Here is a 57,671-nt window from a genome sequence, read left to right as displayed (position 1 = left end):
TTGCTCTTGGCCGCCGCTTCGGCCGGAGGTGCCGATGCTGGGTGTGCTGGCGATCGTTATGTTTCAGATGGTTGCCGGGCATTCCTTCGCCGCCGGGTTCGATTGCACGCGGGCCGTGACGCCCATGGAGAAGCGAATCTGCGCCAGCCTTGCGCTGTCCGACGCCGACAGTGACCTGGCGGCTGCCTATGCCGCGGCGATGGCGGTGGCGGTCAATGCGCAGTCCCTGCGCCGCGAGCAGGCGCGCTGGCTGGCGCAGGAGCTGGGCAGGGCGGATACGGACGCGTTCCTGCTGCAGGCGATCCAGGCGCGCAGCGCGTCGTTGCGCGCCATGGCGGCCCGGATCCGCGCCATTCGCACGCCCATCCTGCGCGCTGACGCCGACAGCATGTGCGTGCGGCTCGACGATGACCTGCCGGGGGTCTGCAAGGTGCAGGACTCCGGCAGCGTGGCGGGTGCGCCAGGGCCTGCGCTGGTCTATCAGCTGCAGGTCTACGACGATGCCGGGCGGCGCAGCGGTGCGGCCGTGGTGGTGTTGGCGGCGACCGGGACGGACCAGGTGGTGCCGGTGGTCTGGGCCCAGGGCGGCAGCACCCAGTTCGGCGCACCGGGCATCGTGACCAATCCGGCGGGGCCGTTCCTGCTGCTGCCCGGGCACTCGCTGGGGACCGGCGACTACTCCGCGGAGGCCCTGTATGCGTGGCGCGACGGAACCTGGCGTGAAGTGGATATCGAGAGCTGGGTGGAGGCGTTGGGCCAACGGCTGCCGAAAGGCCTCGGGGCGTGGAAGGGCATCTACCCGGACTGGTTGAGCATGACCGCGCGGACCGATCTGTGGCAGGACCAGGACGCCAATTGCTGCCCCACCGGCGGCAGCGCCGAGATCGCGTTGCGGCTGAACGGCCTGCGCGTGGCGATCGCCGGGCTGCGTGTGACCAGGGAGATGCCGCACTGACCCGTACGCCCTATCACCGCGGCCCGCCCTCGGGCCATTTCGACGGCACCCGGTTCTTCATCCCCGGCCATGACACGGACAAGCGGGCCGGCGATCTGCTGCGCTGGCGTTTCCGCGGCGAGCGGGCGCGGTGGCCAGCCTCGTTTCCCAGCCCGTTCGCCGGCGCCATGCCGCCGCCGCGGGTCGCCGGGCTGCGGATCACCCTGGTGGGGCATGCCAGCTTCCTGGTGCAGGTGGCCGGGCTGAACATCCTGATCGATCCCGTCTGGTCCGCCCGTGCCAGTCCGCTGCGCTTCGCCGGGCCAAGGCGCGTGAACCCGCCCGGCATCGCGCTCGCCGACCTGCCGCCGGTGCAGGCGGTGCTGGTCACCCACAACCACTACGACCATCTGGACCTGCCGACGCTGCACCGGCTGTGGGCACGGTTCCGGCCGCGCATCGTGGCGCCGCTTGGCAACGACGCGATCATCCGCCGCCGCCGGCCGGAGATCGGCGTGGACGTGCTGGACTGGGGCGAGGCCGTGCGACTGGCGCCCGGCGTGACCGCGACCCTGGAGCCGGCGCTGCACTGGTCCGCGCGTGGGCTGCGCGACCGGCGGATGGCGCTGTGGGGCGCCTTCGTGCTGACCACGCCGGCCGGCGTCATCTATCATGTCGGCGATACCGCCTATGGCGACGGCGCGCTGTTCCGCGCCATCCGGGACCGGCATGGCGCCCCACGCGTGGCGGTGCTGCCGGTGGGCGCCTACGAGCCCCGCTGGTTCATGGGCGCCCAGCACATGAACCCTGCCGAAGCCGTGCGCGCCTTCCGCGACTGCGGTGCGGCGCAGGCGCTGGGGCACCACTGGGGCACGTTCCAGCTCACCGACGAGGCCATCGACCAGCCCCCGGCGGCATTGGCGGCGGCGCTGGAAGCGGCCGGGATCGACCCGGCACGGTTTCGCGCATTGCGGCCAGGCGAGGCCTGGGTGGACAGCGGCGCAGGCTGAAGGACGGAAGATCCGCTCCATATGGAAGGCCCGGCGGGCGCGTGGCGCGTGACAGTGCGGTGTGCGTGCGCTACGTCACCGGGTCTTTCGTTCCCCTTGCAGGAAATGCCGCCGCGCCATGGCCAGCAGTAACGACATCCGCGCCACCTTCCTGGACTACTTCGACCGCCACGGCCATGAAGTGGTGGAGAGCAGCCCGCTGGTGCCGCGCAACGACCCCACGCTGATGTTCGCCAACAGCGGCATGGTGCAGTTCAAGAACGTGTTCACCGGCCAGGAAAAGCGGGCCTACACGCGCGCCACCACGGCGCAGAAATGCGTGCGCGCCGGCGGCAAGCACAACGACCTCGACAATGTCGGCTACACCGCGCGGCATCACACTTTCTTCGAGATGCTCGGCAACTTCTCCTTCGGCGACTACTTCAAGGACATGGCGATCCACCACGCCTGGACGCTGCTGACCCGGGATTTCGCCCTGCCGAAGGACAAGCTGCTTGTCACCGTCTACAGCGAGGACGACGAGGCGGCGGCGCTGTGGAAGAAGGTCGCGGGCCTGCCGGATGAGCGGATCATCCGCATCGGCACCTCCGACAATTTCTGGCGCATGGGCGACACCGGGCCGTGCGGCCCGTGCTCGGAAATCTTCTACGACCACGGGTCCTCCATTCCCGGCGGCCCGCCCGGCAGCCCCGACGAGGACGGCGACCGCTTCATCGAGATCTGGAACCTCGTGTTCATGCAGTACGAGGAAGGGCCGCCGGGCACCCGCGTGAACCTGCCGCGCCCGTCGATCGACACCGGCATGGGGCTGGAGCGGTTCGCCGCCATCCTGCAGGGCAAGCACGACAACTACGACACCGACACGCTGCGCGCGCTGATCCTGGCCAGCGCCGACGCGACCGGGCAGGATCCGGACGGGCCGCATCGCGTCAGCCACCGCGTGGTCGCCGACCATCTGCGCAGCACGACATTCCTGATCGCCGATGGCGTGCTGCCCAGTAATGAGGGCCGCGGCTATGTGCTGCGCCGGATCATGCGCCGGGCCATGCGCCATGCGCACATGATGGGCGCGCGCGACCCCGTGATGTTCAAGCTGGTGCCGGCACTGATCCGCCAGATGGGCGCGACCTACCCCGAGATTGTCCGTGCCGAGCCGCTGGTGACCGAGACGCTGCGGCTGGAGGAGACGCGCTTCAAGGCCATGCTGGACCGCGGCCTGGGCCTGCTGACCGAGGAGACGGCGCGGCTGGGCGAGGGCCAGCCGCTCCCCGGCGCGGTGGCGTTCAAGCTGTACGACACCTTTGGCTTCCCCCTGGACCTGACGCAGGACGCATTGCGCGAGCAGGGCCGCGGCGTCGACGTCGCCGGCTTCGAGGCGGCCATGGCGGAGCAGCGCAGCCGGGCGCGCGCGGCCTGGGCCGGCACCGGCGAGGCGGCCACGGAGACGGTGTGGTTCGAGATCAAGGAGAAGATCGGCGCCAGCGAGTTCCTCGGCTACTCCACCGAGACCGCCGCGGCCGAGATCGCGGCGCTGGTCGTGGACGGGCATCCGGTGCCGAAGGCCGAGGCCGGGACCGACGTTGCGGTGGTGCTGAACCAGACCCCGTTCTATGCCGAGAGCGGCGGCCAGGTGGGCGACACCGGCGTGATCACCGGCGCCGGCCTGCGCATCGCCGTCACCGACACGCAGAAGAAGCTGGGCGAGCTGTTCGTGCATCTCGGCCGCGTCGTCGAGGGCGTGGCCGAGGTCGGTACGCCGGTGATGGCTGAGGTCGACCATGCGCGCCGCGCCGCGATCCGCGCGCATCACAGCGCCACCCATTTGTTGCACGAGGCGCTGCGCCGGCGGCTGGGCGAGCACGTGACGCAGAAGGGCAGCCTGAACGCGCCCGACCGGCTGCGCTTCGACGTCTCGCAGCCGACGCCGATCGGGCGCGAGGATCTGGCCTGGGTCGAGCACGAGGTGAATGCCAGGATCCGCGAGAACACCGAAGTGACGACGCGGCTGATGACGCCCGAAGCCGCGGTTGCCGAGGGCGCGATGGCGCTGTTCGGCGAGAAATACGGCGAGGAAGTGCGCGTCGTCGCGATGGGCAAGGGCGAGGGCAACCGGACCGCCTTCTCCGTGGAGCTGTGCGGCGGCACGCATGTGCGACGCACCGGCGATATCGGCCTGTTCAAGATCGTCGGCGAGGGCGCCGTGAGCGCCGGCGTGCGCCGCATCGAAGCGGTGACGGCCGACGCCGCGCTGGCGGTGGTCGGTGAGACCGAGCGGCGGCTGAACGAGGCGGCCGCGGTGCTGAAGGCGAACCCGGCCGAACTGCCGGAGCGCGTGGCCGCCCTGACCGAGGAGCGCCGCAAGCTGGAACGCCAGGTGGCGGAGCTGCAGAAGAAGCTTGCGACCGGCGGCGCGGCGGCGGAGGTCGAGCAGGTCGGCGACGTGCGGTTCGCGCCCCGCAACCTCGGCGAGGTGCCGCCGCGCGAGCTGAAAGGCATCGCCGAGGCCATCGGCAAGCAGATCGAGAGTGGCGTGGTGGCACTGGTGTCCACTGCCGAGGGCAAGGCAAGCATCGTGGTGGGCGTCACCGCCGATCTCACCAGCCGCTACTCGGCAGTGGAGCTGGTGCGGACGGCGAGTGCAGCGGTCGGCGGCAAGGGTGGCGGCGGGCGGGCGGACATGGCGCAGGCCGGCGGGCCTCATGCCGAGAAGGCGGATGCCGCGCTGGCGGCGATACGGGCCGCGTTGGCCGCCTGATCAGCCCGGGGCGTGCGTGGCGCGTTCGCGCCAATGTCACGCGCCTGACGCTTGAATGCTGCATCTGCGAAGGCGCATGATCACGCCCCCACGGGATCGGAGGGGGCCATGAACGGTGCAGTGGAACGTCCCAGCGAGGGGCCGCGGCTGATCGGCCAATGGCCCATGCCCTGCGGCGACGCGGCCGACCTGGCCTCGTGCTGGAGCGGGCTCGACGTGTTGGGCCGGGCGCAGGACTACGTCGTCGATACAGCGCAACGGACGATCCTGTTCCTCGATATCCTGCGCCGGCGAGGCAATGCGCATCTGGAGGCGGCCGCCCGCACGGCGCCGAACGTGCTGAGCTTCGAGTTCGAGATACTGGTGGACGGCCGTACGCTGCCGCGCCCGGTGAATTACGGCCTGGTGCGCATCGTGCCGCCGCCTGGCGTGAACGTGGACCCGACCCGCCGGCCTTTCATCGTCTTCGATCCGCGGGCCGGCCACGGGCCGGGCATAGGTGGCATGAAGCATGACAGCGAGATCGGCGTGGCGCTGCAGGCCGGGCATCCCTGCTATTTCGTGGGCTTCCTGACGGAGCCGGTGGCCGGCCAGACGATCGAGGATGTGTGCCGGGCCGAGGCGCATTTCGTTCAGACAGTGGTGGATCGGCATCCGCGGGCGGATGGCAAGCCGGTGCTGATCGGAAATTGCCAGGCCGGCTGGCAGGTCATGATGATGGCCTCCATCGTGCCCGATCTGGTGGGGCCGCTGCTGCTCGCCGGCGCGCCGCTGTCATACTGGGCCGGTGTGCGCGGCCGCAATCCGCTGCGCTATCTCGGCGGCATGCTGGGCGGCACGTGGCTGACGGCGCTGTCCGGCGACCTCGGCGCCGGGATCTTCGACGGCGCCAACCTGGTCGCCAACTTCGAGAACATGAACCCGGCCAACACCTACTGGAAGAAGGCCTACAACGTCTTCTCGAAGGTCGACACCGAGGCCGGCCGGTTCCTGGGCTTCGAGCAATGGTGGGGCAGCCCGGTGCTGCTGAACGCCGGCGAGATGCAGTGGATCGCCGACAACCTGTTCGTCGGCAACCGGCTGAGCTCGGGCGAGATCACCACCTCGGACGGGATGCGCGTCGACCTGCGCAACATCAGATCGCCGATCATCGTGTTCTGCTCCTGGGGCGACGACATCACGCCGCCACAGCAGGCGCTGGACTGGGTGCTGGACCTGTACGACACCGACGATGAAATCATCTCGGGCGGGCAGACCATCGTCTACACGCTGCACCAGAGTATCGGCCATCTCGGCATCTTCGTCTCCGGCAAGGTGGCGACGAAGGAGCATAGCGAGCTGATCGGCTGCATGGACATGATCGACCTGATGCCACCCGGGCTCTACGAGGCGGTAATCACCGAGGTCGACCCCGACATCGCCAATCCCGAGCTGATCATGGGCCGCTACCTGTTCCGCCTGGAGCGGCGCAAGCTGGATGATATCCGCGCCCTGGGCACGAACAGCGCCGAGGACGACCTGCGGTTTGCCACGGTGGCCAGGCTGTCGGACGTCAACCTGGGCCTGTACCGGACGCTCCTGGCGCCGGCTGTGCGCGCGATGGTGACGCCGGAGACCGCGCAGATGATGCGCAACCTGCATCCGCACCGGATGCGCTTCGAGGCGTTTTCCGACCGCAATCCGCTCGGGCAGGCAGTGGCGGGCATGGCCGAAGCGGTGCGCGCGGATCGTCGCCCGGCGCCCGATGATAATCCGTTCCGCCAGCTGGAGGGCGCGGTCTCCACATGGATCGAGACCGCGCTGCAGACCTATGGCGTGATGCGCGACACGTGGGAGGAGGTGCTGTTCCACTCCACCTACGGCAACCCGTTCATGCAGGCGGCCATGGGTCTGATGGCCAATGGCACGGGCCGGCGCCGCGAGGGCCGCGACGCGATCCGCGAGGCGATAGCGGCCCGGAGGGAGGCGGAGCTGGACGCGCACCTGGCCGAAGGCGGGGAGCTGGAGGCGCTGGTGCGCGCACTGATCTACATCAACTTTCCCAACGCCAAAGTGGACGAGCGTAGCTTCGTCGTGCTGAGCCAGATACGGGCAAAGGCGCCCGCGGCGGCCCGTCTTCCATTCGACCGGATCAAGGAAGTGGCGCGCGAGCAGTTCCTGATCGTGCGCCGCGATGAGGAGCGCGCGATCGCCGCCCTGCCGAACCTCCTGCCTGACGACAAGGCGAAGCGGCGGCAACTGTTGAACGCGATCCGCCTGGTGGTGGAGGCGTCCGGCAAGCCTTCACCGGAGACCGCACGCCGTCTCGCGCGGATCGAGGCCATGATCGGAGCGCCGGCGCCGGAAGCTGTGAAGTGACGGCGAGCGAGGCTGCGCCGCCGCTCCAACGGACCCCCGTGCTGGCGGGCCGCAAGGCCCTGGTCGTCGGCGTCGCCAACGACCACTCCATCGCCTATGGCTGCGCGAGCGCCTTCCGGGTGGCGGGCGCGGAGCTGGCATTGACCTACCTGAACGAGAAGGCCCGCCCGTTCGTGGAACCGCTGGCCCAGGGGCTGGAGGCGCCGCTCTTCCTGCCGCTCGATGTCTCCGTGCCCGGCCAGATGGAGGCCGTGTTCGACGCGATCCGCGATCGCTGGGGCACGCTGGACGTTCTGGTCCATTCAATTGCCTTCGCGCCGAAGCAGGACCTGCAGGGTGGTCTGCTGCATTGCTCGGCCGAGGGGTTCGCCAAGGCGATGGACATTTCCTGCCATTCCTTCGTGCGCATGGCCCGGCTGGCGGCGCCGCTGATGACCGGGGGCGGGGCGATGTTCGCCATGAGCTATTACGGCGCCAACAAGGTGGTGCCGAACTACAACGTGATGGGCCCGGTGAAGGCGGCGCTGGAAGCGTCGTGCCGCTATTTGGCCTACGAGCTCGGCCCTGTCGGCATCCGCGTGCACGCGATCTCGCCGGGGCCGCTGAAGACGCGGGCGGCGTCAGGGCTGAAGGATTTCGACCTGCTGCTCAACGAGGCCGCCGAGCGGGCGCCGGTGGGCGAGCTGGTGGACGTCATGGATGTCGGCTGGCACTGCGCCTTCCTGGCCAGCGATTTCGCCCGCCGGGTGACGGGCGACACCGTGTATATCGACGGCGGCATCCACATCCGGGCCTGATGACGCCCCTCGGGAGGGGGGCGCCACGAAGCCCGGGATCACCTGGCGGATGCCGTTCGCCGTCGCTCAGCGCGTGACGCCCAATGACGGATCGGTGGCCGGCAGGCCGAGCAGATCATCGACCCGGGCGACAACGCTTGGGCTCAGGCCCTTGTTGGCCGCGGGCGACAGCTGCGTGCTGCGTGCCGTGGCGATGGCCTGGTTCCGGGCTGCTCTCTCCATTGGCGTGGCCGTCGGCATTGCCAGGGCGGCGATCATGGCCCGGTCATAGGCCGCGATCTGGCCGACCCGCGACTGTGCGGCGGCTGAGGCGCGTGCCTGCGGCGACGCATGGGCCGCGTTCAGTGCGCCCAGCGCGCTGCTCAGGGCGCCAGGGCTCGCCGGCGCCGGCTCATGCGCATGCGCCCCGCCGAGCGTGGACGCCGATGCGGCATGGGGTGACCCCATGGACGCATGGCCGCTGGCGTGATCGCCGCCGGCGCCGCTGGAGGCGTTGCCGCCACCATGCCCTCCGCCTCCGCCATTCCCGTTTCCGCCGCCGTTTCCGCCGCCGTTGCCCCCTCCGTTCCCTCCGCCGTTGCCGCCCCCTGCGGCCTTGGCGTGCTTGACTGTCAGAGTGAGGTCGTGGCTCAGCGTCCACGGCGCGGTCGCCAGCGCAGCAGAAAGCGTGATGCCGACGGTCAGGAATGCCATGCGATGCAGAATGGTCGTCATTGCCGGGGTTTCCCCGTTGCGGGTCATTGAGCCAGGTCCTGTATCGCGGCAGCCACCATGCTGGTGCCCGCCGCGATCAGCAGAATGTCCGAGGCCACCCGGACATAGCGATATCCGACGGGCGCCGGACTGAGCTGGGCGATCAGGACGGCCGGCAGCGGGTAGATCACCACACTCGGAGCCAAGGGCCGCCCCACAGCCCACTGGCGCGCCTGCCCGGGTGGCAGACACCCGTTGTTCTTCTTCGCCAGCCCTGGCGGACACGAGCCACCGGAAACCATGGGCGCATAGTAGCTGCGGATCGCCATGCGGTCGCGGTCCGAGAAATCCCGCGGGCCGGCGTCGTTGCGTCCTTGCGGGCCCGCCTGCTGCCCCGGAGGTCCGCCGTTCCCGTGACCGGCCCATGGCGGCGGCTTGGCCTGGGCCCCGGCGGTCATCAGCGCGCCGGCCAGCACCGCCGACAAAACGACACGTGAATGCATGGGCACGGTCCTCTGGATGCCATTCGCACAGCAGAATGCCGGTGATTGCGGCGATCCCGTGGCGGGCTCTGCTGCCCCGACGGAAGGCTTCCCGGGGGCCGGTCCGCGAGGCCAGACACCTAGAGCCTGATCGGAACCGATAGGCGTTCCGATCAGGCTCTAGGTCTTTGTTTCATCGCGTGATTCACGCCTCCGTGTGATTCCACCTGTGGCGATCACGCTCTAATCCGCCTTCAGCGGCAGGGAGGCGGTCTTCTTCACCGTTCCCATGGCGAAATTCGATTCGATGGAGCCGATGCATTTCAGCCGGGTCATGCGCTGCTTCAGGAAGCGCTCATAGGCTTCCAGCCCCTCCACCACCACGCGCAGCAGATAGTCGCGCGTGCCGGTCATGAGGTAGCACTCCACCACTTCGTCCCAGCCGGCGATGGCGGTTTCGAACTCGGCGATGTCGTCCTCTGACTGCCGGTTGAGGCGGATGGAGGTGAACACGTTCAGCGGCAGCCCGCAGGCTTTCTGGTCCAGGATGGCGGTGTAGCCGCGGATGACCCCGCGTTCCTCCAGCGCGCGCAGGCGGCGCAGGCAGGGCGAGGGGGACATGCCGATGTGCTCGGACAGGTTCTGGTTGGTCATCCTGCCGTCCTGCTGCAGCAGGCGCAGGATGCGGCGGTCGGTGCGGTCGAGCATGATCTGCCTTCAGAATGCGTAATCCAGGCAGATCATGCCCTTCTTGCGCGGGCCTGTCGCCAATTCAGGCGAACCCTGCCGGGATTCCCCGTCTATCCTGCGGCCGCGTCCACAGGAGGCTTCCATGGCGGCATCGCGCTATCGCAAGGACCGGATCGGCAACCATCTGCTGCATCCGGAAACGCTCATGCTCGGCTACGGCTACGACCCCGCCTTGTCCGAGGGCGCGGTGAAGCCGCCGGTGTTCCTGACGTCCACCTTCGTGTTCCGCAGCGCCGAGGAAGGCCGCGACTTCTTCGACTACACCGCCGGCCGCCGCACGCCGCCCGCGGGCGACGAAGGCGGGCTGGTCTACTCGCGCTTCAACCACCCCAACAGCGAAATCGTCGAGGACCGGCTGGCGGTGTACGAAGGGGCGGAGACCGCCGTCATCTTCTCCAGCGGCATGTCCGCCATCGCCACCACGCTTCTCACCCTGGTGCGGCCGGGCGACGTGGTGCTGCACAGCCAGCCGCTCTATGGCGGCACCGAGACGCTGCTGGCGCGCACGCTGCACCCGTTCGGCGTCGGCTCCGAGGGCTTCGCGGACGGCATCGACGGCAAGGTGGTGCGCGCGGCCGCCGATGCGGCGCTGGCGAAGGGGCGCATCTCCGTCATCCTCGTGGAATCGCCGTCGAACCCGCTGAACACCCTGGTCGATCTGGCGCAGCTGCGCGTGATCGCCGACGAGATCGCGGCGCGCCAGGACGGGGTGCGGCCGTTGATCGTGTGCGACAACACCCTGCTGGGGCCGATCTTCCAGAAGCCGCTGCGGCACGGCGTCGATATCGTGGTGTATTCGCTGACCAAGTATGTCGGCGGCCACTCGGACCTGGTTGCCGGCGCGGCGGTGGGCAGCCGCGCGCGCATACAGGCGATCCGGCTGTTGCGCGGGGCGATCGGCACGCAGCTCGACCCGCATTCCGCCTGGATGCTGTCGCGCTCGCTGGAAACGCTGTCGCTGCGCATGAACGCCGCCTGCCGCAACGCCGAGATCGTGACGCGGTTCCTGGCGGCGCACCCCAACGTGGCGCGCGTCTACTATCCCGCGTTGCTGCCCAAGGATGACCCGGCGCGGGCGGTCTTCGAGCGGCAATGCACGGGCGCCGGCACCACGTTCTCGTTTGACGTGAAGGGCGGCGAGGCCGAGGCCTTCGCGGTGCTGAACGCGCTGCAGGTGTTCAAGCTCGCGGTCAGCCTCGGCGGCACCGAGTCGCTGGTCTGCCATCCCAGCAGCACCGTGCATTCCGGCGTGCCGCGGGAAACCCGCGAGCGCCTGGGCATCTCGGACGCCACGATTCGGATGTCCGTGGGCATCGAGCACGTGGACGACATCGTGGCTGACCTGACGCAGGCGCTGGCGAAGATCGGGTGAGGGGCACGGTACGGGGCTGTTCCCCGTACCGCGACCAGATCCGTCGCTATGCCTTCGGCGGCGTCTCGCGCAGCCGTTGCAGGAACTTCGTGATGTTCTCGCGGATCGAGCCTTCATTGGCCCGCTTGAGCCGGACGACGCCGATCGGGTGCTCGGAGAAGTTCGCTGTGTACGAGGCGGAAATCGTCTCAAGCAGGAGCGGCTCGTTGGCCGGGTTCATCACCTTGTAGTTCACGTGCGAGGTGACTTCCGCGTCGAATCCCATGATCGGCTGCGACAGCCCGAGCAGGTTGACGTCGATCGGGTATCTGCACGGATTGGCGTCGGCCAGCACCCCGTAGTTGCGCAGCGTGGACTGCAGCGCCTCCTTGAACTCGTCGTTGCCGACCTGGGACACCCACAGCGGGTTGGTCGTTGATCCACCGGTCACGTCGCGCACGCACATGGCGGTGGCAAGCTGCGGCGCGAAGGGCTTGGCGTCCTGCGCCGGGGTGAGCGTCATGCGCCCGGGCTCCGCCGGCGTGGCGCAGGCCGCCAGCAACGCGAGCCCGCCCAGCGCCAGGACACGTCCCGACAAGCGGGAGAGCCGGCGCGGCAGGGTCCGCAGGGTCGCGAGAGTCAGCATCGTTTCTGGTCCTTCAGGAAAGTCAGTCGTTGATTCCGGTCCTGCAGCGACCGCAGCTTGATCTGCTCCTCGCGCGACAGGTCCATTGCCAGCAGCGCCGGAAATCCGATCACCCCGGACGCAATGCCTGCCGCGATGTTGGTGTTCTCGAGTTGCGCGTCCGCCTTGGCGTATGCGGCCGCGGCGGTCGCGTTCTCCTCGATCTGCTGCTGCAACTGCGCGCAAGCCAGCGCATCGTCGTCCGGGCGGGACATGGCGAAGGGCTGGACCGGCCGTGGCGTGCAGGCCGCGCCGAACGCCAGCAGGATCAGGGCGGACGGGATCAGGGCGGGCAAAGGCCGGCTCGGGTTGCAGGGAATGACGGCCCCCGGGAGCTATCGTTGCAGGATCAATGAGAAGCCACTCTCACACCGATCCAGGAACGAATCAACCGGCCCTGGCGTCCGTCACGCCCCGACCAGGACCCGGTCCGCGCGACGCGGCCACAGTGGCCGCCGGCGGGCCACCAGCGTGCCGACCACCACGAGGTTGACGACATTGAAGGCCACGCCGGCGACGAACGCCGGCGCGTAGTTGCCGAAATGGTCGTAGATCGCGCCGCCCATCCAGCCGCCGACGGCCATGCCCGCGAGGCCGAAGAACAGCAGCACCGGCACCCGCCAGCCGGCCTCGCTGGCCGGGAACAGCTCGCGCACGCCCAGCACATAGGCCGGCACGATGCCGGAGAAACCGAGGCCGAAGGCGGCGGCGACGGTGAACAGGCCGATCTCGTCCTGGGTGGCCAGGAAGCAGGCCAGCGCGACCGCCTGGAAGGTCGAGCCGATCAGCACCGAGCGCAGCCCGCCGATGCGGTCGGCGATCCAGCCCCAGAACTGCCGGCTGACGAAGGCGCAGGCCAGCAGCACCGACAGCATGGCCGCGCCATGCGCCGCGCTGAAGCCGAGATCGGTGCAGAACGACACCAGGTGCGCGGCGGGCAGGGCCATGGGCACGCAACACAGGAACACCGCGAGCGACATCAGCCCCAGCACCAGGTTCGGCGGCCAGCCGAGGACGCGCCGTCCGGGCAGCGGGCCGGCGCCATAGCTGCCGGCGGCCGGCGCCGGCGGGGGCGGGCTCAGGAACAGCAACGCCACCGGCAGCACCAGCAGCACCTCCAGCGCACCGAAGCCCAGCATGGTCCAGCGCCAGCCGAAATGCTCGATGCCGCGCTCGAAAACCGTGGGCCAGACCGCCCCGGCGATGTACTGGCCGCTGGTGATGAGCGCCAACGCGGTGCCGCGGCGCCGATCGAACCAGCGGGTGACATAGGTCATCATCGGCGCGTTGAAGCTGCCGTTGCCCAGCAGCCCGATCAGCAGCCCATGCCCGACATACAGCCCCCACACGCCGCCCTGGGTGGACACCAGCATGCCCGCGGCCACACACAACGCGCCGAACACGACGACGCGGCGCATGCCGACGCGCTCGGCCACCCAGCCCATGGGAATGCCGCCCAGGCCGGTGCCGAAATAGGCCAGCGAGCTCGCCAGCGCCGGGATCGAGCGGGGCGTGTCCAGATCGCCCGCGATCGGCTTCAGCGCCACCACCAGCACCAGCGGCGCGCCATAGGTCACCGACAGGATCGCGAGGGCGGCGAGGGCAGCGGTCCAGGAGGCGCGGGTTTCCACGCTGCCTGCCGTGATCATTCCTGGATTCACCCGTGCCGGTCCGTCTATGCCGAAAGCCGTCGCACCACGCTTGCGATGAAGCGGTCGCAGGCGGCCAGCTGGTCCAATTCCACGTATTCGTCGGCCTTGTGGGCCTGCGCGATGCTGCCGGGGCCGCAGACGATGCTGGGCACGCCGTATTGCTGGAAGAAGCTGGCCTCGGTGCCGTAGGCGACCTTTTCCACGCTTTTGTCGACGACCAGGTCGAGCGCCATGCGGAACACCTCGGTGTCCTCGTCGGGTGCGAGGGCGGGGATGGCGTTGATCGGGATGAATTCGATGCCGGTGCCGGGGTCGATCGCCTGCATGCGGGCGGTCAGCGCCGCCGCCAGCTCCCTAAGCTCGGTGATGATCGAGTCGGGGTCGAAGCCGGGGACGTAGCGGTAGTCGAACACGAACTCCGCCAGCGCCGGCACGATGTTGGGGCCGTTGCCGCCGGAGATCAGGTTGGTCGAGATGGTGGTGAACGGCACGTCGAAGCCGGCGGCGCGCAACCCGCTCTCGCGCTCGCGATCGCTGATGTCCTGGATGCGGGCGATGATGCGGGCCGCGTATTCGATGGCATTCACCGCCGTGTGCGTCAGCGAGGAATGCGCGGCCTTGCCCGTCACCCGGCAGCGGAACACCCGGCCGCCCTTGTGCGCGGACACCAGGCGCATCGAGGTCGGCTCGCCGACGATGCAGCCGGTTGGGCGGATGTCCCAGGCACGCATGGCGGAAATCAGATGCGGGATGCCCAGGCAGCCCAGCTCCTCGTCATAGGTGAGCGCCACATGGATCGGCTGCTTCAGCTTCGCGGCGGCGTAGTCCGGCACATGGCCGAGCACCACCGCATCGAAGCCCTTCATGTCGCAGGCGCCACGGCCATAGACGCGGCCGTCGCGGACGGTGGCGGTGAACGGGTCGCTGCTCCAGTCCTGGCCGTCCACCGGCACCACGTCGACATGGCCGGACAGGACCATGCCGCCGGGACCCTCGCCGAACGTGGCCAGCATGTTCGCCTTGGTGCGGTCGGCGTTCCAGACCATCCGCGTGCGCGCGCCATGCGCTTCCATGTGCGCTCGCGCCCAGTCGATGCAGTCGAGGTTGGAGTTGCGGCTGACCGTGTCGAAGCCGATCAGCCGCTCGAGGCACGCCAGCGTGCGCGGATCGGGCTGCATCAGCCTTCCTGATAGGTGGCGACGAAGGCTTCCAGGCGGTCCATCGCCTCGGTCAGCAATTCGGTGCTCTTGGCGTAGCACAGGCGGATATGGCGTTCCGCGCCCTTGCCGAAGGCGATGCCCGGCGCCATGCCGATCTGCGCCTCGGTGACCGCGCGCTTGCAGAAGGCCAGCGTGTCGGTCACGCCGTCCACTTCGAACATGGCGTAGAAGCTGCCCTGGTTCGGCACGTTGCGCACGCGCGGCATGCGGGCCAGTCGGGCGTTCACCACCTCGCGCCCCATGCGGCAGCGCTCGGCGAAGAACTTCACGAAATCCTCGCCGTCGCGCAGGGCGGCGATGGCGCCGTGTTGCAGGAACTCCGGGGCGCCGGAGGTGTTGAACTGGATCAGCTTCTCGAACGCGTCGACGCAACCCTCGGGATAGATCACCCAGCCGAGCCGCCAGCCGGTCATCGCCCAGGCCTTGGAGAAGCTGTTGACCACGAACACCGGGTCGTTCGGCCCGGCGATGTCGAGGAAGCTGAACGCCACCGGCCGGTCATAGACCAGGCGGTGATAGACCTCGTCGGACAGGATGGCGATGTTGCGCTTGCGGGCGAAGGCCAGCATCGCCTCGGCCTGCCCGCGCTCGATCATCCAGCCCGTCGGGTTACCGGGCGAGGCGGTGTAGATCACTTTCGTCTTGTCGTCGCAGGCGGCGAACACGGCGTCGAGGTCGAGCGACCAGCCGTCATTGCCCGAGGTCATCGCCACCTCGCGCACCTCGGCGCCGCAGATCTGCATGGCCCGCATGATGTTCGGCCAGGACGGGGTGATCGTCACCACGTTGTCCCCGGGCTTCACCATGCCCTGCGCCACCAGCATCACCGCGTTCATGCCGGACGGCGTGAGCGCGATGCGGCGGTCCGGGATGTCCACGCCGTAGATGCGCTTGTTGTAGGCGATCAGCGCCTCGCGCAGCGCCGGGATGCCGCGGTTCGGGGTGTAGAAGGTCTTGCCCTCGGACAGGGCCCGGCTCGCGGCCTGGCAGATGAAGTCGGGCGTGGGCACGTCGGGCTCGCCGGCGAACATGCCGATCACCTCGGACTTGCCGTAGCCCATGCGCCAGACATCGACGATCGGGCTGTCCTCCAGAACCTCGATGTCGTGCCGGATCAGTCCCATCGTCATTCCCCGCCTGAGTTACCCCGCATGCAACCCCGGCCACGCCGCAAGGTCAACAGCAAGGCTTTGACACGGCCACGGCGGCTTATGTCACGATCTCCGGAACGAACGGAGTGGGGAATGAAAGGGGGCGAGCGATGCATCACCATCAAATAGTCCGCGCCGGCATCGGCGTGGCCATGGGGTTGGCAACCATTTTGGGGGCGACCGGCGCCGGCGCCAAGCCGACGGACCTGTACAGTGTGGCGATGCCGATGGCAGATGGCGCGGCATCGGGCGACGCGTCGGCGCTGGTGGTGCTGGATGCCCACCATCTGGGCAACGCCACCCTGGCAGCGGCGTGGCAGCGCGTTGACGCCTCCATGTGGCAGACGAACCCCCCGCCGGTGCTGGCGGCACCGTGGCGCCGGGCCGACGCGCATGCCTGGACCTATCAATGCGGCGCCGATTGCGCGCAACTCCCTGGGAGGATCTGACCCCGGCATTCTTTGACTCGCCCGGGACGCCGACGGAATATCCGCGGCAACGAGGCGAGGGGGAAGGCGATGCGATTTCATTTTAAGGCCATGCTCGGCGCAATGGCGGCACTCGCCCTTGCCGTGCCGGCACAGGCCGCCGACCTGAAGCTGGCGCTGAGCTCCTCCCCCAGCGCGATGGACCCGCAATTCCACAATCTCGGCGCCAACCTGAACGTGGCGCAGAACATGTTCGATACGCTGGTGCGCATGGACGCGGACAGCCGGCTGATGCCGTGGCTCGCCGAATCCTGGCGCGTGATCGACGACCGCACCTGGGAATTCCGCCTGCGCAAGGACGTGCGCTTCCATGACGGCACCAAGCTGACCGCCGACGACGTGATCTGGTCGCTGGACCGGCCGGCGACCCTGGTGAACAGCCCCGCGGGATTCGGCATCTACACCCGCTCCATCGCCACCAAGACCGCGGTGGACGCGACCACGCTGCGCATCACCACCAACGGGCCCTATCCGCTGCTGCTGAGCGACCTCAGCGTGATCTATATCCTCAACCGCAAGGCGACCGAGGGGCTGGCCGCCGAGGATTTTGCGCGCGGCAAGGGCATGGTCGGCACCGGCCCCTATCGCTTCGTCTCGTTCCAGCGCGATGACCGGGTCGAGCTCGCGCGCAACGACACCGCCTGGGGCACGGGCCCGGCCTGGGACCATGTGAGCGTGCGCTTCATTCCCAACAACGCCTCGCGTCTCGCCGCCCTGCTGTCCGGCGACGTGGACGCGATCGAGGGCGTGCCGACCGCCGACCTCGCCCAGGTCAAGGCGAACCCGAAGCTGGTCTACGCGCAGAAAGTGTCGGGGCGGCTGGTCTATTTCTATGTCGATTCCGGCCGCGCCGACACGCCGCAGGTCACCGCCAGGGATGGCGGCAAGCTTGCGAAGAACCCGCTGGCCGACGAGCGGGTGCGGCGCGCCATGTCGATGGCGATCAACCGCGAGGCGATCGCCGACCGGGTGATGGCAGGGCTGGGCTATCCCACCAACAACCTCGTGCCGGAAACGCTGTTCGGCTACGACCCCACGCTGACCGTGGTGAAGTTCGACCCCGAGGGAGCGAAGCGGCTCCTGGCCGAGGCCGGCTATCCCGACGGATTCGCCCTCACCATCCACGGCCCGAACGACCGCCTGGTGAACGACGCGCAGATCGTGCAGGCCGTCGCCCAGATGCTCACCCGCATCGGCATCGCCGCCAAGGTGGAGACGATTCCGATGGCGTCCTATGCGTCGCGCGGCGCCAAGGGCGAGTTCTCGTTCGGGCTGATCGGCTTCGGCTCGCAGACCGGGGAATCCAGCTCGATCCTGCGCGCCATCATCGCCTGCCAGAACCCGAAAAGCGGCGGCGGACTCTATAACTGGAGCCACTACTGCAACCCGCAGGTGGATGATTACCTGACCAGGGCGCTGGCCACCGTCGACGACCAGGCGAGGCTGGACCTGCTGCGCAAGGCCGCACATCTCGCGGTGACGACGGAAGCGATCATCCCCTTGCACTTCCAGGCCACCACCTGGGCCGCCCGCAAAGGCATCGCCATCGAACCGCGCACGGACGAACGCACCTTCGCCGCGAGCTTCCGGCCGGTGCCTTAGGCAGGCGCCCCGGGCGTTCCGCGCCTCGTCACGGCGCCCAGGACATGTCCATCAGGAAGAACGCCTCGTTGGCGGTCGGCTGCCATTTCACTTCCTTGCGCGCGGCGAACATCATCACGTCCTGGTAGAGCGGCACCGCGGCGACGTCGTCGTGGATGATGGTCAGGGCGCGGCGGTAGTGGTCCAGGCGGGATTTCTCGTCGAGCGTGTCACGGCCGGCCTCGATTTGCGCGTCCAGCGCCGGGTTGGTGTATTTCGACCACTGGCTGCTGCTGTGGAACAGCGGGAACAGCACCCCGTCGGCGTCCTGGCAGCCGCAGGACCAGCGGAAGAAGCTCACCTCGCCGGCCTCTTCGGGCCGCCCCTGGCGCAGGCGCAGATAGGTGCCGATATCGACCATGCCGATCTGGGCATCGAGGCCGATGTCGCCGAGCATCTGGTGGATGGCCTGCACCACCCGCTGGTCGAAGCTGGGGGCGGTGGGGAAGGTCACCTTGGTGCCGGGCGCGATGCCGGCTTCCTTCAGCAGGGCACGGGCGCGGGCAGGATCGTATTTGTAGCCGGGCAGGCCGTCGATCCAGCCGAAATTGGAGGGCGGCATCATCTGGTCGACGGATTTGCCGTAGCCTTTCAGCAGGGCTTCCACGATCAGGTCGCGATCGATGGCGTGCGCGATGGCCTCGCGCACGCGCTTGTCCTTGGTCGGCCCCACCAGGGCGTTCAGCGCGATCATCGCCACGCGCTCGACCGGCGTCCACAGCACCTTGATCTGGCGTTCGGACTTCAGTGCATCGGCGTCGTCGGTCAGCAGGATGCGGGTGATGTCGGAACGGCCGCTGCGCAGGTTGGCCAGCCGGGTGCTCTCGTCCGGCACCGGCCGGAACTCGACGCGCGGGAACGGCGGGGTGCCGCGCCAATAGTCCGGGACCGCCGCCAACTCGGCTTTCACGCCGCGGGTGAAGCCGGTCAGGCGATACGGGCCGCTGCCGACGGGGGCCTGGTTGAAGGCTTCGTTGCCGAGCTTCTCGACCGCCGCCTTCGGCACGATGGACAGCTTGGTGAGCTGCGCCAGCAGCACCGGATAGGCGCGCTTCGTGGTCAGGCGGACTTCGTTCGGGCCAGTGACCTCTGCGGCGGTGATGGTGTCGAACTGGCTGAGCTGCGGGCTTTTGAAGGCCGGGTCGGTGATGCGCCGGAGCTGAACACCACGTCCTCGGGCGTCAGCTTCGTGCCGTCATGGAAGGTGATGCCGTCGCGGATCTTGAAGGTGATCGCCGTGTCGGACTGGTACGACCATGCGGTCGCGACCTGTGGCACGATCTTGCCGGACTGGTCGCGAGTGACCAGGTTGTCGAACACGTTGCGGTAGACGAAATAGCTGTCCGGGTCCCACTGCACCTGCGGGTCGAGCGAGGCCGGGCTGCCCACCGTATCGACAACGAAGACGTCGCGGTTCGCCCAGGCCGGCGTTGTCACAAGCAGGATGGCGGCGGCAAGGGCATGGCGGAGGGACATGGACGCCTCGGCTGCTGTTGGATCGATGCGAGTGTGTGGCCGGTTACGCTGCGACGCAACACTCCCGCGGCGCCTGCTCTTGACCGATGGGGGATGCGGCTGTTGCACTCCGCAGCGACACGCAAGGGAGAGCTCGCCATGAGCCGATATCTCGCCACCGCGCTGGCCACCGCCGCGCTGGCCGCGACACTGGGTGCGGCCCCGGCGCAGGCCAAGGACACGCTGACGCTCGGCATGGTGCTGGAGCCGCCGCATCTCGACCCGACCGCCGGCGCCGCCTCGGCGATTCGCGAGGTGACCTACGCCAACATCTTCGAGGGCCTGACGCGCATCGACGCCAGGGGCGAGGTGCAGCCGGCGCTGGCGGCGAGCTGGACGGTGTCGCCGGACGGGCTCACCTACACGTTCAAGCTGCGCACGGGGGTGAAGTTCCACGACGGCACGCCGTTCGACTGCGGGATCGTGAAATTCTCCTACGAGCGCGCGGTGGCGCCGGACAGCGTGAACGCGCAGAAGGGGCTGTTCGAACCGATCGCCGGCACCGCCTGCCCCGACCCCGCCACGGCGGTGGTCACGCTGAAGCGGCCAGCCGCGGGCTTCCTGTTCGGCATGGGCTGGGGCGACGCGGTGATGGTGGCGCCGAATTCGGTGGCGACCAACAAGACCAACCCGATCGGCACCGGGCCGTTCCGCTTCACCCGCTGGGTGAAGGGCGACCGGGTGGAGATGGTGCGCAACGCCGACTACTGGGGCGAGAAGCCGAAGCTGGCGGCGGCGACGTTCCGCTTCATCGCCGATCCGTCGGCGGCCACCGCGGCGGTGATGGCCGGCGACCTCGACGCCTATCCGAACTTCCCCGCGCCCGAGGCGCTGGACGCCATCCGCAAGGACCCGCGCTTCACCGTGCGCGTCGGCACCACGGCGGGCAAGACGATCCTGGCGCTGAACAACGACCGCAAGCCGTTCAGCGACCTGCGCGTGCGCCGCGCGCTGGCCTATGCGGTGGACCGGGCCGCGCTGATCGACGCGCTGTCGAGCTACGGCAAGCCGATCGGCTCGCACTACATTCCCGGCGATCCCGGCTATGTCGACCTCACCGGCGCGTATCCGTACGACCCCGCCAAGGCGAAGGCGCTGCTGGCCGAGGCCGGCGTGAAGCCGGGCACGGAGATGGTGATCAAGCTGCCGCCGCCGGCCTATGCGCGGCGCGGCGGCGAGGTGATCGCGGCGATGCTGGAGCAGGTGGGCATCACCGCGAAGCTGGTGCCGGTGGAATGGGCGCAGTGGCTGGACCAGGTGTTCAAGCAGTCCGATTTCGACATGACCATCATCAGCCACACCGAGGCGCGCGACCTCGACATCTACGCCCGCGACAAATACTACTTCAACTACCAGAGCCCCGCGTACAAGGCGCTGTACAAGCAGTACCAGGAAGCGGTCGATCCGAAGGCGCAGCTCGCATTGCTGGAGCAGTTGCAGCGCAAGCTGTCGGAAGACGAGCCGAACGTGTTCCTGTACGCGCTGGCCAAGGTCGGCGTGTGGAACGCCAGGCTGCGCGGCCTGTGGGACAACAACCCGATCCCCGCGAACGACCTGACCGGGGTGTCCTGGGCGGACTAGCGTTGGGGTGAGCGGGTTCATCGCCCGGCGGCTGGTGGCGCTTGTCCTGACGCTGCTGGCGGCCTCGCTGGTCGTGTTCCTGGTGCTGGACGTGCTGCCCGGCGATCCCGCGTCGCTGATGCTGGGCACGTCGGCGCGCGAGGACACGCTGGCGGCGCTGCGCCACCAGATGGGCCTCGACCAGCCGGCATGGGTTCGCTACCTCGCCTGGATCTGGGGCCTCGTGCGCGGGGATTTCGGCATCAGCTACACCTACAGCGTGCCGGTCTCGGAATTGATCGGCCAGCGCGTGATGGTCAGCCTGCCGCTGGCGGTGATGGCGATCCTGCTGTCTACGGCGATCGCCATTCCCGTCGGCGTGCTGGCCGCAGCGCGGCGCGGGCGGGCGGCCGACACCACGCTGATGGGCATCGCGCAGGTGGGCGTGGCGTTGCCGAATTTCTGGCTGGGGCTGCTGCTGATCCTGCTGTTCGCGGTGACGCTGCCGTTGTTCCCCGCCAGCGGCTTCGCCGGCTGGGACAAGGGCGCGTGGGCCGCGATCCGCTCGCTGCTGCTGCCGGCGCTGGCGCTGGCCTTGCCGCAGGCGGCGATCCTGGCGCGTGTCACCCGCTCGGCGGTGCTGGAGACGTTGGGGCAGGACTATGTGCGCACGGCGCTGGCCAAGGGGCTGACCGGGGCGGCGGCGCTGTGGCGGCATGCGGTGCCGAACGCGCTGATCCCGGTGGTGACGATCATCGGGCTGCAGTTCTCGTTCCTGATGGCCGGCACCGTGATCATCGAGAACGTGTTCACCCTGCCGGGCCTGGGCCGGCTGATCTTCCAGGCGATCGCGCAGCGCGACCTGATCGTGGTGCAGGACCTGGTGGTGCTGCTCGCCGGCAGCGTCATCGTGGTGAATTTCCTCGTCGACCTCGCCTATCTCGGGCTTGATCCGCGCATCAGCCGGGAAGGGGCGCAATGAACCGCCCCTGGCGCCGCAGCAGCCTGCTGGTCGGCGGCGTGCTGACCGTCGCGATGGTGGCGATGGCGCTGGTCTCGCTGGTCTGGACGCCGTATCCGCCGACGAAGATCGACATCCTGCACAAGCTGGCCGCGCCCTCGGCCGCGCATCTGCTCGGCACCGATCCGTTCGGGCGCGACGTGCTGTCGATGATCATGGCCGGCGCGCGCAGCTCGCTGTCGGTGGCGCTGATCGCGGTGGTGGTGGGGGCGGGGATCGGCATTCCGCTGGGCGCGCTGGCGTCCGCCATGGGTGGCTGGATCGACAACCTGGTGATGCGCGCCACCGACCTCGCTTTCGCCTTCCCGGCGCTGCTGACCGCGGTGATGATCACCGCGCTGGCCGGGCCGGGGGCGGTCAATGCCATGCTGGCGATCGGCATCTTCAACATCCCGGTGTTCGCCCGCGTGGCCCGCGGTGCGGCGCTGGCGGTGCGCGCGCAGGAGTTCGTCATGGCCGCACGCGCCACCGGGCGCGGCGAGGCCGCGATCATGTGGCGCCACGTGCTGCCCAACATCTCCGCGGTGCTGCTGGTGCAGGCGACGATCCAGTTCGCGCTGGCGATCGTCGCCGATGCCGGCCTGTCCTATCTGGGCCTGGGCACGCAGCCGCCGTTTCCCAGCTGGGGGCGGATGCTCAACGACGCGCAGACCTTCATCTACCGTGCGCCGCTGCTGGCGGTGTTCCCGGGGGTGGCGATCACCCTGTCCGTGCTCGGCCTGAACCTGCTGGGCGACGGGCTGCGCGACCTGCTGGACCCGCGCCTGTCGCGCGAACGTTGATTGGAACCGGAGGCTTGCCATGACCGACCTGCCCGATCTCAGCGCCGTTGAACTGCTCGATGCCTACAAGGCGCAGTCGCTGTCGCCGGTGGAGGTGACCGAGGCGGTGCTGGCGCGCATCGCGGCGTTCGAGCCGGCGCTGAACGCCACCTGGGCGCTCGATCCCGAGGGCGCCCGGGCGGCGGCGCGCGAGTCCGAGGCGCGCTGGCGGCGCGGCGCGCCGGTGGGCGCGCTGGACGGCGTGCCCATCACCATCAAGGAGAACATCGCGACCAAGGGCACGCCGGTGCCGCTGGGCACGGCCGCGAACGACCTGGTGCCGGCCGCCGGGGACGCGCCGCCGGCGGCACGCGTGCGCGCGGCCGGGGCGGTGATCCTGGGCAAAACCACCATGCCCGACTACGGCATGCTGTCCTCTGGGCTTTCCAGCTTCCACAAGCTGGCGCGCAATCCCTGGAACACCGATTGCAATCCCGGCGGCTCGTCGGCCGGCGCCGGCAGTGCGGCGGCGGCGGGCTACGGGCCGCTGCATCTCGGCACCGATATCGGCGGCTCGGTCCGCCTGCCCGCGGGCTGGTGCGGCATCGTCGGGCTGAAGCCGAGCTTCGGGCGCGTGCCGATCGATCCCCCCTATATCGGCCGCGTCGCCGGCCCGATGACCCGCACCGTGGCCGACAGCGCGTTGCTGATGGAGGTGCTGTCGCAGCCGGACTGGCACGACCACATGAGCCTGCCGCCAGCGGACATCGCCTGGCGCGCGCTGGACCGCGACGTGAAGGGGCTGCGCATCGGCGTGCTGGCCTATCCCGGCATCGGCGCGGCCGCCGAGCCCGAGGTGCAGGCGGCGGTCGCGGCGGCGGCGCGGCTGTTCGAGGCGCAGGGCGCGATCGTGGAGCCGGTGGCGCCGTTCCTCACGCCGGAGATGCTGGATGGCCTCGACCGGTTCTGGCGCACCCGCTCCTGGTCCGACTATTCGCGCCTGCCGCGGGAGCGGCGCGAGAAGGTGCTGCCGTTCATCCGCGCCTGGATCGAGGCGGCCGAGGGGCTTTCCGGGCTGGAGGTGTATCGCGGCTTCAACCGCATCATCGAAATGAGCGCCGCCGCGGTGCAGGCCTGCCAGCCTTATGACTTCATCATTTCGCCGACCGCGCCGATGCCGTCCTATCGCGCGGACTGGCCGTGCCCGACCAACGATCCCGCGCGCCCGTTCGAACATATCGGCTTCACCGTCGCCTTCAACATGTCCGAGCAGCCGGCGCTCTCGATCAACTGCGGCTACACTGCTGGCGGCCTGCCGATCGGCCTGCAGATCGTCGGGCACCGGTTCGATGACCTCGGTGTGCTGCAGCTGGGGCGCGCGTGGGAGCGGATGCGGCCGGCGCAACGTCCCTGGCCGGTGGCCTGAACGGTGCGCCCGCGCGCCGCAACCGGCTCTCCTTGATGCATGTCAACGCCCCGTAACCGTGTAGCATGCATAAGCAACCCGTCCCGGGCGCCCGGGAGGGGCGAGGGAGAGCGAGGTTGGCGAGTTTCGGGACGGTCCGGCGCGTAGTGCTGCCGGTGGTTGTGCTGGCCGCGCTGGCCGGGGTTGGGGTGCTGGCGGTCGAGCGCGCCCGGTCGGTCCCGTCGCCGGGCACGATGTTCGGCAATGTGGAGATCCGCCAGGTGGACCTCGCCTTCCAGGCCGCGGGCGCGGTCCAGGCTATGGCCAGGCGGGAAGGCGACGCGGTCAGGTCCGGCGAACTGGTCGCCGAACTGGACGACGCAACCTACCAGCAGGCCTACGCCCTGGCGGAGGCGCGGCGCGACGCGGCCAAGGCGCAGCTCGATCTGTTGCTGGCCGGCACGCGGCCGGAGCAGATCGACCAGGCGCGCGCCAATGTCGCCAACGCCCAGGCGACGCTGGCGCATGCCGAGGCGACCTTCGCGCGCCAGGAGGATCTGGTGCGGCGCGATGTCGCGTCGCGGCAGGCCTATGACGATGCACGGATGGCGCTGGACGCCGGGCGTGCCGCATTGGCGCAGTACAAGGCGGCGCTGGCCGAGGCGGTGGCGGGGCCGCGACCGCAGGAGATCGAGGCCGCGCGCGCGCAACTGCGCTCGGCTGATTCCACGGCCAAGCTCGCCGCGGTGCAGCTGTCCCATACCCGCTTGACCGCGCCCACCGACGGCGTGGTGATGACGCGGGTGATCGAGCCCGGAACGGTGGTCCTGCCGGGATCGGCGGTCTACTCGATAGCCATCGCCGGCGAGGTGTGGGTGCGCGCCTTCGCGCCCGAGCCGCTGCTGGGCCGGGTCGCGCCGGGCACCGAGGTGCGGGTGTCGAGCGATGGCGGCCATGCCTGGCGCGGGCGCGTCGGCTATGTCTCGCCGGTGGCGGAGTTCACGCCGAAGACCGTGGAGACGCCCGAGCTTCGCACCCAGCTGGTGTATCGCCTGCGCATCCGCATCGAGAACCCGGACGACGCGCTGCGCCAGGGCATGCCGGTGACGATCCAGCTTCCGGGCGGCTGAGCCATGCCCCCGGCATTGGCGGAGATCAGCGGCCTGCGCCACGTCTTCCCCGGTGCGCGCGGGGCGCCGCCGCGGGTGGCGCTGGACGGCATTTCAGCCGTTATTCCGCCGGGCATGATCACCGGGGTCGTGGGCCCGGACGCCGCCGGCAAGACCACGGTGCTGCGCCTGCTGGCCGGGCTGTTGCGCCCCACTGGCGGGCGGGTGACTGTGCTGGGCCACGATATGGCGACGGACGCGCAGGCGGCGCATGCCGGCATCGGCTACATGCCGCAGCGCTTCGGGCTGTATGAAGACCTCAGCGTCGCCGAGAACCTCTCCTTGTTCGCCGACCTGCACCAGCTGCCTGCCGGGTTGCGGACCGAGCGCGTGGCGCGGCTGCTGCGCTTCACCGGCCTCGCCCCGTTCACCGCGCGGCTGGCGGGACAGCTCTCCGGCGGGATGAAGCAGAAGCTCGGCCTCGCCTGCGCCCTGCTGGCGCGGCCGCGCCTGCTGCTGCTGGACGAGCCGTCGGTGGGCGTGGACCCGGCATCGCGGCGCGAGCTGTGGTCCATCGTGTCGCAGATGCTGGAGGAGGGGCGGGAGGACGGGATGGGCGTGGTCTGGGCCACCGCCTATCTCGACGAGGCCGAGCGCTGCGGCCAGGTGCTGCTGCTGCACGAGGGGCGGATGCTGGCGGCCGGGCCGCCGGCCGGGTTCCTGGCCCCGATGCAGGGCCGGGTGTTCCGGCTGGCGGTGCCGGCGGCGTCCCGGCGCGACGCCGCGCGGCGGGCCGCAGCACATCCGGGCGTGCTGGACGCCGCGGTCCAGGGCGACACGCTGCGGCTGGTCCTTCACGCGGATGCGGCAGTCCCGGACGCCGCGTCCCTTGGCGGCACCGCGCTGGCACCGGCGCCGCCGCGCTTCGAGGACGGCTTCGTCGACCGCCTCGCCACGGCTGCCGCGCCGCCGCCGCCGACGGAGCCGATCCGCCCGCAAGCGGGCGACGGCCCCGCCATCGAGGTGCGCGACCTGGTGCGGCGCTTCGGGGCGTTCACCGCGGTGGACCATGTGAGCTTCTCGGTGGCGCGCGGCGAGATCTTCGGCCTGCTGGGGCCGAACGGCGCGGGCAAGTCCACGACCTTCCGCATGCTATGCGGCCTGCTGCAGCCCAGTGGCGGCACGGCGCGCGTGGCCGGGCAGGACATGCTGCGCGCGCCCGCGGCCGCGCGCGCGCGCATCGGCTACATGGCGCAGCGCTTCTCGCTCTATGGCGAATTGTCGGTCGCCGAGAATCTGGCATTCTTCGCCCGCGTCTACGGCCTGTCCCGCGCCACCCGGGCGCAGGCCATCGCACAGGCGCTGCAGCGCTACGACCTTGCCGGTGTCGCGGGCGACGTCGCCGGCAACCTGCCGCTGGGCGTGAAGCAGCGACTGGCCCTGGCGGCCGCCTTGCTGCACGGGCCGGACATCCTGTTCCTGGACGAGCCGACCTCGGGCGTGGACCCGCTGACCCGCCGCGCCTTCTGGGCCCGCATCGGCGCGCTGGCGCAGGCCGGCGTCACTGTGCTGGTGACCAGCCATTTCATGGACGAGGCAGAGTATTGCGACCGGCTGGCCATCGTCAGCGCCGGCAGGCTGGTGGCCACCGGAACGCCGGCGGAGTTGCGCGCCCGCGTGCGCAGCGCGGGCCTGCCCGATCCGACGCTGGAGGACGCGTTCATCGCCCTGGTCGCGGCCGGGCCGGCGGAGCTGGCGGCATGACAAGCTGGATGCGCATGCGCGGCCTGGTGCGCAAGGAGGTCCTGCAGATCCTGCGCGACCCCTCGGCCCTGCTGATCGCCTTCCTGCTGCCGGTGCTGCTGCTGGTGGTGAACGGCTTCGGCATTTCGCTGGATGCGCGCGAGATGCGTGTGGCCGTGCTGGTGGAGGCGCCGGCCGAGGACACGCGCGAAATCCTGCAGGCGCTCGCCGCCTCGCCCTATCTCGACGTCGTCCGCGTGGACAGCGCCGCCGCCGGCGAGGCCCGGATGATCGCGGGCGACGTGCGCGGCATGCTGGTTCTGCGCGAGGAGTTCGCCGAGCGCCTGCGCCGCCCCGCGCGCTGGCCTGCGCCGGCGCAACTGGTGGCGAATGCGACCGACCCCAACACGGCGCGGGTGCTGGAAGGCTATGTGCAGGGGGCGCTGCTCACCTGGCTGAGCGGCCGCGCGCATGAATTGCGGCTGCTGCCGTCCGGCGGCATTTCGCTGGAGCATCGCTACTGGTTCAACCCCGAGCTGCGGTCGGCGGATTTCATCGTGCCGGGCATGATCGCCTACGTCATGTCCATGACTGGCACGTTGCTCACCGCGCTGATCGTGGCGCGCGAGTGGGAGCGCGGCACGATGGAGAGCATGCTGGCGAGCCCGGCCCATATGGGCGAGCTGATCGTGGCCAAGCTGGGCTGCTATTTCGTGCTGAGCATGGCCGCGATGCTGGGCGCCGTCGCGATGGCCATTCTCCTGTTCGGCGTGCCGTTCCGCGGCGGCATGCTGCCGCTGCTCGCGGCGTCGTCGCTGTTCCTGGTGTTCGCGCTGGCGCTGGGGCTGTTCATCTCCACGCTGGCGCGCAACCAGTTCGTGGCGGCCCAGCTGGCGTTCCTGGTGACGATGATGCCGGCGTTGATGCTGTCGGGCATGCTGTTCGACATCGCCTCGATGCCCGCCTGGCTGCAGGCCGTCACCTACGCGGTGCCGGCGCGCTATCTGGTGTCGATCCTGCAGACACTGTTCCTGGCAGGCACGGTGTGGGAGCTGCTGCTGCCGAACCTCGCGGCGCTTGCGGTCGCGGCGGCGCTGGCGGTGGGCGCCACGCTGACCGTGACCCGCCGGCGCCTGGACTGAGGCCGTCATGCTCGGCCGCATCCTCGCCTTGGTCCTGAAAGAGCTTGCCTCGTTATGGAAGGACCAGAAGACGCGCATGGTGCTGCTGGTGCCGCCGCTGGTGCAGGTGATGGTGTTCGCCTATGCCGCGACCTACGAGGTGACGCATGTGCCGATCGGCATCTGGAACGAGGATGCCGGGGCGCAGGGGGCGGAACTGGTGCGGCGCTTCGCGGCGTCGCCGGCCTTCCAGGTGGCGGCCGCGCCGGCCGGCCCCGCCGACGCGGCAGCCGCGCTCGACGCCAAGCGGCTGGCCGCGGTGCTGCACGTGCCGCAGGATTTTTCCGCCAACGTGCTGGGCGGGCGCCGGGCGCAGGTGCAGCTGCTGCTGGACGCGCGACGCTCCAACACCGCGCTGCTGGTCAACGGCTACGCCACGGCGATCGTGGGACAGTTCGCGCAGGACCTGAAACCGTCGCCGCCGCCGCCCTTGGCGATCGTGACGCGCGACTGGTTCAACCCGACGCTTGAGCCGCAATATTTCATCCTGCCCGGGCTGGTGGCGGTGCTGTCGCTGATGATCGCGATGCTGGTGAGCGCGCTGTCGCTGGCACGCGAGCGCGAGCTGGGCACGTTCGAGCAGATGCTGGTGACCCCGCTGCGGCCGGCGGAGATCCTGGTGGGCAAGGCGGTGCCGGCGGTGCTTGTCGGCATGCTTGAAGCCAACATCGTGGTAGCGGCGTCGCTGCTGTGGTTCCGCGTGCCGTTCACCGGCAGCGTGCTGCTGCTGGAGTCGGCCCTGCTCGTCTACATGCTCGCGGGCGTGGGGGTCGGGCTCGCGATCTCGTCCTTCGCGCGCACGCAGCAGCAGGCGATCCTGGGCGTGTTCGTTTATGCCTCGCCGGCGATCGTGCTGTCCGGTTTCGCCGCCCCGGTGGAGAACATGCCGCCGGGCGTGGAGTGGCTGAGCCGGCTCGACCCCGTTCGGTATATGCTGGTGATCGCGCGCGGCACCTTCCTGCAGGACATGCCGTTCTCCGTGGCGCTGCATTCGATCTGGCCGATGGCGCTGATTGCGGCGGCACTGATGGGCATTGCGGTGGTGGCTGTGCGCCGGGCGGTGGCGTAGAGCAATATCGGCGTAGATGGAATCGCGCAGCGATTCCATGCCGACGAAATTGCTCGCGAAACATGAGCCGGGGCAGGTTCGTCTGAAACGAACATGCCCCAGGGAGGCGGATATGCACGCGATGGTTCTGCGGCGGGCCTGCGAGGCGTTGCAGCCGATGGAGCTGCCGCTTCCCGTGCCGGGGCGCAAGCAGGTGCTGATCCGCGTCTGCGCCTGCGCGGTGTGCCGCACCGACCTGCATGTGGTGGACGGCGAGTTGGCGGACCCGAAGCTGCCGCTGGTTCCCGGCCACGAGATCATCGGCCGCGTGGTCGAGGTCGGGGCCGATGTCGACCGGTTCCGCACCGGCGAGCGCGTCGGCGTGCCCTGGCTCGGCTGGACCTGCGGGGCCTGCGCCTATTGCCGCTCGGGGCGGGAGAACCTGTGCCCGCAGGCGCGCTTCACCGGCTACCAGATCGACGGCGGCTACGCCGAGTACACCGTCGCCGACGAGCGCTATTGCTTTGCCATCGATCCCCGCTTCGGCGATGCCGAGGCGGCGCCGCTGATGTGCGCGGGACTGATCGGCTACCGCACCCTGCGCATGGCCGGCGATGCCCGGCGGCTGGGGATCTACGGCTTCGGCGCGGCCGCCCATATCGCCGCCCAGGTGGCGCGGCACGAGGGGCGCGAGCTCTATGCCTTCACCCGGCCGGGCGACGTTGCCGCCCAGGACTTCGCCCGGCGCCTGACCGGCGGCTGGGTCGGCGGGTCCGACGAGATGCCGCCGGACCCGTTGGATGCGGCGCTGATCTTCGCCCCCGTCGGCGCCCTGGTGCCCGCGGCGCTGCGCGCCACCGCGCCGGGCGGGGTGGTGGTGTGCGGCGGCATCCACATGAGCGACATCCCGTCCTTTCCGTATTCCATCCTGTGGCAGGAGCGCACGCTGCGCTCCGTCGCCAACCTCACGCGGCGTGACGGCGAGGAGTTCCTCGGTTTGGCGCCGAAGATCCCGGTGGTGACCGAGACCGTCACCCTGAACCTGTCGCAGGCCAACGAGGCCCTGGCCCGGCTGCGCGAGGGCCGGCTGACCGGGGCCGCGGTGCTGGTGCCGGACGCCGCGAGCGGTTAGCCTCCCCGTCCGGCGGATCCGAGGGCGCGCACCCGGTCGCCGCGACGCAAGCGGACGAGAGATCTCATGGCGAGGAAGACCTATTACGGCGTGACCATCGGCATCCTGATGGTCGAGACCTATTTCCGCCGCTTCGCCGGCGACATCGGCAACGCCGAGACCTGGCCGTTCCCGGTGCAATACAAGGTGGTGCGCGGCGCCACCCCCGCCAACATCACGCAGCTGCAGGACAACGTGCTGCTGGAGCCGTTCAAGCGCGCCGCGCAGGAGCTGATCGACGAAGGCGTGGACGGCATCACCACCACCTGCGGTTTCCTGGCCTATTACCAGCAGCAACTCGCGGCGTTCTGCAGCGTGCCGGTGGCCACCAGCGCGCTGCTGCAGGGGCCAATGGTGGCGCGCACGCTGCCGCGCGGCGGGCGGATCGGCATCCTCACCTATGACGAGGCGGCGTTGACCGCCCCCTATCTCGAAGCGGTGGGGGTGGACCCGGCGACCCCCGTTGTCGGCGTTCCCGCCGGTTCCGAATTCCGCCGCTCAATCCGCGACGGCGACGCTGCCGTGCCGTACGACGTTCTGGAAGCCGAGGTGCTGGCCACCGCTGGCCGGCTGATGGACCATGGCAATATCGGCGCCATCATCTGCGAGTGCACGAACCTGACGCCGTTCTCCGCCGCCATGGCCGAGCGGTTCGGCGTGCCGGTGTTCGATTCCGTGAGCCTGGTCCACTGGTTCCACCAGGGATTGCGGCCGCGGCAGTTTCCGAGGCGCTAGAGCATGTATGTCGCGAGCAATTTCATCGGCATGGAATCGCTGCGCGATTCCATCTGCGCCGATATTGCTCTGATGCGAAAGGGAGCCGTAATGCGCAGGATCATCGGTGCAGCCGTGGCGCTGTGCCTGGCGACGTTTGCCGCGAACGCCGCGACGTTGCGGGTGTCGTCGGCCGGTGATGCGGGCACGCTCGATCCGCATTCCCAGAACATCATCCCGACGGCGCAACTGCTGCGCCAGATCTACGAGCCGCTGGTCAATCGCGGCCCGAGCCTGGAGCTGGAGCCGGCGCTGGCCGAAAGCTGGTCCGCGATGGAACCGACGCGCTGGCGCTTCAAGCTGCGCGCCGGCGTGAAGTTCCAGGACGGCAGTCCGTTCACCGCCGATGACGTCGTGTTCTCGCTCAAGCGCGCCGCGGCGCCGAGCTCCAACTACGGCAACTTCGTCGATACCGTCGTGCGCGCCGAGGCGGTCGATCCGCTGACCGTGGACGTGATCACCAGCGAGCCCGATCCCATCCTGGTCGACAAGCTCAGCAGCGTCGTGATCATGAGCAAGGCCTGGTGCGAGGCGAACAATGCCACGGCACCGCAGAACGCGGCACAGGCGCAGGAAAGCTACACCACGCGCCACACCAACGGCACCGGCCCCTACCAGCTCACCAGCCGCGAGGCGCAGGTGCGCACGGTGCTGGACCGCAACGCCGCCTGGTGGGGCACGATGAAGGGCAACGTCACGCAATACGTGTCGCTGCCGATCGCCAACGCCTCCACCCGCCTCGCCGCGTTCCTGTCGGGCGAAGTGGACGTGCTGCTGGATCCGCCGCTGCAGGACATCCCGCGGCTGCGCGAGCGCAGCGACGTGCGCGTGCTGCAGGGTCCGGAGATCCGCTCGATGTTCATCGTCATGGACCAGGCGCGTGACGAGCTTCTCTACAGCGACGTGAAGGGCCGCAACCCGCTGAAGGACCACCGGGTGCGCCAGGCGCTGTACCAGGCGATCGACATCCAGGCGATCCGCAGCCGTATCCTGCGCGGCTTCGCGCTGCCCGCCGGCGTGCTGTTCGGCCCGGGCGTGCGCGGCTACGACAAGGCGATCGACCAGCGCCTGCCGCTGGACATCGCCAAGGCGAAGGCGCTGCTGGCGGAAGCCGGCTATCCCGACGGCTTCGCCATCACGCTCGACTGCCCGAACAACCGCTACATCAACGACGCCGACGTGTGCACGGCGCTGGGCGCGATGTGGGCGAAGATCGGCGTGCGCGTGGCCGTGAACGCGCAGCCGCTGGCGACGTTCTTCCCGAAGGTCCAGCGCAAGGACACCAGCATGTTCTTCCTCGGCTCCGGCTCGCCGACGCTGGACGCCTACTACATCCTGCAGATCCACCTGCTGCCGCCCACCGGCCGGCCGGGCGACGGGGCATGGAACCTGGGCGGCTACAACAATCCGGCGATGACCGACCTGATCAACAAGGTGCGCGCCGAGCTTGATCCGGGCAAACGCGACACGCTGATCCATGAGGTGCTGGCGCTGTACAAGCAGGACATCCCGAACCTGCCGCTGTACCACCAGGAAATCGCCTGGGCGGCGCGTGCCAATGTCGATGTGCACATGCGGCCGGATAACGAGCTTGAGGCGAAGTGGGTGACCGTCAAGTAGAAGGCGAGGGGCCGGATCGCCCGGCCTGCGTCATACCAGCGGCCATGAAGAATGACCGCTGGTACGAGTCGTTATTTTGCGCGCCGCCGCCCACCAAGCCCGCGACAGGCACGCGCTTGCGTGCCGCAAGCGGATCGGCGCGCGATACCAACGGCCCTTGACGATGGAAGGGTTATCGTCAAGGGCCGTTGGTATCATCCCTCGTCTTCGTGCCAGGTGCGCCCGGCCCGCTCGATCAGCGCGATCGAGGCGGACGGGCCCCAGGTGCCGGCGGTATAGGGCTTCGGCGGTTCGCTCGATGCGCTCCAGGCCTGCAGGGTGGGGTCGATCCAGGTCCACGCGGCTTCCACCTCGTCGCGGCGCATGAACAGGGTCTGGTTGCCGCGCACCACGTCCATCAGCAGGCGCTCATAGGCGTCGGGATTGCGCACGCCGAAGGCTTCGGCGAAGCTCATGTTCAGGGCCTGCTGCTGCAGCCGCATGCCGCCGGGGCCGGGGTCCTTGATCATCAGCCACAGCTTCACGCTTTCGTCGGGCTGCAGGCGGATCACCAGCTTGTTGGCGCTGATCGGGCCGGCGGTGTCGTCGAATACGGAATGCGGGATCGGCCGGAAGGCCACGACGATCTCCGACACGCGGGCGGGCAGGCGCTTGCCGGTGCGCAGGAAGAACGGCACCCCGGCCCAGCGCCAGTTGGCGATGTCGGCCCGCAGCGCCACGAAGGTTTCGGTGTTGCTGGCGGGCTTGCCGAGTTCCTCCAGGTAGCCGGGAACCGGCCCGCCGGCGGAAGCGCCGGCGCGGTACTGGCCGCGCACGGTGCGGTCGGCGGCATTCTCCTCGGTGATCGGCACCAGCGCCTTCAGCACCTTCAGCTTCTCGTCGCGCACCGCATCGGCGGCGAGCGACGTCGGCGGCTCCATGGCGGTGAGGCAGAGCAGTTGCAGCATGTGGTTCTGCACCATGTCGCGCAGCGCCCCGGCGGTGTCGTAATAGCCGGCGCGCCCCTCGACCCCCAATGTCTCGGCCACGGTGATCTGCACGTGGTCGATATGCGCGGCGTTCCACACCGGCTCGAACAGCGCGTTGGCGAAGCGCAGCGCCATCAGGTTCTGGACCGTTTCCTTGCCGAGATAATGGTCGATGCGGTAGACGCGGTCCTCGGGGAAGGTGCGGCCGATGGCGTCGTTCACGGCGCGGGCGGAGTCCAAACTCTTGCCGATCGGCTTCTCCACCACCACGCGCGAGCCGGGCGTGGCCAGGCCGTGGCGGGCCAGCTGGTCGCAGATCGGGCCGAACAGGTCGGGCCCGGTCGCCAGGTAGAACACGCGGATGCGCCCGGGCTGGTCGGCCAGCGCCCGCGCGAGGTCCGCCCAGCCGTCATCGGCGTCGGCTTTGACGGCGACATAGCCGACGCGGCCGAGGAAGGTATCCACACCCGCCTCGTCGCGATCGGAGGGCGGCACATGGGCGGCAATCGCTTCGTGGGCCATGGCGCGAAAGGCGTCCGCGGTCATCGCCCGGCGGGCGACGCCGAAGATGCGCGCTTCCGCCGGCATCTGGCCGGCGGCGCAACGATAGAACAGCGCCGGCAGCAGCTTGCGCCGCGCCAGATCTCCGGTGGCGCCTACCACCACGAGGTCGAAGGGATCGACGGCGATCACCCGCGCGACCATGGCATCAGCATTCGGTCACATGCACGGCAAGCCCACCTTGCGAGGTTTCCTTGTACTTGTCGTGCATGTCGAGCCCGGTCTGCCGCATCGTCGCGATGGCCTCGTCCAGGCTGACGCGGTGCGTGCCGTCGCCGGACAGCGCCAGCGAGGCGGCGTTGATGGCCTTCACCGCGCCCATCGCGTTGCGCTCGATGCAGGGAATCTGCACCAGCCCGCCGATCGGGTCGCAGGTCATGCCCAGGTGGTGCTCCAGCCCGATCTCGGCCGCGTTCTCCACCTGCGCCGGCGTCCCACCAAGGACGGAGGTGAGCCCGGCCGCGGCCATGGCGCAGGCGACGCCGACCTCGCCCTGGCAGCCGACCTCGGCGCCGGAGATGGAGGCGTTGGTCTTGGCCAGCGCGCCGATGGTCGCCGCCGCCAGCAGGAAGGTCTCGGTGCCCTCGGGCGAGGCGTCGGCGTGGTAGCGGTGCCAATAGCGCAGCACGGCCGGCACCACGCCGGCGGCGCCGTTGGTGGGGGCGGTGACGACGCGGCCGCCGGCGGCGTTCTCCTCGTTCACCGCGATCGCCCACAGGCTGGCATGATCCATCGCTTCGGTGGCGGCGCCGATGTTGCGGCGGCGCTTGTCCTCGATGCGGGCGGCCAGGGTGCGGGCGCGGCGCCGCACTTTCAGGCCGCCGGGCAGCTCGCCTTCGTTGCCCAGGCCGCGTTCGATGCAGGACTCCATCGCCGCCGCTACTTCGGCGATATGGGCGCGGACGGCCTCGGCGGAATGGACGGCGCATTCATTGGCGAATTGCAGCTCGGCGATGCTCATGCCGTGCTGCGCGCAGTGGGCCAGGATGTCGCTGGCGTTGCGGTACGGAAACGGCAACTGCCGGATCACGTCGCCGGCTTCCGGCGCGTCGCCGGCGCGCACCACGAAGCCGCCGCCGACCGAGAACCATCGCTCCGCGCGCAGCACCGCGCCTGCCGCATCTTCCAGGCGCAGGTCCAGCGTGTTCGGATGGTCCGGCGTGGGCGTGAGCCGGTCGAACAGCAGGTCGCGATCCAGGTCGAAGGCAATCGCGCCCAGGCCCGCAAGCTCCAGCGTGCCGGTTTCGCGCACCCGGGCGGGCAGGCCATGCACCACGTCCGGGTCGGCGGTGGCCGGTTCCATGCCGGCGAGCCCGGCCAGCACGGCGACATCGGTGCCGTGGCCCTTGCCGGTCCAGGCGAGCGAGCCGTACAGCGTGACCACGACGCGGGCCGCGCGTCCGGCCAGTGGCGCCGCGCCGTGCGCGAACGCCCGCGCCGCGCGCATCGGGCCCACCGTGTGCGAACTGGACGGGCCGAGGCCGATACGGAATAAATCGAACACGCCGATGAGCTGGGTCATGCGGGCTCCTTCAGGGTCCGGCGCAGCATAGCCAATCACTGCGGCGAGAAGTAGCCGTCAGGCCGCCCGGCCGAGCCTTCATCCCCGCGCCGCCCGATGGCATAGTGCCCGGCGTTCACCGGAGGACAACCACGATGTCGTCGATCGACCAGATCCGCAGCTTCCACGACGAGCTCACAGCCATCCGCCGCGACATCCATGCGCATCCGGAAATCGGCTTCGAGGAGCATCGCACCTCGGAGCTGGTGGCGCAGAAGCTGGCGGAATGGGGCATCGAGGTGCATCGCGGCATTGGCGGCACCGGCATCGTCGGCGTGCTGCGCCGCGGCAACGGCCAGGCCGCGATCGGCCTGCGCGCGGACATGGACGCGCTGCCGATGCAGGAAGCCAACGACTTCGCCCACCGCAGCCAGAACCCCGGCCGGATGCACGCCTGCGGCCATGACGGGCACACCACCATGCTGCTGGGCGCGGCGCGCTACCTCGCGACCTCGGGCGATTTCAACGGCACCGTGCACTTCATCTTCCAGCCGGCCGAGGAAGGGCTGGGCGGCGCCGAGGCGATGATCAAGGACGGGTTGTTCCAGCGCTTTCCCTGCAATTTCGTCTACGGCATGCACAACCGCCCCGGCCTGCCAGTGGGGCAGTTCGCCATCCGCCCGGGCACGATGATGGCCGGCGGCGCGTTCTTCGACATCACCGTCACCGGCCGCGGATCGCATGGCGCCCGGCCGGAAGGCAGCATCGACCCGGTACTGACCGCCTGCCACATCACCACGGCGCTGCAATCCATTGTCGCCCGCAACGTTCCGCCCGCCGACACGGCGGTGCTGAGCGTCACCCGCGTGGACGGCGGCGACGCCTACAACGTGATCCCGCAACAGGCGATGATCCGCGGCACCGCACGCACCATGAAGCGCGAAACGATGGAGCTGCTGGAAGCCGGCATGAAGCGCATCGCCAAGGGCGTGGCCGAAGGCTTCGGCGCCACCGCCGAGGTGGATTTCCGTTTCCTGTTCGCCCCGCTGGTGAACAACCCCGCCGAGACCAGGGTGATCGCCGAGGCGGCCGCCGAAGTGGTGGGCGCCGCCAACGTGGAAGCCGATGGCCCGCAGGTGATGGCGTCCGAGGATTTCAGCTTCATGCTGGAAGCGGTGCCCGGCGCCTATATCAACATCGGCAACGGCGACACGGTCGGAAGCTGCCAGGTGCACAACCCCAGCTACGAATTCAACGACGAGGCCCTGCCGTTCGGGGCGGCGATGTTCGCGCAACTGGTGGAGAAGAAGCTGCCGCGCGGCGCGATGTAGGACAGGCCGGGGCCGCGCCATGACGGCCCCTCGCCATGAGGTGCCATGCCGGACATACTGCGCCACCCCATCCGCAGGAGTCCCGCATGCCCCCCATCGACGCGATCCGCGCTTTCCACGACGAGCTGACCGCCATCCGCCGTGACTTCCATGCGAACCCGGAACTGGGGCTGGAGGAGCACCGCACCGCCGAGATCGTGGCGAAGCAGCTGGAGGCGTGGGGCATCGAGGTGCATCGCGGCGTCGGCGTCACCGGCGTCGTCGGCGTGCTGCGCAAGGGCAGCGGCAAGACCGCGATCGGCCTGCGCGCCGACATGGACTGCCTGCCGATGGACGAGCAGACGAACCTGCCCTACCGCAGCCAGAGCCCCGGCCGCATGCATGCCTGCGGCCATGACGGCCACACCACCATGCTGCTGGGCGCGGCGCGCTACCTCGCGACCTCCGGCGATTTCGACGGCACCGTGAACTTCATCTTCCAGCCCGGCGAGGAAGGCATCGGCGGCGCGCTCGCCATGCTGAAGGACGGGCTGTTCGAACGCTTTCCCTGTGACGCCATCTTCGCCATGCACAACCGGCCGGGCATGGAGGTCGGCGAGTTCGCGATCGCCCCGGGCCCGTCGGCAGCGGGCGGCGCGTTCTTCGACATCGCCATCACCGGCCGCGGCGCGCATGGCGCGCGGCCCGAGGCCAGCATCGACCCGCTGCTGGTGGCCTGCCACATCACCACGGCGCTGCAGTCGATCGTGGCCCGCAACGTGCCGCCGGCGGACACGGCGGTGCTGAGCGTCACCCGCATCGTCGGCGGCGACGCCTACAACGTCATTCCGCAAAGCGCCACGATCTCCGGCACCGCGCGCACCTTCCGCAAGGAGACGATGGAGCTGATCGAGACCGGCATGAAGCGCATCGCCAAGGGCGTGGCCGAGGGCTTCGGCGCCACGGCCGAGGTGGATTTCCGCGTCATCTTCGCGCCGCTGATCAACGACCCCGCGCAGACCGACGCGATCGCCGATGCCGCCGCCGCGCTGGTGGGCGAGGACAAGGTGGACCGCGCCAAGCCGCCGGGCATGGGCTCGGAGGATTTCAGCTTCATGATGGAGCAGGTGCCGGGCGCCTATATCCAGCTCGGCAACGGCGACAGCGCGCAGTTGCACAACCCGGCCTACAACTTCAACGACGAGGCCACGCCGTATGGCGCGGCCCTGCTGGCGAGCCTGGTGGAACGCAAGCTGGCGCGCGCATCCGGCGGCTGATGCTCCCGCAGGGCAGCCTGATCGTTTCCTGCCAGGCGCGCGCGGACAATCCGCTGCATGGCCCCGCCTTCATGGCGGCGATGGCCCGCGCCGCCGCGCAGGGCGGGGCCGGCGGCATCCGCGCCGACGGCCCCGCCGATGTGGCGGCGATCCGTGCGGTGACGACGCTGCCGCTGATCGGGCTGAACAAGCGCTGGGACGAGGGCTTTCCCGTCTACATCACGCCGGACTTCGCCGCGGCGCGCGCCGTGGTGCAGGCGGGGGCCGACATCGTGGCGCTGGATGCCACCGCGCGCCCGCGCAACGGCGAGCCGGTCGCCACCCTGATCGCGCGCATCCGCGGCGAACTTGGCAAGCCCGTTTTGGCGGACATTGCCACCCTGGAGCAGGGGGTGGCCGCGCGGGCCTGGGGTGCCGATTATGTCGCCACCACGCTGTCCGGCTACACCGAGGACACGCAAGGGGCGGAAGGGCCGGATCTCGCCCTCGTTGCCGCCCTGGTCCGCGAATGCGGCGCCAAGGTGATCGCGGAGGGCCGGTTCGACACGCCGGCCCTGGTGGCGCAGGCCTTCGCCTTGGGCGCGCACGCCGTGGTGGTGGGCACCGCCATCACCAACCCGCGCGAGATCACCCGCCGCTTCGCCGCCGCCGCGCCACGATGACCGGATTGGGCATCGACGGCGGCGGCTCCGCCACACGCTGGGCGTTGTGCGACGACACCGGCGCCGTGCGCGCGCGCGGCGAGGTGCCGCCGGTCTCGGGCCATCTGTTCAACGCGGACGAGCGGGCGCGCTTCGAGCGCGTGGCGGCGGCGTTGCGTGCGCAGATCGGCGATGTTGCGGTCGCGCGTGTCGTCGCCGGCATCACCGGCCTGTCCGCCGCCTCGCCGGAAGCGGCGGTCGCCGCAACGATTCTCGCCGAATCGCTCGGCCTGCCGGCGGACCGGGTGCAGGTGCAGGACGACATGTGGATCGCCTATCACGCCGCCTTCCGGCCCGGCGAGGGGCATGTCGTCTATGCCGGCACCGGATCGATTGGCATCCATATCCGCGCCGACGGCACGGCGGTGCGCGTGGGCGGGCGCGGCATGCTGGTGGACGACGCGGGCTCGGCGTTCTGGATCGGGCGCGAGGCGCTCAACCTGGTCTGGCGCCGTCTGGACGAGGACCCCCAGGCCGGCGGCCCGCTGGCGCGCGAACTGTCCGCGGCGATCGGCGGCGATTCGTGGGATGCCGTGCGGAACTACGTGTATGGCGGCGGACGTTCCGCAGTCGCCATGCTTGCGCGCGCCGTCGCGCGGGCCGACGACGACGACGCGCGGCGTATCCTGCGCGCGGCAGGGCGCGAGCTCGCCCGGCTCGGACTCGCCCTGGCGAAGCGCGAAGGCGACAAGCCCGTGGCTCTGCTCGGCCGTGCCGCGACGTTGCATCCTGTCATTCTTGCCGGTTTCAACGAGGCCGCGCCGCTGTTGCGCATGCGGCCCGAAACCCCGGATGCCGCAATCGCCGCGGCACGTCTTGCCGTGACGGCAGAGCACGGGCAGGCTGCCGCGACGAGACGACTCCGGGGGGAATGAGGATGGACGGAAAGCGCCCGACAATTGCGTCGGTGCATGGGATGGTTGCGGCCGCGCATCCGCTGGCCGCACAGGCCGGCGCGCGGTTGCTGGCGCAGGGCGGCAACGCGTTCGACGCGGCCGCGGCCACCTGCGCCGCGCTGAACGTGGTCGAGCCGTACATGTCCGGCCTCGCCGGCATGGGCATGGCCACCTGCTACATCGCCACCGAGCAGCGTATCCGCACGCTGGACTACATCACCCGGGTTCCCTCGCAGTTCCCCGCCGGTCGTTTCAAGCACCGCGACGAGATGTATCGCGGCCCGTTCGCGGCCGGCACGCCCGGCAACCTCGCCGGCTGGTGCGAGCTGGTAAGGGCCCATGGCCGCAAGTCGCTCGCCGAGGTGTTCGCGCCCGCGATCGCGCTGGCCCGCGACGGGTTTCCGCTGGTGGAATTCAACACCTCCGGCATCAACCAGTCCGCCGCGGCGCTGAAGGACTTCCCGTTCTTCGACACCTGGAACCGGAACTATACCGGCGGCGCCGGCAGCGTGGTGCAGGGGCAGCTGCTGCGCCAGCCCGACCTCGCGCGCACCTACACCGCGATCGCCTCCGACGGCCCCGGCCATCTCTACGGCGGCGCGCTGGGGCGCGCGATGATCGAGCACATGCAGACGCTCGGCGGCTGCCTGACCATGGCCGACCTGGAAGCGGTGCAGCCGGTCTGGCTCGACCCGCTCTCCGTCACCTATCGCGACCTGACCGTCCACTCGCTGCCGCCGCCCTGCGAGGCGTTCCAGTACCTGCTGACGCTGCGCATCCTCGACGGCTTCGATCTCGCCGCGCTGGAGCCGAACGGCGTCGAGCATCTCGACATCGTCTGGCGCGCCATCCGCATCGCCGCCGGCGAGCGCATCGCCAACAACAACCCCGATCCCCAGCTGCTCGCGCGGTTGCTGTCGGATGCCCATGTGGCGACGCTGCGCGACCGGGTGCGGGACGGCGTTCCGGTCGAAGGCCCCACCGAGCAGTGGATCGCGCCGGCGCCGCCCAACCCGGACAAGGAGCACACCACCTCGCTGTCCGTCGCCGATCGCGAGGGCAATGTCGTCTGCATCACACAGAGCCTGGGCGCGCTGTTCGGCTGCGGCGTGGTGATCCCCGGCACCGGCGTGTGCATGAACAACTTCCTCTACTGGGGCGAGGTGGACACCCGCGGCACCAACCCGCTGCTGCCCGGCGGCGCGCTGGCGCTGCCGACGGCGCCCAGCATCGCCACCCGCGACGGCAAGCCGGTGCTGGCGCTGGGCACGCCCGGCAGCTACGGCATCTGCCAGACGCAGCCGCAGGCCCTGGTGCAGTACGTCGACTTCAAGCTCCGCCTGCAGGACGCCATCGAGGCGCCGCGGGCGCGGCTGTGGGACGGCACCCTGGTGCAGCCCGAAGGCCGCATCGCCGCGGACACGCTGGCGGCGCTGCGGCAGCGCGGCCACGGGGTGGAGACGGCGCCGCCCTGGACCATGACCGTGGGCGGCATGCAGGCCATCGCCATCGACCCCGCCACGGGTGCCATGACAGGCGCCGCTGATCCGCGGCGCGACGGGTACGTCGCCACGCCCTAGTTGTCGCTGCCCCGAAGTTCGCCGCATCTTGCGGCGGACGCAGGGGCCAGCAGGCCACTGAAAACAAAGGGCTGGCGTCCCGCCCTCGGCGTTCGTGTCCTGTCCTCGATGTTCGCCATTTATGGCGAATTTCGGGTTCAGGACACGCGCCTTGCCGCATCCCAGGCTGCTGGTCACGTCTTGTTCCCACGGATTGACAGCCCCGGCCCCTCACCGCTTCATGCGGCGAGGGGGCCTCGCGCGATCGTGCGGCGGGCGGAAGCCTCGCGCACGGGAACAATCAGGATATGGACAACCCCCTTCGTGGCATCGCGCTGATCCTCGGCGCCACGATGCTCTTTTCGCTGTCCGATGCGATGGCGAAGTATCTCGGCCAGCATCTGCCGGTGATTGAGATCGCCTGGATCCGCTACGTCATTTTCGTGATCTTCGCCGCGGGGCTGATCGCGCCCTCCGGCCTGCGCCGGCTGCGGGTGCGCAGCCAGACGCTGCAGCTGATGCGCGGGCTGACCCTTGTGGGCTCCGCGGTGTTCTTCATTTTCGGGCTGCGCTACCTGCCGTTGGCGGACGCCGCGTCCGTGGGCTTCGTCTCGCCGCTGCTGATCACCATGCTGTCGGTGCCGATGCTGCGCGAGGTGGTTGGCATCCGCCGCTGGGCCGCGATCGTCGTCGGCTTCCTGGGCGTGCTGATCGTGGTCCGCCCTGGCACCGGCGCATTCCAGCCGGCCGCGTTCCTGGTGGTGACGTCCTCCCTGTGCTGGGCTATCGCCAGCATCCTCACCCGCAAGATGGCCGGCGCCGATGATGCGGCGACCACGCTGCTGTGGTCGGCGGTGAGCGGGCTCGTGGTGCTGACGATCCTGCTGCCGTTCGACTTCGTGATGCCCTCCGCCTGGTTGCTCGCCGTGGCGCTGGTGCTGGGCATCGTGGCGTCGGCCGGGCAATACCTGATGGTGCTGGCCTATCGCTACGCCGGCGCGTCGCTGCTGGCGCCGTTCAGCTACGTGCAGCTCATCTGGGCGGTGGCGCTCGGCTATCTCGTGTTCGGCTCGCTGCCGGACCAATGGACGCTGCTGGGTGCCGGCATCATCGTGGGCAGCGGCATCTACACCGTGCATCGCGAGCGCATCCGCGCCCGCGAGCGGGCCGCCGCCTGACGGCCTATCTTATCGCCCCAGCGCGCGCAGGAACCCCAGGCTGCGCTCCACCACCACCACCAGCCCCGCGGTCAGCGCGATCAGCACCACCGACAACGCGGAGATCTGCGGATCGGCGCGGTACTGGATGGTGTGGAACACTTCGATGGGCAGCGTGGTCAGCCGCGGCCCGACCAGGAACAGCGAGATCACCACTTCGTCGAACGACGCCAGGAACGACAGCGCCGCCGCGGCCGTGATGCCCGGCAGCATCAGCGGCAGGGTGACGCGGCGGAACACGCGCACCGGCGCCGCCCCCAGGCTGGCGGCCGCTTCCTCCAGCGTGGCGTCGATGCCGCGCAGCGATGTCAGCACCACGCGGATGACATAGGGCAGGGTGACCAGGCAGTGGCCGATCATCAGCCCCGGCCAGGTCGCGAGCCAGCCCAATCGCGCGAACACCAGCAGCAGCCCCAGCCCCAGGATGATGCCGGGCAGCAGCAGCGGTGCCGTGAACAGCGCCAGCAGCGTGCCCGCCCCGGGCACGCGCAGCCGCGCGATGGCATAGGCGGCGGCAGTGCCGCAAACCAGGCTGATGCCGGTGACGGCCAGTCCGAGCACGATGCTGACGCCGAAGCCGCGCCGGAACGCCTCGTTGGCCAGCAGCGCGCGATAGCCCGCGAACCCCCAGTTCTGCGGCGGAAAGGCCAGGAAGGAATCGTTGCTGAAGCTGGTCAGCAGCACCACGATCAGCGGCGCCAGCAGGAACAGCAGCAACACGCCGACCAGAAGGCGGAACCAGGGGCTCATTGCCACCGCCTCGCCATGCGCTCGTAGCCCAGCAGCGTCAGCCCGAACACCAGCACGAGAATGACGGACACGGCGGCGGCGAAGGGCCAGTCCAGCGTCTCCAGCGCCTCCTCGTAGATCGTGCTCGCCAGCACCTGCACGCGCCCGCCGCCCAGCAGGCTCGGCGTCACGAACGAGCTGATCGACAGCACGAAGGTCACCAGGCCGGCGACGATGATGCCGGGCATGGTCAGCGGCAGCGTCACGCGCAGGAAGCAGCGCCAGGGTGCGGCCCCCAGGCTGCGCGCCGCTTCCTCCAGCGTGGCGTCCAGCCGCGAGAATCCGGCCAGCAGCGCCAGCGTGGTGGTGGGCATCATGATCTCGGTCAGCCCGATCAGCACGCCCCAGACCGTGTTCATCAGCCGCACCGGGGCGGTGATCAGCCCCGTCATCGCCAGCATGCCGTTGATCCAGCCGCGGTCGCCCAGGATGATCATCCAGCCGAAGGTGCGCACCACCGAGCTGACCAGCAGCGGCGCGATCACCAGCACCGCCAGCACCCCGCGCCAGCGCGAACGGCTGCGGAACAGGAACAGCGCGATCGGATACGACGCCAGGATGGACAGCACCGCCACGCCGGCGGCGATCCACACCGACCGCCACAGCACGCCGAGATAGAAACGGTCGCTGAAGAACCGTACATAGTTCGTCAGCGCCACGTCGTCGATCAGCACCCCGCCGCTGGCCCGCGACAGCGACAGCCGCGCGAGCCAGGCCATCGGCAGCAGGAACGCGACCAGCGTGATCGTGCCCGCCGGCGTCAGCAGCAGCGCCGGCAGCGTGCGCCGGGCGCGCATGCGGCTATTGCGCCGGGATCACCTCGCGCCGCCACCGGCCGGACCACTGGTCCAGCACCGAGGCGACATAGCCCCAGTCCACGGGCACCATCCTGGCCAGCGTGGCGGGCGCCGAGGACGTCCGCTCCAGCAGCTCCGGCGGCAGCACCGCCTTGCGGTTGGTCGGGCCGTAATACATCATGTGCGCCAGCTTCACCTGCGGCTCGGCACCGAGCGCGAAGTCGATGAACGCCTTCGCCGCCGCCGGATTGCGCGCGCCGGCCACCAGGTTGATGGTGTCCATGTCCAGCACGCTGCCCTCGGTCATCACCGTCGACTTCACCTTGCCGCCGGACTTGTCGGCATAGAACTGCGCCCGCGCGTTCCAGCCCACGCCGATGCCGGCCGCGCCATTGATGATCATGGTGTAGTTGTCCGGCGTCGCCTGCCAGGTCTGCACATTGGCGGCGATCTTCTTCAGCGCGTCGATCACGGGATCGATCGGCGCCTTGTAGTCGCTGCCGAGATATTTCGCGGTCAGGATCTGCACCGAGGTGCCGATCACGTTCGGCGCCGGCGAGAACACGATGCTGCCCTTGTTGGCCGGGTTCATCAGGTCCTTGATGCCCAGAGGCGCCGGCTTCACGCCCTCACCATACAGCAGCACCAGATGGTCGAAGGTGATGCCCGGTCCCCATTCGCCGGCAGCGGCGCTGCCCATGCGTGCCTCGTCGAACACGTCGGCAAGGTTCGGGATCTCCTTGCGGTCGAGCGGCGCGAACAGGCCCTCGGCGTTGCCGACCCGCGACAGCGAGAAATCCATGATGGCGACATCCACCTGCGGGCTCGCCTTCTGCGCCCGCAACTGGCCGAGCATCTGCGCCGAGTTGCCGCCGGCGGCGTAGATCACCTTCACCCCCGGATACTTCGCCGTGAATGGCTCGATCACGGCCTTGGTGTAGTTGTCCTGGAAGGCGCCGGGATAGGCCAGCAGCACGATCTCGCCGGACGGGTCCGCGGCGCGCGCGGCCGGCGCAAGCAGGACGAGCGCGGCGGCGAGCAGAAGTCGCAGGGCAGGGCGCATGTCGGTCTCTCCCTTTATTTTGTTTTTTTCGTTCAGTACATCAGCGTCTTGTCGAGCACGTTGCGCATATCGCCGGCGCGCCCGTCCAGCCAGCACTTCAGGTTGTGCAGGAAGATGTCGGTGATCTTCGCGTTCTCGGTGGTGACCGTGCTGGCGGAATGCGGGCTGATCAGCACGTTCGGCAGGTCCCATAGCGGGTTGTCCGGCGGCAGCGGCTCGACCGCCGCCACGTCGAGTGCGGCGAAGCCGACATGGCCCGCGCGCAGCGCGTCGATCAGCGCCGCCTCGTCCACCACCTGGCCGCGGCCGATATTCACGAACGCCACGCCCGGCCGCATCGCCGCGAACTGGGCTCGCCCGATCATGCCTTCGGTCGCCGGCGTGTGCGGCACCGTGACCACCACGGCATCGGCGCCGGCCAGCGCGGCATTCAGCTCCGAGGCGGGAACGACGGCATCGAACAGGGCGTTGTGGGCGCGGCTCTTGCCGGGATCGCGGGCGACGGCGACCACGCGCATGTCCAGCGCCTTCGCCAGCTTCGCGCAGCCGCGTGCCAGGTCGCCGGCCCCGATGATGACCAGCGTGCGGCCGGCGACCTCGGTGTAGCAGGCGCGCACCCAGCGATGCGCGCGCTGCTCGGCCTGCAACAGCGCCAGCTCGCGGAAATGCGCCAGCAGCGCCATGAACACGAATTCCGCCAGCGGCCCCGCATGCACGCCGCGGGCAGTGGTGATCAGCACGTCGCGCCGGTCCAGGCCGAGCTTCGCCACGGCCTGGCCGACGCCGGTGCTGGTGGTCTGGACCCAGCGCAGCTTCGCCGCAAAGGGCATGTCCTCGGCCGCCGGCAGGTCCCAGACGATCTCGGCCTGCGCCAGCAGTTCGCGCCAGCGCCGCTGCTGGTCGGCCGTGCGTTGCATCGGTGCGCCTTTGTGGTCGCCGATGTAGCGGATCGGCGGCAGCAGCGCGGGCTCGTGCAGCACCGTCACAGCGGGGCTGGCGGCGCGGATGCGCGCGACATGCTCGGCTTCGAGCGGCGAGGAAATGAAGATGGTCTGCCCACGCATGCCCGAACCCGCTGCCCCCCGACCTGTTTCGGCGGCATCGTCATCCGTTGCGCCGTGCACGGCAGCTTGCCGGATCGGGCCTTGATGCGCCATGCCCCAAAATGCAACCAAATGCATGCAGACGAAGAGGCCGCCCCATGACCGACGCCAGTTATCCCCGCGACCTGATCGGCTACGGCGCGCGACGGCCCGACCCGCAATGGCCCGACCACGCGCGGGTCGCTGTCAATTTCGTCCTGAACTACGAGGAAGGTTCGGAATCCTCGATCCTCGATGGCGATCCCGGCCCGGAGACCGGATTGCTGGAGGGGGCCACGGGCGTTCCCGCCGGCATGCGCGACATGAACGCCGAGAGTCTCTACGAATACGGCAGCCGCGTCGGCTTCTGGCGCCTGATGCGCCTGTTCGAGGAGGTCCGCGTCCCGCTCACCGTCTTTGCCTGCGCCCGCGCGCTGGAGCGCAACCCCGAGGCCGCCCGGGCCATCGCCGCCGCCGGCCATGACATCTGCTGCCACGGCCTGCGCTGGGAGAAGCATTGGCTGCTCAGCGAGGCGGAGGAGCGCGCGCATATCCGCGAAGCCGTCGCCTCGCTGGAGCGGACGATGGGCAGCCGGCCGCTGGGCTGGTACTGCCGCACCGGCCCCAGCGTGAACACCCGCCGCCTGCTGGTGGAGGAGGGCGGGTTCCTCTACGACAGCGACGCCTACAACGACGAGCTTCCCTATTGGGACACGCGCCACGGCCGGCCGCATCTGGTCATTCCGTACACGATGGACGTGAACGATTCCAAGTTCGCCAACCCCGCGGGGTTCAGCAGCGGTGCGGATTTCTACGCCTACCTCAAGGACAGCTTCGACTGCCTGTTTCGCGAGGGCGCGCAGCAGGGCTCGATGCTGTCGATCGGGCTGCACATGCGCCTGGCCGGCCGCCCCGGGCGGGCGGAGGCGCTACGGAATTTCCTGTATTACGTGCGCTCGCACAGCGCGGTGTGGCTGTGCCAGCGCATCGACATCGCCCGCCACTGGGCCGCGACGCACCCCTGCGCGGCCTGACCGGCCGGGCCGGTCAGATCCGTTCCCAGATCCCGGTCTCCTCGTCCAGCCTGGCATGCTCCATGGCGCGGAAGTCGCCGTGCGAGACGATGCCGACCACGCGCCCTTCGTCGACCACCGGCACATGGCGGAAGCCGCCGTCATGCATCAGCCGCAGTGCCTCGATGGCGGTGTGGCGGGGGTGGATATGGTCGGGGTTGCGGGTCATGACCGTGCGCAGATGGGTGTGCAAGGGGCTGTGGCCCTCGGCCAGCAGCCGCACCACATCCCGGCCCGTGAAGATGCCCTCAAGCCGGCCGTGCTCGTCCACCACCAGGATCGCGCCGATGCGATGCTCATGCATCAGCCTGCAGGCCTCCTGGACGGTCGCCGAGCCCGGCTGCGTGACCGGCGTGCGGCGGATGACCTCCGACATGTGCCGATGATCCATGGTCGTTCCCTTCTGCCGTCCCGGAATTCATTGCATATGAAACCAAGACTGTTGCCGATTTAAGACAACCGCGGGCCGAGTGTGGCACGCATCTGCCGATCGCGGGTTCTTTCATCATTTTTCCGTCAGCCCTAGGCTCCCCCCTCCGCAGAGCGCAGGGAGGAAAAGCGTGAGCATAACCGTCGGATCGGGCGACTACACGTACGAGGTCGTCGAGAACTGGGCCAGGCTGCCGCCGGGCTGGTCGTTCAAGGAAATCGGCTCGGTCGGCGTCGACCGCCATGACAACGTCTACGTGTTCAACCGCGGCGAACACCCGATGATCGTGTTCGACCGCGACGGCAACTTCCTGCGCAGCTGGGGCGAGGGGATGTTCCCCCGCGCACATGGCCTGCACATGGCCCCCGACGACACGATCTGGCTCACCGACGACGGCGACCACTCCGTGAAGCAGTGCACGCTGGACGGCAAGCTGTTGATGACGCTGGGCATTCCCGGCCGTCCCTCGGCCTATATGAGCGGGCTGCCGTTCCATCGCTGCACCCATACGGCGCTTTCGCCGAAGGGCGAGATCTATGTGTCGGACGGCTACGGCAATTCCTGCGTCCACAAATTCGCGCCCGACGGCAAGCTGCTGAAAAGCTGGGGCGGCCCCGGCACCGACCCCGGCGAGTTCAACATCGTCCACAACATCGTCTGCGACGACGCCGGCTGGGTCTACGTCGCCGACCGCGAGAACCACCGGGTGCAGGTGTTCGACGGCGACGGCCGCTACGAAACCCAGTGGAACAACCTCCACCGCCCCTGCGCGCTGTTCATGACCGGCGGCAAATGCCCGGTCTGCTATGTCGGCGAGCTCGGCTCGGGCATGCCGGTGAACCGCGACCTGCCCAATCTCGGCCCACGCCTGACCATCGTGGACAACACCGGCAAGCGCATCGCCCGCATCGGCGCCCTGCTGCCCGGCCTGGGCCCGACCGAGTTCCAGGCGCCGCACGGCATCGCCGTGGACAGCCGCGGCGACATCTACGTGGGTGAGGTCTCCTGGACCAACTGGCCGACCTTCTATCCCGACACGCCGCGCCCGGAGGGGCTGCGGTCGCTGCACAAGTTCCGCAAAATCCCGCCCGTCTAGCCGGCCCTCGCGCCTGGCCATCTCCTCGTTCCCGGGCGGGGGAATGGCGCTACTCTGTTGGTTCGGTGTGGCAGCCCGGTCCCGCGACCGGGCTGCCGTGGCGTCCCATGGCCGCCGCAATGGCGTCGCGAGACCGCAGGCTGAGAGGCAACGATGACCGCACGTGAGATAACGGCAGGTGAAACGCCCTCCCAGACGGCCCGGCTGCGCCTGCTGCGGTGGTTTCGCCGGCCGGCCGCACCGGCCACCGCCGCCATCTCGTCCGCCACCGTGCTCGCGCTTGGCCGCACCCCGCCGGCGGAGCTGCTGCGCAGCCTTGGAACGTCCCTGGACGGGCTTGCCGAAAGCGAGGCGGCGCGGCGGCTCGCCAGCGCCGGCCCGAACCTGGTTGCGCGCGAGCGGCCGCAGACCCTGCCGCGGGAAATCCTCGGCCGTGCCCGCAACCCGCTGAACTTCCTGCTGCTGGCGCTGGCCGGGGTGTCGTGGCTGACCGGCGATGCCCGCGCGGCCATCGTGATCGCGCTGATGGTGGTGTTGAGCGTGTCGCTGAGCGTGGTGCAGGAGCACCGCTCCAACAAGGCGGCGGCCGAACTGCGCGCGCTGGTCAAGACCACCGCCACCGTTCGCCGCGTCGCCGCGGACGGCACGCGCACGGTCCGCGAGGTGCCGGTGGACGCGCTGGTGCCCGGCGACGTGGTGCAGCTTGCCGCGGGCGACCTGGTGCCGGGCGACCTGCGGCTGCTGGCGACCAAGGACCTGCACATCAACCAGTCCGCCCTCACCGGCGAGGCCATGCCGGTGGAGAAAAGCGAAGTCGTGCCGGACCACGCCGCCGGCGAGGCCTTCGACCTGCCGAATTTCTGCTTCATGGGCAGCAACGTGCTGAGCGGCACCGGCCTGGGCGTGATCCTGCAGACCGGCCCGGCCACCTATTTCGGCAAGCTCGCCGACAGCGTCATCGGCAGCCGGGTCGAGACCAGCTTCGACAAGGGCATCACCCGCTTCACCTGGCTGATGATCCGCTTCATCGGCGTGATGGTGCCGGCGGTGTTCCTGATCAACGGCCTCACCAAAGGGGACTGGCTGGAGGCGCTGCTGTTCGCCACCGCGGTCGCCGTGGGCCTGACGCCGGAAATGCTGCCGATGATCGTCACCGTGAACCTGGCGAAGGGCGCCATCGCCATGGCGCGCAAACGCGTCATCGTGAAGCGGCTGAACGCCATCCAGAACTTCGGCGCCATGGACGTGCTGTGCACGGACAAGACGGGAACGCTGACCCAGGATCGGATCATCCTGCAGTACCACCTGGACTTCGAGGGCGAGGAATCCACCCGCGTGCTGGAATACGCGTTCCTCAACAGCCGCCATCAGTCAGGGCTGAAGAACCTGCTGGACGAGGCGGTGGTGCAGCACGCCGCGCGGCCCGAGCACGCAGCCCTGGCCGCCGCCTGCGCCGGCTACACCAAAGTCGACGAGATCCCCTTCGACTTCCAGCGCCGCCGCCTGTCCGTGGTGCTGAGCCGCGCCGACGGCAGCCACCTGATGATTACCAAGGGCGCGGTGGAGGAGGTGTTCGCCGTCTGCGACCGCTACATGCTCGGCGACAGCGGCGGGCCGCTCGATCCCACGCATCTGGACGACGCCAAGCGGGAGATGGAGAAGCTCAACGGCGAAGGCTTCCGCGTGGTCGCCGTCGCCTTCCGCGACATCGCGGCGCCGAAGGCCGCCTATGGCGTGGCTGACGAGGCCGGCATGACGCTGGTGGGCTACATCGCCTTCCTCGACCCGCCGAAGGAGTCGGTGGCCGCGGCGATCGTGCAGCTGCACCGCTCCGGCGTGGCGGTGAAGATCCTGACCGGCGACAACCCGGTGATCACACGCACCATCTGCCGGCAGGTCGGCCTGGAGCCGGGCCGCATCGTGCTCGGCAGCGAGGTCGAGGCGATGTCCGACAGCCAGCTCGCCGAAGTGGCGGAAACGGCGTGCGTGTTCGCAAAGATGGCGCCCGCGCAGAAGGCGCGGATCATCGAGGCGCTGCAGCACCGCGGCCATGTCGTGGGCTTCATGGGCGACGGCATCAACGACGGCCCGGCGCTGAAGGCCGCGGATGTCGGCATTTCCGTCGATACCGCCGTGGACATCGCCAAGGAGTCCGCCGACATCATCCTGCTGGAAAAGAGCCTGGCGGTGCTCGGCGACGGCATTCTCGAAGGCCGGAAGATCTTCGGCAACATCACCAAGTACATCAAGATGGGGGCCAGCTCGAATTTCGGGAACATGTTCAGCGTGCTCGGCGCCAGCATCTTCCTGCCGTTCCTGCCGATGGCGCCGATCCAGGTGCTGACCAACAACCTGCTGTACGACTTCTCGCAGACCACGATCCCGACGGACAACGTCGACGCGGAATACCTCTCGGTGCCCCGCAGCTGGGATATCGGCAACATCACGAAATTCGTGCTGTTCATCGGCCCGATCAGCTCGATCTTCGACTACGCCACGTTCTTCACGATGATCTACCTGTTCGGCGCCTGGGACAGCCCCGGCCTGTTCCAGGCCGGATGGTTCGTGGAATCGCTGCTGACTCAGACCTTGATCATCCACATCATCCGCACCGCCAGGATTCCGTTCTTCGAAAGCCGCGCCAGCACGCCGCTGATCGCGACCACCATCGTCATCTGCCTGATCGGCGCCGCCATCCCGTATTCCGCTCTCGGGACGACGCTCGGCTTTCACCCGCTGCCGCTGCTCTACTGGCCCTGCGTCATCGCCATGATGGGCCTGTACGCGGTGTTGACCCACCTGGTGAAGACCTGGTTCGTGCGGCGCTGGGGAATGTAGGCCGGCTTCCCGCCGCCGGACCCGGCCAGCACACCCGACTCATGCGCGCCAGGGTTTGCCGGCAGGTCCGTTGCGGCTCTAAGCTGTCCGGGCAATACCGGCGGCGCAACCCAGGCGGTGACCCATGCATGAGATCACCCTGCACAACAGCGGCGGTCAGGCCGCCCCCTGCCGGCACGACGCTCTGCCGCCGCCGCATAGCCCGCGCCCCGCCCTGCAAGCCGCGGCCCTCTGACAGGACAAAGCATGCCCGCCACCGCCACACCCGCCGCGATCGGGGCCAACGAACTGCCGATCATCGATTTCGCCCGCCTCGATGACGGCGAGGCCGGCGAGGCGGCCATCGCCCGCGAACTGGACGAAACCTTCAGCCGCATCGGCTTCTGCTATTTCCGCAACATCGGCGTGCCCGACGCCCTCGTGCGCGGCCTGTTCGACGCCTCCCGCCGCTTCCACGCCTTGCCCGACGCGGCCAAGCGGGCGCTGGCGATGAACGACGCCCATCGCGGCTACATGGCGCCCAACACCTCGCTGATCGTCACCTCGTCGGTGGCGCAGGTGAAGCGGCCGAACTACAGCGAATCCCTGATGATCATGCACGAGGTCGACCCCGCCGACCCGCGCTTCGGCCAGCCGCTGCACGGCCTTAACCAATGGCCGGACCTGCCGGGCTTCCGCGAAGCCGTGCAGGCCTACGAGGCGGCGATGCGCGCCTTCTGCATGCGCCTGCTGCGGCCGCTGGCCCGCGCGCTGCGGCTCGACCCCGACTGGTTCCTGCCGCATTTCGATTTCCCCACCACCTTCCTGCGGCTTCTGCACTACCCGCCGCAGCCGCCCGAAAGCCCGGACGACGCGTTCGGCTCGGCCCCGCACACGGATTACGGCTTCATCACCATACTGTGCCAGGACAATGCCGGCGGCCTGGAAGTGCGCCGCAAGGACGGCACCTGGCTGAAGGCGCCGCCGGTTCCCGGCACCTGGGTCGTCAACGTCGCGGACATGCTCAGCCGCTGGACCAACGGGCGCTGGCAGTCCACCCCGCACCGGGTCAAGAACCTTTCGGGCGGCGACCGTTTTTCCTGCCCGTATTTCTTCGACATGTCCATGGACAGCACCGTCGAATGCGTGCCCACCTGCACCGGCCCCGGCAATCCGCCGCGCCATGCGCCGGTGCGCTACGGCGACTACCTGATGGAGCGGCTCGACAAGAACTACCAGTACCGCCACCGCACGACCTGAAGCGCACGGGAGTAACGTTCATGCCCATCAAGGACATCCTGGTTCATCTGGACACATCGCCGCGCAGCGACGTGCGGCTGACCCTCGCGGCGGGGCTGGCGGCCCGGCACGAGGCCAATCTGATCGGCCTGCACGTGGTGGAACTGCCGCCGCCGGACATGTTCTACGGCTTTCCCACCGCCTTCATGGACCTGGAGCGGGCGGAGGACGTGATCGACCGGCTGCGCGCCGCCCGGCTGGAGGAAGCGGCCCGCATCGAGGCCGCCTTCCGCGACCGGCTGCGCCGCGACGGCCTGTCCGGCGAATGGCGCCTGGTCGAGGGCGATGTCGGCGAGACCCTGGCGCTGCACACGCGCTATGCCGATCTGGTCATCCTCGGCCAGCCCGATCCCGACACCCCCGCCGGTCCGGCTGCGAACGTGCCGGTGCCGGCGCTGATGACCTCCGGCCGGCCGATCCTGATGGTGCCCTTCGCCGGCACCTTTCCCGCGATCGGTGAGCGCGTGCTGGTCGGCTGGAACGCCAGCGCCGAGTCCGCGCGCGCGCTGAACGACGCGATCCCGCTGCTGCTGCACGCGAAGAAGGTGACGGTGCTGGCGATCAATCCGCGCCGCGGCATCGCCGGCGACGGGGATGTGCCCGCGGCCGACATCGCCCTGCACCTCGCCCGCCACGGCATCAAGGCCGAGGCCGCGCATACGGTCGCCGTCGATATCAGCGAGGGCGACGCGTTGCTGTCCTACGCCGCCGATCTCGGCGCGGACATGCTGGTCTGCGGCATGTACGGCCATTCCCGCCTGCGCGAGCTGGTGTTCGGCGGCGTCACCCGCAACCTGCTGTCGCACATGACGGTTCCCGTCTTCATGTCGCATTGATCCGCATTTGATCTGCATCAAGGCGGGGATGGCCACGCGGGCCTAGTGTCCTGCCCCCGAAGTTGGCCGCATCTTGCGGCGGACGCAGGGGCCGGCAGGCCACTGAAAACAATGGCCCAGCGCCCTCCGGCAACCGCTATTGGCGGAGGAACGAGCGGAATGCCGACCCACCTGGTCGTCTGCATTCCGCACCGGCCTGAAAGGACGCGCGGCATGACCCTCGCATCGCGCTATCTCGGCCTCGATCTGAAAACGCCGCTGATCGCATCGGCATCTCCGCTCACGCTCGAGCTCGACAACATTCGCGCGCTCGAGGACCACGGCGCCGGCGCCGTGGTGCTGCCTTCGATCTTCGAGGAACAGCTCGACGCCGAGTCCGACGAATACGCACGCCTTGCCGCCGCTTGTGCCGACAGCGTTGCCGGCGCGCAGAACCATTTCCTGGCGCCCAGCCTCTATCGCACCGGCACGCACCGCTATCTCGAAACCCTCCGCCAGGCGCGCGCCGCCGTGGACATCCCCGTCATCGCCAGCCTCAACGGCGTCACCAGCGCGGGCTGGACCAGCTATGCCCGCGACCTTGAACAGGCCGGCGCCAGCGCCATCGAGCTGAACGTCTTCTTCATCCCCGCCGACCTCGCCGTGACCGGCCCCGAGGTCGAAGCCCGCTACCGCCATGTGCTGCGCGCGGTGAAATCCGCCGTCGCCATTCCCGTGGCCATCAAGCTCAGCCCGTATTTCAGTGCGCCCGGCGCCATGGTCCGCTCGCTCGACGATGCCGGCGCCGACGGCTGCGTGCTGTTCAACCGCTTCTACCAGCCGGACATCGACCTCGTCGCCATGCGCCTGCTGCGCGACCTGCAGCTCAGCGCGCCCACGGAGATCCGCCTGCCGCTGCTGTGGATCGGCATCCTCGCCGGCCAGGTGCGCGGCTCGCTCGCCGCCAGCAGCGGCGTCGAGACCGCCGACGAGGTCGTCAAGTTCCTGCTCGTGGGCGCCGACGCGGTGATGACCACTTCGGCCCTGCTGCGCCACGGCGTCGGCCACATGCGCGTGCTGCGCGACGGCCTCGCGGCCTGGCTCGACGCGCGCGACGCCACGGTGGGCGACATCCGCGGCCGCATGAGCCAGCGCCGCGTGCAGGACCCCACGGCTTTCGAACGCGCCAACTACATCCGCATCCTGCAAGGCTGGGCCGGCGACGGCCCCTGATACCAACGGCCCTTGACGATGACCCCTCCATCGTCACGGGCCGTTGGTATCGCGCGCCGATCCGCTTGCGGCACGCAAGCGCGTGCCTGTCGCGGGCTTGGTGGGCGGCGGCGCGCAAAACAACGACTCGTACCAGCGGTCATTCTTCATGGCCGCTGGTACGAGGCGGTTCCGGCCCGGCGGTGCCGATCCGGCCGCTACGGCCGGATCGGCACCCACGCGTCGCCCAGCTTGCGATAGCGCCGCTTCACCGCCGCCCAGGCGATCCGGTGCACGATCGCCTCGCCATCGGGCTCGTGCGCGTGCTGCTGCCAGGCGTTGTTGAACGCCGCCAGATAGATCTCCTGCGCATGCGTCGGCAGATGGCTCCGCACCGAATGCGGCAGTTCATCGATGTCCCGATACGGCATGACCCTATGGCGTGATCGCCACCTTCAGCACCCCGTCGCGTTGATTCGCGAACAGCTCGTACGCCGCCTCGATGTCGTCCAGCCGATAGCGATGCGTCACCATCGGCCGCAGGTCCAGGCGCCCGGACTGGATCACGCTGATCAGCCGGCGCATCCGCTCCTTCCCGCCCGGACACAGCGTCGTCACGATCTTGTGGTCGCCCAGCCCGGCCGCAAACGCCCCTAGCGGAATCCGCAAGTCGCCGGAATACACCCCCAGGCTGGACAGCGTGCCGCCCGGCCGCAGCACCCGCAGGCAGGACTCGAACGTCCCTTGCGTGCCCAGTGCCTCGATCGCCGCATCCACGCCGCGCCCGTCGGTCAGGCGCACGATCTCCTCGACCGGATCGACCTCCTTGTAGTTCAGGACGATGTCGGCGCCGCATTTGCGCGCCATCTCCAGCCGGCCGGCAATGCCGTCGACGGCGATCACCGTCGTAGCACCTGACAGCTTCGCCCCGGCCGTCGCGCACAAGCCGATCGGCCCCTGCGCGAACACCGCCACGACGTCGCCGATGCGGATGCGGCCACTCTCGGCCCCGGAGAACCCGGTGGACATGATGTCCGGGCACATCAGCACCTGCTCGTCGGTCAGCTCGTCGGGCACAGGGCACAGATTGGCCATCGCATCCGGCACCAGCACATACTCCGCCTGGCACCCGTCGATCGTGTTGCCGAAGCGCCAGCCGCCCATCGCCTTGAAGCCGCTCTTGTTGAAGCCGCCATCCTGCGAGTGATAGCCGCACAGGCACGCCGCCGAATGGCCGCTGGGCGTGATCGCCCCGGCAATCACCCGCTGACCCTCGCGATAGCCTTGCACGGCCGCACCGAGCTTCTCGATCACGCCCACCGGCTCATGGCCGATGGTCAGCCCCTTCGCCACCGGATACTCGCCCTTGAGGATGTGTATGTCGGTGCCGCAGATCGTCGTCGTCGTCACGCGCAGCAGCGCATCCAGCGGCCCCACCTCCGGGATCGGCTTCTCATCCAGGACAATGCGTCCAGGCTCCACGAACACGGCCGCTTTCATTCTGGGCATCCACCAGTCCTCCGTCTGCGCGTCAGGCCGGCATCCTGCGCAGCCGCGCGCCTGCGCGCCTTGACCGAGATCAAACGGTGGCCTGAACTCGGCGCCTCCGCCATGCCGGCGCCAGCCGACAGCCGCAGACCCGGGAGCAACCGTCCATGCCGCGCCGCCTGATCGACATCTCCAGCCCGCTGCGCGCCGGCATCGCCAGCGATCCGCCCCACATGTTGCCGCAGATCGAGTACATCGATCACCACCAATCGGCGCCGGCGCTCGCGCAGTTCTTCGGCATTGCCGTGGACCAGCTTCCCGGCGGCGAATACGCGGCCGTCGAACGCGTGACCATCAGCACCCATAACGGCACCCATCTCGACGCGCCGTACCACTTCTTCAGCACCATGAACCACGCGCTGAAGCCCGGCGGCGAGCCGTCCTGGCGCATCGACGAGGTGCCGCTGGACTGGTGCTTCCAGCCCGGCGTGAAGCTCGATTTCCGCCATTTCGAAGACGGCTACGTCGCCACCCCGAACGACGTGGAGGCCGAGCTCAGGCGCATCGGCCACACCCTGCGCCCGCTCGAGATCGTGGTGGTGAACACCAGCGCCGGCGCCCGCTACGGCGAACCCGACTACGTCGATTCCGGCTGCGGGATGGGCAAGGCCGCCACGCTGTGGCTGCTGGAGCGCGGCGTGCGCCTGGTCGGCACCGATGGCTGGAGCTGGGACGCCCCGTTCTCCCACACCCGCCGCCGCGTGCAGGAAACCGGCGACGCCGGCCTGATCTGGGAAGGCCACCGCGCCGGGCGCGAGATCGGCTATTCCCACATGGAGAAGCTG

48 protein-coding genes and 2 pseudogenes are annotated in these 57,671 nt (G+C 69.5%); 32 read left to right on the top strand and 18 right to left on the bottom strand.

Annotation, left to right across the window (positions count from 1 at the left end; genetic code table 11):
- Window positions 1-34: 34 nt before the first annotated feature.
- The 5 genes from OL599_RS10975 to fabI all read left to right on the top strand — a co-directional run bounded on the left by OL599_RS10975 (window position 35) and on the right by fabI (window position 7,854).
- Window positions 35-955: a lysozyme inhibitor LprI family protein gene (locus OL599_RS10975; protein ID WP_264713782.1), complete on the top strand. Its 921-nt coding sequence runs from the start codon at window positions 35-37 to the stop codon at window positions 953-955.
- 167 nt (window positions 956-1,122) lie between these two features.
- Entirely contained in the window at window positions 1,123-1,944 is an 822-nt protein-coding gene (locus OL599_RS10970; protein ID WP_264713781.1) for an MBL fold metallo-hydrolase, read from the top strand.
- Between the two features lie 118 nt (window positions 1,945-2,062).
- Entirely contained in the window at window positions 2,063-4,699 is a 2,637-nt protein-coding gene (gene alaS, locus OL599_RS10965) for an alanine--tRNA ligase (protein ID WP_264713780.1), read from the top strand.
- A gap of 108 nt (window positions 4,700-4,807) precedes the next feature.
- Complete coding sequence (locus OL599_RS10960; protein WP_264713779.1) at window positions 4,808-7,057, top strand: DUF3141 domain-containing protein; 2,250 nt, start codon at window positions 4,808-4,810, stop codon at window positions 7,055-7,057.
- Window positions 7,054-7,854 carry an enoyl-ACP reductase FabI gene (gene fabI, locus OL599_RS10955; protein WP_264713778.1) on the top strand — a complete coding sequence of 267 codons (801 nt, stop codon included), beginning with the start codon at window positions 7,054-7,056 and terminating at the stop codon, window positions 7,852-7,854. Before OL599_RS10960 ends, fabI begins: the two co-directional genes overlap by 4 nt.
- Window positions 7,855-7,920: 66 nt before the next feature.
- Here the strand turns inward: fabI and OL599_RS10950 are convergent, their stop codons facing one another.
- The 3 genes from OL599_RS10950 to OL599_RS10940 all read right to left on the bottom strand — a co-directional run bounded on the left by OL599_RS10950 (window position 7,921) and on the right by OL599_RS10940 (window position 9,737).
- Window positions 7,921-8,568 carry a hypothetical protein gene (locus OL599_RS10950; protein WP_264713777.1) on the bottom strand — a complete coding sequence of 216 codons (648 nt, stop codon included), beginning with the start codon at window positions 8,566-8,568 and terminating at the stop codon, window positions 7,921-7,923.
- 23 nt (window positions 8,569-8,591) lie between these two features.
- Window positions 8,592-9,050, bottom strand: a complete 459-nt coding sequence (locus OL599_RS10945; RefSeq protein WP_264713776.1) for a hypothetical protein — start codon at window positions 9,048-9,050, stop codon at window positions 8,592-8,594.
- Between the two features lie 222 nt (window positions 9,051-9,272).
- Window positions 9,273-9,737, bottom strand: coding sequence for an Lrp/AsnC family transcriptional regulator (locus tag OL599_RS10940; protein ID WP_264713775.1), 465 nt, complete (start codon window positions 9,735-9,737; stop codon window positions 9,273-9,275).
- A 124-nt stretch (window positions 9,738-9,861) separates the two neighbouring features.
- Here OL599_RS10940 and OL599_RS10935 point away from each other — a divergent pair, with 124 nt between their 5' ends.
- Entirely contained in the window at window positions 9,862-11,151 is a 1,290-nt protein-coding gene (locus OL599_RS10935; RefSeq protein ID WP_264713774.1) for a cystathionine gamma-synthase family protein, read from the top strand.
- A 46-nt stretch (window positions 11,152-11,197) separates the two neighbouring features.
- Here the strand turns inward: OL599_RS10935 and OL599_RS10930 are convergent, their stop codons facing one another.
- From OL599_RS10930 to OL599_RS10910, 5 genes are all read right to left on the bottom strand, one after another.
- On the bottom strand, window positions 11,198-11,776 hold the full coding sequence (locus tag OL599_RS10930) for a hypothetical protein (protein WP_264713773.1): 579 nt from the start codon (window positions 11,774-11,776) through the stop codon (window positions 11,198-11,200).
- Window positions 11,770-12,030, bottom strand: coding sequence for a hypothetical protein (locus tag OL599_RS10925; protein WP_264713772.1), 261 nt, complete (start codon window positions 12,028-12,030; stop codon window positions 11,770-11,772). Before OL599_RS10925 ends, OL599_RS10930 begins: the two co-directional genes overlap by 7 nt.
- 192 nt (window positions 12,031-12,222) lie before the next feature.
- Window positions 12,223-13,446: an MFS transporter gene (locus OL599_RS10920; RefSeq protein WP_264713771.1), complete on the bottom strand. Its 1,224-nt coding sequence runs from the start codon at window positions 13,444-13,446 to the stop codon at window positions 12,223-12,225.
- A gap of 44 nt (window positions 13,447-13,490) precedes the next feature.
- On the bottom strand, window positions 13,491-14,645 hold the full coding sequence (gene argE, locus OL599_RS10915) for an acetylornithine deacetylase (protein ID WP_264713770.1): 1,155 nt from the start codon (window positions 14,643-14,645) through the stop codon (window positions 13,491-13,493).
- Window positions 14,645-15,811 (bottom strand): pyridoxal phosphate-dependent aminotransferase, encoded by a 1,167-nt coding sequence (locus OL599_RS10910; protein ID WP_264713769.1) that lies wholly within the window; start codon window positions 15,809-15,811, stop codon window positions 14,645-14,647. The genes argE and OL599_RS10910 overlap by 1 nt, the downstream gene beginning before the upstream one ends.
- Before the next feature lie 137 nt (window positions 15,812-15,948).
- On the opposite strand from OL599_RS10910, the gene OL599_RS10905 reads away from it, so the two are divergent.
- Together OL599_RS10905 and OL599_RS10900 are read left to right on the top strand one after the other, a co-directional pair.
- On the top strand, window positions 15,949-16,287 hold the full coding sequence (locus OL599_RS10905; protein ID WP_264713768.1) for a hypothetical protein: 339 nt from the start codon (window positions 15,949-15,951) through the stop codon (window positions 16,285-16,287).
- 69 nt (window positions 16,288-16,356) lie between these two features.
- Window positions 16,357-17,928, top strand: coding sequence for an ABC transporter substrate-binding protein (locus tag OL599_RS10900; protein ID WP_264713767.1), 1,572 nt, complete (start codon window positions 16,357-16,359; stop codon window positions 17,926-17,928).
- Between the two features lie 28 nt (window positions 17,929-17,956).
- Here OL599_RS10900 and OL599_RS10895 read toward each other — a convergent pair.
- Window positions 17,957-19,443 (bottom strand): annotated as a pseudogene (locus OL599_RS10895) (ABC transporter substrate-binding protein).
- Window positions 19,444-19,581: 138 nt separating this feature from the next.
- Between OL599_RS10895 and OL599_RS10890 the strand changes: the two are divergent.
- From OL599_RS10890 to OL599_RS10840, 11 genes are all read left to right on the top strand, one after another.
- Entirely contained in the window at window positions 19,582-21,063 is a 1,482-nt protein-coding gene (locus OL599_RS10890) for an ABC transporter substrate-binding protein (RefSeq protein ID WP_264713766.1), read from the top strand.
- A gap of 7 nt (window positions 21,064-21,070) precedes the next feature.
- Window positions 21,071-22,024: an ABC transporter permease gene (locus tag OL599_RS10885; protein ID WP_264713765.1), complete on the top strand. Its 954-nt coding sequence runs from the start codon at window positions 21,071-21,073 to the stop codon at window positions 22,022-22,024.
- Complete coding sequence (locus tag OL599_RS10880; RefSeq protein ID WP_264713764.1) at window positions 22,021-22,845, top strand: ABC transporter permease; 825 nt, start codon at window positions 22,021-22,023, stop codon at window positions 22,843-22,845. The genes OL599_RS10885 and OL599_RS10880 overlap by 4 nt, the downstream gene beginning before the upstream one ends.
- 19 nt (window positions 22,846-22,864) lie before the next feature.
- Window positions 22,865-24,250, top strand: a complete 1,386-nt coding sequence (locus OL599_RS10875; RefSeq protein ID WP_264713763.1) for an amidase — start codon at window positions 22,865-22,867, stop codon at window positions 24,248-24,250.
- Between the two features lie 116 nt (window positions 24,251-24,366).
- Window positions 24,367-25,359 (top strand): efflux RND transporter periplasmic adaptor subunit, encoded by a 993-nt coding sequence (locus OL599_RS10870; RefSeq protein WP_264713762.1) that lies wholly within the window; start codon window positions 24,367-24,369, stop codon window positions 25,357-25,359.
- Between the two features lie 3 nt (window positions 25,360-25,362).
- Window positions 25,363-27,102, top strand: coding sequence for an ATP-binding cassette domain-containing protein (locus tag OL599_RS10865; protein WP_264713761.1), 1,740 nt, complete (start codon window positions 25,363-25,365; stop codon window positions 27,100-27,102).
- Entirely contained in the window at window positions 27,099-28,223 is a 1,125-nt protein-coding gene (locus OL599_RS10860; RefSeq protein ID WP_264713760.1) for an ABC transporter permease, read from the top strand. Before OL599_RS10865 ends, OL599_RS10860 begins: the two co-directional genes overlap by 4 nt.
- Before the next feature lie 7 nt (window positions 28,224-28,230).
- Window positions 28,231-29,331, top strand: a complete 1,101-nt coding sequence (locus OL599_RS10855) for an ABC transporter permease (protein WP_264713759.1) — start codon at window positions 28,231-28,233, stop codon at window positions 29,329-29,331.
- A gap of 112 nt (window positions 29,332-29,443) precedes the next feature.
- On the top strand, window positions 29,444-30,442 hold the full coding sequence (locus OL599_RS10850; protein ID WP_264713758.1) for a zinc-dependent alcohol dehydrogenase family protein: 999 nt from the start codon (window positions 29,444-29,446) through the stop codon (window positions 30,440-30,442).
- Between the two features lie 66 nt (window positions 30,443-30,508).
- On the top strand, window positions 30,509-31,216 hold the full coding sequence (locus tag OL599_RS10845) for an aspartate/glutamate racemase family protein (RefSeq protein WP_264713757.1): 708 nt from the start codon (window positions 30,509-30,511) through the stop codon (window positions 31,214-31,216).
- Between the two features lie 90 nt (window positions 31,217-31,306).
- Complete coding sequence (locus OL599_RS10840; RefSeq protein ID WP_264713756.1) at window positions 31,307-32,875, top strand: ABC transporter substrate-binding protein; 1,569 nt, start codon at window positions 31,307-31,309, stop codon at window positions 32,873-32,875.
- Between the two features lie 194 nt (window positions 32,876-33,069).
- Here the strand turns inward: OL599_RS10840 and zwf are convergent, their stop codons facing one another.
- Complete coding sequence (gene zwf / locus OL599_RS10835) at window positions 33,070-34,548, bottom strand: glucose-6-phosphate dehydrogenase (protein WP_264713755.1); 1,479 nt, start codon at window positions 34,546-34,548, stop codon at window positions 33,070-33,072.
- 4 nt (window positions 34,549-34,552) lie between these two features.
- Complete coding sequence (locus tag OL599_RS10830; RefSeq protein ID WP_264713754.1) at window positions 34,553-35,926, bottom strand: L-serine ammonia-lyase; 1,374 nt, start codon at window positions 35,924-35,926, stop codon at window positions 34,553-34,555.
- 134 nt (window positions 35,927-36,060) lie between these two features.
- On the opposite strand from OL599_RS10830, the gene OL599_RS10825 reads away from it, so the two are divergent.
- The 6 genes from OL599_RS10825 (at window position 36,061) to OL599_RS10800 (ending at window position 42,826) form a co-directional block, all read left to right on the top strand.
- Window positions 36,061-37,236, top strand: coding sequence for a M20 aminoacylase family protein (locus OL599_RS10825; protein ID WP_264713753.1), 1,176 nt, complete (start codon window positions 36,061-36,063; stop codon window positions 37,234-37,236).
- Between the two features lie 86 nt (window positions 37,237-37,322).
- On the top strand, window positions 37,323-38,492 hold the full coding sequence (locus OL599_RS10820; RefSeq protein WP_264713752.1) for a M20 aminoacylase family protein: 1,170 nt from the start codon (window positions 37,323-37,325) through the stop codon (window positions 38,490-38,492).
- Window positions 38,492-39,154 (top strand): N-acetylmannosamine-6-phosphate 2-epimerase, encoded by a 663-nt coding sequence (locus tag OL599_RS10815; protein WP_264713751.1) that lies wholly within the window; start codon window positions 38,492-38,494, stop codon window positions 39,152-39,154. Before OL599_RS10820 ends, OL599_RS10815 begins: the two co-directional genes overlap by 1 nt.
- Window positions 39,151-40,068: an N-acetylglucosamine kinase gene (locus OL599_RS10810; protein WP_264713750.1), complete on the top strand. Its 918-nt coding sequence runs from the start codon at window positions 39,151-39,153 to the stop codon at window positions 40,066-40,068. Before OL599_RS10815 ends, OL599_RS10810 begins: the two co-directional genes overlap by 4 nt.
- 41 nt (window positions 40,069-40,109) lie before the next feature.
- A complete protein-coding gene (locus OL599_RS10805; protein WP_264713857.1) occupies window positions 40,110-41,669 on the top strand; it encodes a gamma-glutamyltransferase family protein in 1,560 nt (519 codons plus the stop codon).
- A gap of 287 nt (window positions 41,670-41,956) precedes the next feature.
- Window positions 41,957-42,826 (top strand): DMT family transporter, encoded by an 870-nt coding sequence (locus OL599_RS10800; RefSeq protein WP_264713749.1) that lies wholly within the window; start codon window positions 41,957-41,959, stop codon window positions 42,824-42,826.
- Between the two features lie 9 nt (window positions 42,827-42,835).
- On the opposite strand, the gene OL599_RS10795 is transcribed toward OL599_RS10800, so the two are convergent.
- The 4 genes from OL599_RS10795 to OL599_RS10780 are packed head-to-tail and all read right to left on the bottom strand — an operon-like array spanning window position 42,836 to window position 46,578.
- The gene (locus OL599_RS10795; RefSeq protein WP_264713748.1) at window positions 42,836-43,615 is read right to left on the bottom strand and encodes an ABC transporter permease; all 780 of its coding nucleotides are present in this window, start codon (window positions 43,613-43,615) and stop codon (window positions 42,836-42,838) included.
- Window positions 43,612-44,451, bottom strand: coding sequence for an ABC transporter permease (locus OL599_RS10790; RefSeq protein WP_264713747.1), 840 nt, complete (start codon window positions 44,449-44,451; stop codon window positions 43,612-43,614). Before OL599_RS10790 ends, OL599_RS10795 begins: the two co-directional genes overlap by 4 nt.
- Window positions 44,452-44,455: 4 nt before the next feature.
- Window positions 44,456-45,514 carry an extracellular solute-binding protein gene (locus OL599_RS10785; RefSeq protein ID WP_264713746.1) on the bottom strand — a complete coding sequence of 353 codons (1,059 nt, stop codon included), beginning with the start codon at window positions 45,512-45,514 and terminating at the stop codon, window positions 44,456-44,458.
- A gap of 32 nt (window positions 45,515-45,546) precedes the next feature.
- The gene (locus tag OL599_RS10780; protein ID WP_264713745.1) at window positions 45,547-46,578 is read right to left on the bottom strand and encodes a D-2-hydroxyacid dehydrogenase; all 1,032 of its coding nucleotides are present in this window, start codon (window positions 46,576-46,578) and stop codon (window positions 45,547-45,549) included.
- Window positions 46,579-46,715: 137 nt separating this feature from the next.
- Here OL599_RS10780 and OL599_RS10775 point away from each other — a divergent pair, with 137 nt between their 5' ends.
- Window positions 46,716-47,630, top strand: coding sequence for a polysaccharide deacetylase family protein (locus OL599_RS10775; protein ID WP_264713744.1), 915 nt, complete (start codon window positions 46,716-46,718; stop codon window positions 47,628-47,630).
- 13 nt (window positions 47,631-47,643) lie between these two features.
- Here the strand turns inward: OL599_RS10775 and OL599_RS10770 are convergent, their stop codons facing one another.
- A complete protein-coding gene (locus OL599_RS10770; protein ID WP_264713743.1) occupies window positions 47,644-48,045 on the bottom strand; it encodes a CBS domain-containing protein in 402 nt (133 codons plus the stop codon).
- 184 nt (window positions 48,046-48,229) lie between these two features.
- On the opposite strand from OL599_RS10770, the gene OL599_RS26040 reads away from it, so the two are divergent.
- From OL599_RS26040 to OL599_RS10745, 5 genes are all read left to right on the top strand, one after another.
- A complete protein-coding gene (locus OL599_RS26040) occupies window positions 48,230-49,195 on the top strand; it encodes a peptidyl-alpha-hydroxyglycine alpha-amidating lyase family protein (protein WP_264713742.1) in 966 nt (321 codons plus the stop codon).
- A 153-nt stretch (window positions 49,196-49,348) separates the two neighbouring features.
- Window positions 49,349-52,033 carry a magnesium-translocating P-type ATPase gene (gene mgtA, locus OL599_RS10760; RefSeq protein ID WP_264713741.1) on the top strand — a complete coding sequence of 895 codons (2,685 nt, stop codon included), beginning with the start codon at window positions 49,349-49,351 and terminating at the stop codon, window positions 52,031-52,033.
- A 246-nt stretch (window positions 52,034-52,279) separates the two neighbouring features.
- Entirely contained in the window at window positions 52,280-53,272 is a 993-nt protein-coding gene (locus OL599_RS10755) for an isopenicillin N synthase family dioxygenase (protein ID WP_264713739.1), read from the top strand.
- Between the two features lie 20 nt (window positions 53,273-53,292).
- Window positions 53,293-54,147 carry a universal stress protein gene (locus tag OL599_RS10750; protein ID WP_264713736.1) on the top strand — a complete coding sequence of 285 codons (855 nt, stop codon included), beginning with the start codon at window positions 53,293-53,295 and terminating at the stop codon, window positions 54,145-54,147.
- Window positions 54,148-54,360: 213 nt separating this feature from the next.
- Window positions 54,361-55,359, top strand: a complete 999-nt coding sequence (locus tag OL599_RS10745) for a dihydroorotate dehydrogenase-like protein (protein ID WP_264713735.1) — start codon at window positions 54,361-54,363, stop codon at window positions 55,357-55,359.
- Between the two features lie 197 nt (window positions 55,360-55,556).
- Here the strand turns inward: OL599_RS10745 and OL599_RS10740 are convergent, their stop codons facing one another.
- Entirely contained in the window at window positions 55,557-55,733 is a 177-nt protein-coding gene (locus tag OL599_RS10740; protein WP_264713734.1) for a ChaB family protein, read from the bottom strand.
- A 40-nt stretch (window positions 55,734-55,773) separates the two neighbouring features.
- Window positions 55,774-56,838, bottom strand: a complete 1,065-nt coding sequence (locus OL599_RS10735) for an NAD(P)-dependent alcohol dehydrogenase (protein ID WP_264713733.1) — start codon at window positions 56,836-56,838, stop codon at window positions 55,774-55,776.
- Between the two features lie 155 nt (window positions 56,839-56,993).
- Between OL599_RS10735 and OL599_RS10730 the strand changes: the two are divergent.
- A pseudogene (locus OL599_RS10730) lies at window positions 56,994-57,503 on the top strand (cyclase family protein); the annotation flags it as partial.
- Between the last annotated feature and the right edge of the window lie 168 nt (window positions 57,504-57,671).

The organism is Limobrevibacterium gyesilva, from assembly GCF_025989185.1.
Classification (GTDB): Bacteria; Pseudomonadota; Alphaproteobacteria; order Acetobacterales; family Acetobacteraceae; genus Limobrevibacterium; species Limobrevibacterium gyesilva.
Note: the sequence above shows the minus strand (reverse complement) of the source record. Positions and strands in the feature narration are given on the sequence as shown.

Bases quoted from the DNA above. Each gene is read 5' to 3' on its own strand.
- OL599_RS10975 (WP_264713782.1), top strand. From the start codon at position 35: ATGCTGGGTGTGCTGGCGATCGTTATGTTTCAGATGGTTGCCGGGCAT.
- OL599_RS10970 (WP_264713781.1), top strand. From the start codon at position 1,123: ATGCCGCCGCCGCGGGTCGCCGGGCTGCGGATCACCCTGGTGGGGCAT.
- alaS (WP_264713780.1), top strand. From the start codon at position 2,063: ATGGCCAGCAGTAACGACATCCGCGCCACCTTCCTGGACTACTTCGAC.
- OL599_RS10960 (WP_264713779.1), top strand. From the start codon at position 4,808: ATGAACGGTGCAGTGGAACGTCCCAGCGAGGGGCCGCGGCTGATCGGC.
- OL599_RS10950 (WP_264713777.1), bottom strand. From the start codon at position 8,568: ATGACGACCATTCTGCATCGCATGGCATTCCTGACCGTCGGCATCACG.
- OL599_RS10945 (WP_264713776.1), bottom strand. From the start codon at position 9,050: ATGCATTCACGTGTCGTTTTGTCGGCGGTGCTGGCCGGCGCGCTGATG.
- OL599_RS10940 (WP_264713775.1), bottom strand. From the start codon at position 9,737: ATGCTCGACCGCACCGACCGCCGCATCCTGCGCCTGCTGCAGCAGGAC.
- OL599_RS10935 (WP_264713774.1), top strand. From the start codon at position 9,862: ATGGCGGCATCGCGCTATCGCAAGGACCGGATCGGCAACCATCTGCTG.
- OL599_RS10930 (WP_264713773.1), bottom strand. From the start codon at position 11,776: ATGCTGACTCTCGCGACCCTGCGGACCCTGCCGCGCCGGCTCTCCCGC.
- OL599_RS10925 (WP_264713772.1), bottom strand. From the start codon at position 12,030: ATGTCCCGCCCGGACGACGATGCGCTGGCTTGCGCGCAGTTGCAGCAG.
- argE (WP_264713770.1), bottom strand. From the start codon at position 14,645: ATGCAGCCCGATCCGCGCACGCTGGCGTGCCTCGAGCGGCTGATCGGC.
- OL599_RS10910 (WP_264713769.1), bottom strand. From the start codon at position 15,811: ATGGGACTGATCCGGCACGACATCGAGGTTCTGGAGGACAGCCCGATC.
- OL599_RS10905 (WP_264713768.1), top strand. From the start codon at position 15,949: ATGCATCACCATCAAATAGTCCGCGCCGGCATCGGCGTGGCCATGGGG.
- OL599_RS10900 (WP_264713767.1), top strand. From the start codon at position 16,357: ATGCGATTTCATTTTAAGGCCATGCTCGGCGCAATGGCGGCACTCGCC.
- OL599_RS10890 (WP_264713766.1), top strand. From the start codon at position 19,582: ATGAGCCGATATCTCGCCACCGCGCTGGCCACCGCCGCGCTGGCCGCG.
- OL599_RS10880 (WP_264713764.1), top strand. From the start codon at position 22,021: ATGAACCGCCCCTGGCGCCGCAGCAGCCTGCTGGTCGGCGGCGTGCTG.
- OL599_RS10875 (WP_264713763.1), top strand. From the start codon at position 22,865: ATGACCGACCTGCCCGATCTCAGCGCCGTTGAACTGCTCGATGCCTAC.
- OL599_RS10865 (WP_264713761.1), top strand. From the start codon at position 25,363: ATGCCCCCGGCATTGGCGGAGATCAGCGGCCTGCGCCACGTCTTCCCC.
- OL599_RS10860 (WP_264713760.1), top strand. From the start codon at position 27,099: ATGACAAGCTGGATGCGCATGCGCGGCCTGGTGCGCAAGGAGGTCCTG.
- OL599_RS10855 (WP_264713759.1), top strand. From the start codon at position 28,231: ATGCTCGGCCGCATCCTCGCCTTGGTCCTGAAAGAGCTTGCCTCGTTA.
- OL599_RS10850 (WP_264713758.1), top strand. From the start codon at position 29,444: ATGCACGCGATGGTTCTGCGGCGGGCCTGCGAGGCGTTGCAGCCGATG.
- OL599_RS10845 (WP_264713757.1), top strand. From the start codon at position 30,509: ATGGCGAGGAAGACCTATTACGGCGTGACCATCGGCATCCTGATGGTC.
- OL599_RS10840 (WP_264713756.1), top strand. From the start codon at position 31,307: ATGCGCAGGATCATCGGTGCAGCCGTGGCGCTGTGCCTGGCGACGTTT.
- zwf (WP_264713755.1), bottom strand. From the start codon at position 34,548: ATGGTCGCGCGGGTGATCGCCGTCGATCCCTTCGACCTCGTGGTGGTA.
- OL599_RS10830 (WP_264713754.1), bottom strand. From the start codon at position 35,926: ATGACCCAGCTCATCGGCGTGTTCGATTTATTCCGTATCGGCCTCGGC.
- OL599_RS10825 (WP_264713753.1), top strand. From the start codon at position 36,061: ATGTCGTCGATCGACCAGATCCGCAGCTTCCACGACGAGCTCACAGCC.
- OL599_RS10820 (WP_264713752.1), top strand. From the start codon at position 37,323: ATGCCCCCCATCGACGCGATCCGCGCTTTCCACGACGAGCTGACCGCC.
- OL599_RS10815 (WP_264713751.1), top strand. From the start codon at position 38,492: ATGCTCCCGCAGGGCAGCCTGATCGTTTCCTGCCAGGCGCGCGCGGAC.
- OL599_RS10810 (WP_264713750.1), top strand. From the start codon at position 39,151: ATGACCGGATTGGGCATCGACGGCGGCGGCTCCGCCACACGCTGGGCG.
- OL599_RS10805 (WP_264713857.1), top strand. From the start codon at position 40,110: ATGGTTGCGGCCGCGCATCCGCTGGCCGCACAGGCCGGCGCGCGGTTG.
- OL599_RS10800 (WP_264713749.1), top strand. From the start codon at position 41,957: ATGGACAACCCCCTTCGTGGCATCGCGCTGATCCTCGGCGCCACGATG.
- OL599_RS10795 (WP_264713748.1), bottom strand. From the start codon at position 43,615: ATGAGCCCCTGGTTCCGCCTTCTGGTCGGCGTGTTGCTGCTGTTCCTG.
- OL599_RS10790 (WP_264713747.1), bottom strand. From the start codon at position 44,451: ATGCGCGCCCGGCGCACGCTGCCGGCGCTGCTGCTGACGCCGGCGGGC.
- OL599_RS10785 (WP_264713746.1), bottom strand. From the start codon at position 45,514: ATGCGCCCTGCCCTGCGACTTCTGCTCGCCGCCGCGCTCGTCCTGCTT.
- OL599_RS10780 (WP_264713745.1), bottom strand. From the start codon at position 46,578: ATGCGTGGGCAGACCATCTTCATTTCCTCGCCGCTCGAAGCCGAGCAT.
- OL599_RS10775 (WP_264713744.1), top strand. From the start codon at position 46,716: ATGACCGACGCCAGTTATCCCCGCGACCTGATCGGCTACGGCGCGCGA.
- OL599_RS10770 (WP_264713743.1), bottom strand. From the start codon at position 48,045: ATGTCGGAGGTCATCCGCCGCACGCCGGTCACGCAGCCGGGCTCGGCG.
- mgtA (WP_264713741.1), top strand. From the start codon at position 49,349: ATGACCGCACGTGAGATAACGGCAGGTGAAACGCCCTCCCAGACGGCC.
- OL599_RS10755 (WP_264713739.1), top strand. From the start codon at position 52,280: ATGCCCGCCACCGCCACACCCGCCGCGATCGGGGCCAACGAACTGCCG.
- OL599_RS10750 (WP_264713736.1), top strand. From the start codon at position 53,293: ATGCCCATCAAGGACATCCTGGTTCATCTGGACACATCGCCGCGCAGC.
- OL599_RS10745 (WP_264713735.1), top strand. From the start codon at position 54,361: ATGACCCTCGCATCGCGCTATCTCGGCCTCGATCTGAAAACGCCGCTG.
- OL599_RS10735 (WP_264713733.1), bottom strand. From the start codon at position 56,838: ATGAAAGCGGCCGTGTTCGTGGAGCCTGGACGCATTGTCCTGGATGAG.